At 60.9% G+C, this 57,671-nt stretch carries 48 protein-coding genes, 1 tRNA gene and 1 pseudogene (1 of these 50 running past the window's edge); 24 read left to right on the top strand and 26 right to left on the bottom strand.

The window, feature by feature from the left end; genetic code table 11:
• From B2M20_RS04500 to B2M20_RS04480, 5 genes are all read right to left on the bottom strand, one after another.
• A protein-coding gene (locus B2M20_RS04500; protein WP_079445885.1) for a shikimate dehydrogenase crosses the window boundary here: on the bottom strand, positions 1–438 show its 5' portion. The gene continues 420 nt to the left of window position 1, outside the view; 438 of the gene's 858 nt are visible here — the first part of the coding sequence; the start codon lies at positions 436–438; its stop codon lies off the left edge, out of view.
• 232 nt (positions 439–670) lie between these two features.
• Positions 671–2,746, bottom strand: a complete 2,076-nt coding sequence (locus B2M20_RS04495; protein WP_079445884.1) for an elongation factor G — start codon at positions 2,744–2,746, stop codon at positions 671–673.
• A 172-nt stretch (positions 2,747–2,918) separates the two neighbouring features.
• Positions 2,919–3,401 (bottom strand): DUF992 domain-containing protein, encoded by a 483-nt coding sequence (locus B2M20_RS04490; RefSeq protein ID WP_079445883.1) that lies wholly within the window; start codon positions 3,399–3,401, stop codon positions 2,919–2,921.
• A gap of 184 nt (positions 3,402–3,585) precedes the next feature.
• Entirely contained in the window at positions 3,586–4,134 is a 549-nt protein-coding gene (locus tag B2M20_RS04485; RefSeq protein WP_079445882.1) for a DUF992 domain-containing protein, read from the bottom strand.
• A 197-nt stretch (positions 4,135–4,331) separates the two neighbouring features.
• Positions 4,332–5,534 (bottom strand): pyridoxal phosphate-dependent aminotransferase, encoded by a 1,203-nt coding sequence (locus tag B2M20_RS04480; RefSeq protein WP_079445918.1) that lies wholly within the window; start codon positions 5,532–5,534, stop codon positions 4,332–4,334.
• Positions 5,535–5,724: 190 nt separating this feature from the next.
• Here B2M20_RS04480 and B2M20_RS04475 point away from each other — a divergent pair, with 190 nt between their 5' ends.
• From B2M20_RS04475 to B2M20_RS04465, 3 genes are all read left to right on the top strand, one after another.
• The gene (locus B2M20_RS04475) at positions 5,725–6,951 is read left to right on the top strand and encodes a glycosyltransferase family 87 protein (RefSeq protein WP_079445881.1); all 1,227 of its coding nucleotides are present in this window, start codon (positions 5,725–5,727) and stop codon (positions 6,949–6,951) included.
• Positions 6,938–7,927 carry a glycosyltransferase gene (locus B2M20_RS04470; protein WP_244553422.1) on the top strand — a complete coding sequence of 330 codons (990 nt, stop codon included), beginning with the start codon at positions 6,938–6,940 and terminating at the stop codon, positions 7,925–7,927. The genes B2M20_RS04475 and B2M20_RS04470 overlap by 14 nt, the downstream gene beginning before the upstream one ends.
• A 171-nt stretch (positions 7,928–8,098) precedes the next feature.
• Positions 8,099–8,749, top strand: a complete 651-nt coding sequence (locus tag B2M20_RS04465; RefSeq protein ID WP_087881104.1) for a glutathione S-transferase family protein — start codon at positions 8,099–8,101, stop codon at positions 8,747–8,749.
• 20 nt (positions 8,750–8,769) lie between these two features.
• Here B2M20_RS04465 and B2M20_RS19415 read toward each other — a convergent pair whose 3' ends face one another.
• Entirely contained in the window at positions 8,770–9,045 is a 276-nt protein-coding gene (locus B2M20_RS19415) for a hypothetical protein (protein ID WP_158081498.1), read from the bottom strand.
• Between the two features lie 127 nt (positions 9,046–9,172).
• Between B2M20_RS19415 and B2M20_RS04455 the strand changes: the two genes are divergently transcribed.
• Positions 9,173–10,321 carry a PQQ-dependent sugar dehydrogenase gene (locus tag B2M20_RS04455; RefSeq protein WP_079445916.1) on the top strand — a complete coding sequence of 383 codons (1,149 nt, stop codon included), beginning with the start codon at positions 9,173–9,175 and terminating at the stop codon, positions 10,319–10,321.
• A 93-nt stretch (positions 10,322–10,414) separates the two neighbouring features.
• Here B2M20_RS04455 and B2M20_RS04450 read toward each other — a convergent pair whose 3' ends face one another.
• From B2M20_RS04450 to aceA, 3 genes are all read right to left on the bottom strand, one after another.
• Complete coding sequence (locus tag B2M20_RS04450; RefSeq protein ID WP_079445878.1) at positions 10,415–10,969, bottom strand: hypothetical protein; 555 nt, start codon at positions 10,967–10,969, stop codon at positions 10,415–10,417.
• Between the two features lie 226 nt (positions 10,970–11,195).
• Complete coding sequence (locus B2M20_RS04445) at positions 11,196–11,402, bottom strand: DUF4170 domain-containing protein (protein WP_011509641.1); 207 nt, start codon at positions 11,400–11,402, stop codon at positions 11,196–11,198.
• 24 nt (positions 11,403–11,426) lie between these two features.
• Positions 11,427–12,734: an isocitrate lyase gene (aceA, locus tag B2M20_RS04440; RefSeq protein WP_079445915.1), complete on the bottom strand. Its 1,308-nt coding sequence runs from the start codon at positions 12,732–12,734 to the stop codon at positions 11,427–11,429.
• 180 nt (positions 12,735–12,914) lie between these two features.
• Here aceA and B2M20_RS04435 point away from each other — a divergent pair, with 180 nt between their 5' ends.
• Together B2M20_RS04435 and B2M20_RS04425 are read left to right on the top strand one after the other, a co-directional pair.
• Positions 12,915–14,366, top strand: a complete 1,452-nt coding sequence (locus B2M20_RS04435; protein WP_079445877.1) for a helix-turn-helix domain-containing protein — start codon at positions 12,915–12,917, stop codon at positions 14,364–14,366.
• Between the two features lie 428 nt (positions 14,367–14,794).
• The gene (locus B2M20_RS04425; RefSeq protein WP_079445875.1) at positions 14,795–15,298 is read left to right on the top strand and encodes a DUF1993 domain-containing protein; all 504 of its coding nucleotides are present in this window, start codon (positions 14,795–14,797) and stop codon (positions 15,296–15,298) included.
• 15 nt (positions 15,299–15,313) lie between these two features.
• Here B2M20_RS04425 and glpD read toward each other — a convergent pair whose 3' ends face one another.
• From glpD to B2M20_RS04395, 6 genes are all read right to left on the bottom strand, one after another.
• Positions 15,314–16,852, bottom strand: coding sequence for a glycerol-3-phosphate dehydrogenase (glpD, locus tag B2M20_RS04420; RefSeq protein ID WP_079445874.1), 1,539 nt, complete (start codon positions 16,850–16,852; stop codon positions 15,314–15,316).
• Between the two features lie 187 nt (positions 16,853–17,039).
• Positions 17,040–17,276: a hypothetical protein gene (locus B2M20_RS04415; protein ID WP_079445873.1), complete on the bottom strand. Its 237-nt coding sequence runs from the start codon at positions 17,274–17,276 to the stop codon at positions 17,040–17,042.
• Between the two features lie 273 nt (positions 17,277–17,549).
• A complete protein-coding gene (locus B2M20_RS04410) occupies positions 17,550–17,984 on the bottom strand; it encodes an acyl-CoA thioesterase (protein WP_087881106.1) in 435 nt (144 codons plus the stop codon).
• A 43-nt stretch (positions 17,985–18,027) separates the two neighbouring features.
• A complete protein-coding gene (locus tag B2M20_RS04405; RefSeq protein WP_079445871.1) occupies positions 18,028–20,118 on the bottom strand; it encodes a 3-hydroxyacyl-CoA dehydrogenase NAD-binding domain-containing protein in 2,091 nt (696 codons plus the stop codon).
• A gap of 7 nt (positions 20,119–20,125) precedes the next feature.
• Positions 20,126–21,409, bottom strand: coding sequence for an acetyl-CoA C-acetyltransferase (locus tag B2M20_RS04400; protein WP_079445870.1), 1,284 nt, complete (start codon positions 21,407–21,409; stop codon positions 20,126–20,128).
• Positions 21,409–23,673 carry an acyl-CoA dehydrogenase gene (locus B2M20_RS04395; RefSeq protein ID WP_079445869.1) on the bottom strand — a complete coding sequence of 755 codons (2,265 nt, stop codon included), beginning with the start codon at positions 23,671–23,673 and terminating at the stop codon, positions 21,409–21,411. Before B2M20_RS04395 ends, B2M20_RS04400 begins: the two co-directional genes overlap by 1 nt.
• Positions 23,674–24,085: 412 nt before the next feature.
• On the opposite strand from B2M20_RS04395, the gene B2M20_RS04385 reads away from it, so the two are divergent.
• The 5 genes from B2M20_RS04385 to B2M20_RS04365 all read left to right on the top strand — a co-directional run bounded on the left by B2M20_RS04385 (position 24,086) and on the right by B2M20_RS04365 (position 29,286).
• On the top strand, positions 24,086–26,182 hold the full coding sequence (locus tag B2M20_RS04385) for a methyl-accepting chemotaxis protein (protein WP_079445867.1): 2,097 nt from the start codon (positions 24,086–24,088) through the stop codon (positions 26,180–26,182).
• Between the two features lie 195 nt (positions 26,183–26,377).
• Positions 26,378–26,593 carry a CsbD family protein gene (locus B2M20_RS04380; protein WP_079445866.1) on the top strand — a complete coding sequence of 72 codons (216 nt, stop codon included), beginning with the start codon at positions 26,378–26,380 and terminating at the stop codon, positions 26,591–26,593.
• Between the two features lie 265 nt (positions 26,594–26,858).
• On the top strand, positions 26,859–27,626 hold the full coding sequence (trhO, locus tag B2M20_RS04375; RefSeq protein WP_079445865.1) for an oxygen-dependent tRNA uridine(34) hydroxylase TrhO: 768 nt from the start codon (positions 26,859–26,861) through the stop codon (positions 27,624–27,626).
• Complete coding sequence (locus B2M20_RS04370) at positions 27,619–27,831, top strand: SlyX family protein (protein WP_079445864.1); 213 nt, start codon at positions 27,619–27,621, stop codon at positions 27,829–27,831. Before trhO ends, B2M20_RS04370 begins: the two co-directional genes overlap by 8 nt.
• 138 nt (positions 27,832–27,969) lie before the next feature.
• Entirely contained in the window at positions 27,970–29,286 is a 1,317-nt protein-coding gene (locus B2M20_RS04365; protein WP_079445863.1) for a DUF3422 family protein, read from the top strand.
• A gap of 41 nt (positions 29,287–29,327) precedes the next feature.
• Here B2M20_RS04365 and B2M20_RS04360 read toward each other — a convergent pair whose 3' ends face one another.
• On the bottom strand, positions 29,328–30,320 hold the full coding sequence (locus B2M20_RS04360; RefSeq protein WP_079445862.1) for an NAD(P)H-dependent flavin oxidoreductase: 993 nt from the start codon (positions 30,318–30,320) through the stop codon (positions 29,328–29,330).
• A gap of 330 nt (positions 30,321–30,650) precedes the next feature.
• Between B2M20_RS04360 and B2M20_RS04355 the strand changes: the two genes are divergently transcribed.
• The 4 genes from B2M20_RS04355 (at position 30,651) to B2M20_RS04340 (ending at position 36,873) form a co-directional block, all read left to right on the top strand.
• Positions 30,651–31,280, top strand: coding sequence for a DUF2478 domain-containing protein (locus B2M20_RS04355; protein ID WP_244553421.1), 630 nt, complete (start codon positions 30,651–30,653; stop codon positions 31,278–31,280).
• A gap of 224 nt (positions 31,281–31,504) precedes the next feature.
• The gene (locus tag B2M20_RS04350; protein WP_079445861.1) at positions 31,505–31,792 is read left to right on the top strand and encodes a hypothetical protein; all 288 of its coding nucleotides are present in this window, start codon (positions 31,505–31,507) and stop codon (positions 31,790–31,792) included.
• A gap of 761 nt (positions 31,793–32,553) precedes the next feature.
• A complete protein-coding gene (locus B2M20_RS04345; protein ID WP_079445913.1) occupies positions 32,554–35,796 on the top strand; it encodes an ATP-binding protein in 3,243 nt (1,080 codons plus the stop codon).
• Between the two features lie 258 nt (positions 35,797–36,054).
• Positions 36,055–36,873, top strand: a complete 819-nt coding sequence (locus tag B2M20_RS04340) for a formate/nitrite transporter family protein (RefSeq protein WP_079445860.1) — start codon at positions 36,055–36,057, stop codon at positions 36,871–36,873.
• Positions 36,874–37,491: 618 nt separating this feature from the next.
• Here the strand turns inward: B2M20_RS04340 and B2M20_RS04335 are convergent.
• Positions 37,492–37,917 carry a PadR family transcriptional regulator gene (locus B2M20_RS04335; RefSeq protein ID WP_079445859.1) on the bottom strand — a complete coding sequence of 142 codons (426 nt, stop codon included), beginning with the start codon at positions 37,915–37,917 and terminating at the stop codon, positions 37,492–37,494.
• A gap of 154 nt (positions 37,918–38,071) precedes the next feature.
• Positions 38,072–38,260, bottom strand: coding sequence for a hypothetical protein (locus B2M20_RS04330; RefSeq protein WP_079445858.1), 189 nt, complete (start codon positions 38,258–38,260; stop codon positions 38,072–38,074).
• Positions 38,261–39,333: 1,073 nt separating this feature from the next.
• Here B2M20_RS04330 and B2M20_RS04320 point away from each other — a divergent pair.
• A tRNA-Val gene (locus tag B2M20_RS04320) sits at positions 39,334–39,408 on the top strand.
• Between the two features lie 47 nt (positions 39,409–39,455).
• Here B2M20_RS04320 and B2M20_RS04315 read toward each other — a convergent pair.
• The 3 genes from B2M20_RS04315 to B2M20_RS04305 all read right to left on the bottom strand — a co-directional run bounded on the left by B2M20_RS04315 (position 39,456) and on the right by B2M20_RS04305 (position 42,146).
• On the bottom strand, positions 39,456–39,713 hold the full coding sequence (locus tag B2M20_RS04315; protein ID WP_079445857.1) for a hypothetical protein: 258 nt from the start codon (positions 39,711–39,713) through the stop codon (positions 39,456–39,458).
• 128 nt (positions 39,714–39,841) lie between these two features.
• Positions 39,842–40,522 carry a metallophosphoesterase gene (locus tag B2M20_RS04310; RefSeq protein ID WP_079445856.1) on the bottom strand — a complete coding sequence of 227 codons (681 nt, stop codon included), beginning with the start codon at positions 40,520–40,522 and terminating at the stop codon, positions 39,842–39,844.
• 79 nt (positions 40,523–40,601) lie between these two features.
• Positions 40,602–42,146, bottom strand: coding sequence for an acetolactate synthase large subunit (locus B2M20_RS04305; RefSeq protein WP_079445855.1), 1,545 nt, complete (start codon positions 42,144–42,146; stop codon positions 40,602–40,604).
• Between the two features lie 230 nt (positions 42,147–42,376).
• On the opposite strand from B2M20_RS04305, the gene B2M20_RS04300 reads away from it, so the two are divergent.
• Positions 42,377–42,943 (top strand): L,D-transpeptidase, encoded by a 567-nt coding sequence (locus B2M20_RS04300; RefSeq protein ID WP_079445854.1) that lies wholly within the window; start codon positions 42,377–42,379, stop codon positions 42,941–42,943.
• Between the two features lie 220 nt (positions 42,944–43,163).
• On the opposite strand, the gene B2M20_RS04295 is transcribed toward B2M20_RS04300, so the two are convergent.
• Together B2M20_RS04295 and B2M20_RS04290 are read right to left on the bottom strand one after the other, a co-directional pair.
• The gene (locus B2M20_RS04295) at positions 43,164–44,339 is read right to left on the bottom strand and encodes an isovaleryl-CoA dehydrogenase (RefSeq protein ID WP_173815909.1); all 1,176 of its coding nucleotides are present in this window, start codon (positions 44,337–44,339) and stop codon (positions 43,164–43,166) included.
• A gap of 113 nt (positions 44,340–44,452) precedes the next feature.
• On the bottom strand, positions 44,453–45,934 hold the full coding sequence (locus tag B2M20_RS04290) for a methyl-accepting chemotaxis protein (protein WP_079445853.1): 1,482 nt from the start codon (positions 45,932–45,934) through the stop codon (positions 44,453–44,455).
• A gap of 480 nt (positions 45,935–46,414) precedes the next feature.
• On the opposite strand from B2M20_RS04290, the gene B2M20_RS04285 reads away from it, so the two are divergent.
• Positions 46,415–47,884: a YcjX family GTP-binding protein gene (locus B2M20_RS04285; RefSeq protein WP_079445852.1), complete on the top strand. Its 1,470-nt coding sequence runs from the start codon at positions 46,415–46,417 to the stop codon at positions 47,882–47,884.
• Positions 47,881–48,927 carry a YcjF family protein gene (locus B2M20_RS04280; protein ID WP_079445851.1) on the top strand — a complete coding sequence of 349 codons (1,047 nt, stop codon included), beginning with the start codon at positions 47,881–47,883 and terminating at the stop codon, positions 48,925–48,927. Before B2M20_RS04285 ends, B2M20_RS04280 begins: the two co-directional genes overlap by 4 nt.
• A 55-nt stretch (positions 48,928–48,982) precedes the next feature.
• On the opposite strand, the gene B2M20_RS04275 is transcribed toward B2M20_RS04280, so the two are convergent.
• On the bottom strand, positions 48,983–50,656 hold the full coding sequence (locus B2M20_RS04275) for a glycosyltransferase family 39 protein (protein WP_079445850.1): 1,674 nt from the start codon (positions 50,654–50,656) through the stop codon (positions 48,983–48,985).
• A gap of 332 nt (positions 50,657–50,988) precedes the next feature.
• Between B2M20_RS04275 and B2M20_RS04270 the strand changes: the two genes are divergently transcribed.
• The 4 genes from B2M20_RS04270 to B2M20_RS04255 all read left to right on the top strand — a co-directional run bounded on the left by B2M20_RS04270 (position 50,989) and on the right by B2M20_RS04255 (position 53,479).
• Positions 50,989–51,249, top strand: coding sequence for a hypothetical protein (locus tag B2M20_RS04270; protein ID WP_079445849.1), 261 nt, complete (start codon positions 50,989–50,991; stop codon positions 51,247–51,249).
• A 233-nt stretch (positions 51,250–51,482) separates the two neighbouring features.
• Positions 51,483–52,685: a SorA family sulfite dehydrogenase catalytic subunit gene (sorA, locus tag B2M20_RS04265; protein WP_079445848.1), complete on the top strand. Its 1,203-nt coding sequence runs from the start codon at positions 51,483–51,485 to the stop codon at positions 52,683–52,685.
• A gap of 11 nt (positions 52,686–52,696) precedes the next feature.
• The gene (sorB, locus tag B2M20_RS04260; RefSeq protein WP_079445847.1) at positions 52,697–53,029 is read left to right on the top strand and encodes a SorB family sulfite dehydrogenase c-type cytochrome subunit; all 333 of its coding nucleotides are present in this window, start codon (positions 52,697–52,699) and stop codon (positions 53,027–53,029) included.
• A gap of 249 nt (positions 53,030–53,278) precedes the next feature.
• Positions 53,279–53,479 (top strand): cold-shock protein, encoded by a 201-nt coding sequence (locus tag B2M20_RS04255; RefSeq protein WP_011316219.1) that lies wholly within the window; start codon positions 53,279–53,281, stop codon positions 53,477–53,479.
• A gap of 179 nt (positions 53,480–53,658) precedes the next feature.
• On the opposite strand, the gene B2M20_RS04250 is transcribed toward B2M20_RS04255, so the two are convergent.
• Entirely contained in the window at positions 53,659–54,252 is a 594-nt protein-coding gene (locus B2M20_RS04250) for a hypothetical protein (protein ID WP_079445911.1), read from the bottom strand.
• Positions 54,253–54,569: 317 nt separating this feature from the next.
• On the opposite strand from B2M20_RS04250, the gene putA reads away from it, so the two are divergent.
• Positions 54,570–57,575 (top strand): bifunctional proline dehydrogenase/L-glutamate gamma-semialdehyde dehydrogenase PutA, encoded by a 3,006-nt coding sequence (gene putA / locus B2M20_RS04245; RefSeq protein ID WP_079445846.1) that lies wholly within the window; start codon positions 54,570–54,572, stop codon positions 57,573–57,575.
• Between the two features lie 9 nt (positions 57,576–57,584).
• Here putA and B2M20_RS18925 read toward each other — a convergent pair.
• Positions 57,585–57,671, bottom strand: a pseudogene (locus B2M20_RS18925) (IS5/IS1182 family transposase); the annotation flags it as partial.

Here is a 57,671-nt window from a genome sequence, read left to right as displayed (position 1 = left end):
TTCGATCAGACCGAACACCACGGCCCGCGACGACCCGCCGGCGCCAAGCACCAGCGCATCCTCGATGCGATCCCAGCCCGGAGCGACGGCATCGAGATTGCCGATGAAACCCTCAACGTCCGTATTGGTGGACCGCAGGATGGCGCCATCATAATAGAGGGTGTTGGCTGCGCCGACAGCTCTCGCGCGCTCGTCTGGCTCCGTCAATTGCAACGCCCGCTCCTTGTGCGGGATTGTGACATTGGCGCCCACGAAGCCGTGCGTCGAAAGATGCATGACGAATTCCGCGAATCCTTCGGGCGGAATCGCTTCAATGCTGTAGCCGCCCGTTATGCCGTGCACGCGCAGCCAATAGTGATGGATCAGCGGCGAGCGCGAATGCGCTGCGGGCCATCCGATCAGGCAGGCGGCCCGGCCTGTTGTCCCGGCTGTCATCATGCATCCCGTCGTGTGACGCGCCGACCATCAGGCGGCACCCGATGAAATCATGCAAGCTGACGCGCCTGTCAATGCCGCCGGTGCGGTCCCCGTGCAGCCGCACCGCAGACCGTGATCTGGCTCATGGCGCGGGCGTGCGCATTGGCCGCAGCGGCGGGCTGACGCCCATGGTCAGGAGCACTCAGATGAACGCACGCCCGGCGAACCTCCAACCGTAGGATCAGCTCCGACCCTAAGCCGCCACCCGACGCGCGGCGATGATCTGGTCGGCGGTCCGGCCGGTGACTTCGGCCATGCGATCGAACTGCCGGGTAAAACTGCCCGCTCCCGCCGTCGCCGACCTCAGTTCGACGATGAGATCGCCGATCTCGGCTTCCGGCATCGTGGCGCGCACGCAGTCCCAGCCGGCCCAACTGTCGCGACTGTCGAAACCAAGAATCTGGCCGCGGCGTGCCGACAGGATAGCGTTGACCTTCGCGGTCGCATCGCTCGGGCAAACGATCTCGACCACATCAATCGGCTCCAGCAGCACCGGCTGGCATTTCGGTAAGGCTTCGGCTATCCCGATGCGGGCGGCGGTGCGGAACGCCTGATCCGAGGAGTCGACGCTGTGGTAGGATCCATCGGTCAGCGTCACCTGCACGTCAATCACCGGAAAGCCAAGGGGACCGCGGGCGAGTCCGTCCACCACGCCGTCCTCGACTGCGCCGATATAATTGCGCGGCACCGCGCCGCCGACAATCTTGTCAATAAAGACGAAGCCCGCGCCGCGTGACAGGGGTTGAACCTCCAGCACCACGTCGCCGAACTGGCCATGCCCTCCGGACTGCTTCTTATGGCGTCCCCGCTGGCTGACAGGCTTGCGGATCGTTTCCCGATAGCTGATCGCGGGCGGATGCGAATCCACATTGACCCCGAAGCGACCGTGCAGCCGTTCGAGCGCAACGCGTAGATGCATCTCGCCTTGTCCCCACAGCACGGTGTCGTGAGTCTGCGCGTTGTGAACGACGGCGAGCGAGGGGTCTTCCTCGTTGAGCTTGATGAGAGCCTGTCCGAGTTTGACGTCGTCCTTGCGGTCGCGGGCGGCAAGCGCCCTCGCAAGCACAGGCGCGGACGGCGCGATGCTGACCAGTGAGGGTGGCGCGATCCGGGCGGTCGTTAACGTATCGCCGGTCTTGACGGCCTCGAGCTTGCCCAACGCCACCACCTCACCCGCGCACGCCGATGCGCGCTTGGTCTCCTGCGCGCCGGTGGCTGCGAGAATGCCGGAGATTTTTCCTGCTTCGCCTGACGACGCATGCACCGTCGTGGCATCGTCGAAGCGACCTGTCAGCACCCGCGCCAGCGACAGCTTGCCGCCGTGCTGGAGGTGCATGGTCTTGAACACGTAGGCCAGCGCCTCCTCGCTATCAGCCACGCCCATGCGCTTCGCCGTCTCGCTAATGCCAGGCGCTTCGTGGCGCAGCGCTTTCATCAACCGCCACACGCCGTTCTCGCGCGCAGCCGAGCCGAGCAATACAGGGCAAATCTGGCCATCGCGCAGCTCACGAGCAAGATCGTCGAACACTGCATCCCGCGGCGGCGCAATATCCTCGAGCAGTTGCTCCATCAGCGCGTCGTCGTGATCGGCGAGTGTCTCCAGCATCGAGAACCGCGCTTCCTTCTCGCGGTCGAGATCGCCGACGTCCAGTTGGACAACTTCGGAAGCCATATGCTCGCGGTAGACGAAGGCGCGCTCCAGCGCGAGATCGACAAATCCGGCGATCAAATCGCCGTTCCAGATCGGGATCTGCCGTAGCAACAGCGGAGTCCGCGACGCCGGCTGCAACATTGCCAAGGTTTGGCGAACGCCCTTGTTCGCCTTGTCGATCTTGTTGAGGAACAGAAAACGGGGAATGCCCAAATCTTCCAGTTCGCGCAGGATAATCTGCAACTGCGGCAACTTGCGCTCGTCCGCCTCGCACACGACCACCGCTGCATCGACCGCGGGAATTGCAGCGCGCATGTCGTGTGCGAATTCGATCGAACCCGGACAATCGATAAAAGTATAGGTTTCGCCCATGAAGCAGGTGTTAGCTGGAGTGAGTCCGACTCCCATTTTGTGCTGGCGAGCTTCGTCGCTGGCGTCGCCGACGCTGGTTCCCTGATCGACGCTGCCTGCTTTGGGGATTGCGCCCGTTCGGGCAAGGATGGATTCGAGAAGTGTGGTTTTACCGCTCTGGAACGGGCCCACCAGCGCAATGCACCGGGGACCCGACGTTTGAGTGCCTTGAGGTCCCCCTTGGGGACTTCTGAGGTCTTGTCCCATTGCCGCCTCCTGGTCTGGAAGTCGGCCCATGATTGGGTCGGCGATAGCCGATGCTCCTCCCGCAGACGGAATTTGGCAAGCAGGAAAACACGTCGGGACATCCGCGCCGACGGTTCAGCCAACGCGCAGCCCGGCTCAATGGGGCGAAACGCCGAACGGCGGCGGAAGCCTGTTAGCGGCCCGGACGCAATTCCAGCGCAGCGAGACCCGCCGCCACGTTGAGGCCGACCTGACCCTGCACGCTGAGCGGTTGCAGCGCGATCGAATTGGCGGAGCCGCCGATCAGAACGTTGCCGCCGAGGCCAACGCCGACCGAAGCGCTGCCCTGTGCGCCCGCGTAGTTACCCGAGAGATCGCCAGGCCCGAGCCGCGCCACCGGAGCGTAAACGCCCCAGGCCAGCGCCGATTCCTGGGTAATACCGAGATCGACCCCAACCTTGCGGATCGTAGCCACATAACGGTCTTCCGGCAGGCCGTCGGCGTGAAACACGCAGCCAAGATGGGTAACGGAGCCGACGACAAACCCAACGCTCGCTCCGCCGCGGCATTCGAGAACGCCGACCTTGACAGGTTGCCGGGGCTGCTGCGCAACGGCGCCCGCATACAACGCGATCAGCGCCGCCGCCGCGCCCGCCAGAGCTGGAAAACCCCGCATGGCAAAACTCCGGATGAATTTGGTGGTGTGATGCAAAAACGGCCACTTTAATGAGTTGCGAAACGTGCTTTTTTATCGCACCTGCCTGCCGCTCACCAGACGCGCCCCGCCGTCATGAACGCCTCAACCATAAGCCATAAAAGTGAGGCCCGCTTTCGCGGGCCCCAATGGTCGTCCGATCCGATCAGTGATGATGGTGGTGATGATGATGATGATGGTGGTGCCGATGCCGCCTGTAGCGTGGCGCCGGACGCAGATCCACCGGGCGCAGATCAACATCGACGATGCCAGCCACGGCGCTAAGGCCGGTCTGGCCCTGCAGGCTCAGCGGCTGCAGCGAGATCGAATTGTTGGAACCGCCGGCCAGCAGGTTCGCGCCGATCCCAACTCCGACCGTCGCGTTAGCGCCGACCCCGCCGAAGTGACCGGCAAGTGCTCCGCGGCCCAGCCGACCACCCGGCGCGTGGACCATCCATGCCAAACCGGTCTGCTGAGTGATGCCAAGGTCAAGACCAAAGCGCTGAATGCGCGCGATATATGGTTCAGGCGGCGCTCCGCTGTTGCTGCGGAAGACGCATTGCAGCTCGGTTGTCGAACCAACGACATAGCTCACGTTCTGGCCGCCCGCACATTCGAGGACACCGGCCTGGACGGTATTATATTGAGCATGGGCGCTCGCAACTGACGCGACGAGCGTCACGGCGGCCACGGCGAGAAGTCTCGGGAAGTTCATGGAATAATCTCCGCTTGGAATCGGGAAAGGGGAAAGGCGTGGAATCGGTAAAGGTGTGGGACATGATGGAATCGCCGTGTCCAAAACAAGGCAATCGCCACATTGCGGCATCAACATGCCGGCACGTTGCTAAAACTTAATGAACATCAGGACAAAGCCACTCCAGAGTTGGGCATGTATTGCTGCCGCGAAGGCGATCAGCGCAGATTACCGCAGAACTGCTGAATGCGCTTGCAGGCCTCTTCGAGATCCGCCGTTTTAGTCGCATAAGAGATACGGAAGGCCGGTCCTAAGCCGAACGCGGACCCCTGCACCACCGCAACTCCCTCGGCCTCCAGCAACTCGGTGACAAAATCCTCATCCGTCTCGAGCTTCCTGCCCGACGGCGTGGTCTTGCCGATGGCGCCGGCGCAGGACGGATAGACGTAGAACGCGCCTTCCGGCCGTGGGCAATCAATGCCCTTGGCCTGATTCAGCATCGCCACCACGAGGTCGCGACGCTCCTTGAATATCTTGTTATTCGCTTCGATAAACCCTTGCGGGCCGCTCAGGGCTTCCACCGCCGCCCATTGCGAGACGGATGACGGGTTGGATGTCGATTGCGACTGGATCGTTGCCATCGCCTTGACGAGTTGCGCGGGACCGCCGGCATAGCCGATGCGCCAGCCGGTCATGCAGTAGGCTTTCGACACCCCGTTCACCGTCAGGGTGCGATCGAACAGTTTTGGCTCGACCTGCGCCGGCGTGGTGAATTCGAAGTCGTCGTAGATCAGATGCTCGTACATATCGTCGGTCATCACCCAGACGTGCGGGTGCTTCACCAGCACATCGGTCAGTGCCTTCAATTCGGCCCGCGTGTAGGCCGCGCCGGTCGGGTTCGACGGCGAATTGAGGATGATCCACTTGGTCTTCGGCGTGATCGCTCTTTCCAGCGCCTGGGGCTGCAACTTGAACCCGAACTCCGCCGTGCAGACCACGGGCACGGGCTCGCCTCCCGCCAACGCCACCATTTCGGGATAACTGACCCAGTACGGCGCAGGGATGACGACCTCATCACCCGGATTGATGGTCGCCATCAGCGCGTTGTAGAGCACCTGCTTGCCGCCGGTACCGACAATGATCTGGTTCGGCTTATAGGTCAGCTCGTTCTCGCGTTGAAACTTGGCGATAATCGCCTGCTTCAGCTCGGGGATACCATCGACCGCTGTATACTTGGTCTTGCCCGCCTCGATGGCATGAACCGCGGCAAGTTTGATATTGGCCGGTGTATCGAAATCCGGCTCACCCGCGCCGAGACCGATCACGTTCCGCCCCTCCGCTTTGAGCCGACGTGCTTTATCCGTGACCGCGATGGTCGCGGACGGCTTCACACGGTCGAGCGCGGCGGACAGGAACGACATCGTCATCTCCTAGCAAGCGTGGTCGGTCACCATTTCCACGCCATTTCAGTGATTGGGATCGCAAACACATTAGTGTGCGTTACGTTGCACCGCAAGAACAATGCTGACCGGCGCACATCTGATAGGTTTCAGAGAACCTTAAATACCAACGATTAGTGTCCGCCGGACCTCCGTACGCGGCGATTGGGACATGACCCGTTTTTGGCAAAAGATTCGAACCGGACAATGGCTGACTGCGGAGCGTCTGCAAGGCTACAGCATCATTTTGCTGGTTCTCTGCGCCATCGCGATCGTTGTGTGGGTCGCGGCGTCGGACGGGCTCATCGACCGACGCGGCCAGCCGATCGGAACGGACTTCTCCAACGTCTACGCCGCCGGCGCCCTGGCTTGGCAGGGGTTAGCGCCTGACGCCTACGATCCCGGGCTGCAGCATGCCGCCGAACAGGCCATCTTCGGCGGCCGGCCGGTGCCCTTCTACGGATGGCATTATCCGCCGTTTTTCTTTGCCATCGCGATGGCCGCCGCCGCCTTTCCTTACGCTTGGGGTCTGCTGTTATGGCTGGTGACCAGTCTGGCCGGCTACCTCGTGACGGTCTGCGCCATCGTCCGGCGTCCCGGGACCTGGCTGCCGGCGCTGGCTTTTCCGGCCGTCTTCATCAATATCGGCCACGGGCAGAACGCATTTTTCACCGCAACGCTTATCGGCGGCGCGCTGGTGCTACTCGATCGCCGGCCGTGGGTTTCAGGCATCCTGATCGGTCTGCTGATCTACAAGCCACAGTTTGGCGTGCTGATCCCCATTGCATTGCTTGCCGGCGGGCGCTGGACGACCTTTGCCGCGGCGGCTCTCACCGCATCGGCACTCGCGGTCGCCAGCTTCGCGATATCCGGGGTCGAAATCTGGCACGCCTTCGCGGTATCGACGACGTTTACGCGAACGGTGATCCTGGAACAGGGCGCCACCGGCTGGCACAAAATCCAATCGCTGTTTTCAGCGGTCAGGATGTGGGGTGGCGGAATCCATCTTGCCTATGCAGCTCAGGCAATGCTGGCCGCCGCGCTCGCAATCAGCATTGCGTGGCTATGGCGCTCGCGAGCTTCGTATGATCTGAAAGCCGCCGCACTCTGCACCGCATCGCTGCTCGTCACGCCATATGTACTAGACTACGATCTCGTCGTTCTCGGCATTGCGATCGCGTTTCTCGCCCGTCACGGTCTGGCGCACGGTTTTATATCCTACGAACTTTCGCTGCTGGCGCTGGCGTGGATCATGCCGCTTCTTACACGCACCATTGCCGGCGCGAGCGGTCTCCCCCTTGGCCTCATCGTAATGATGATGCTCTACGTCGTCATCCTGCGCCGGGCGGCGATGGAAGCCGGGGTTATCTTCAGGAGTGATGCCTTTGCCAAGGCTTGACCGGATCCGCGACGAGATCGACGGCATGTTCGCGCAGAGCAGCATGGTGCGAAACCGAACGATCGCCGTGCTTCTCCCTTGCTACAATGAGGAAGTCACGATCGGCGGTGTGGTCCGCGGATTCCTTCGCGCGCTGCCCGGCGCCAGGGTCTACGTCTACGACAACAATTCCACTGACGGCACCTACGACGCAGCGCTCGCGGCCGGTGCTATCGTTCGCCGTGAACTGCTGCAGGGCAAGGGCAATGTCGTCCGCCGCATGCTGGCGGATATCGACGCCGACATCTACGTTCTGGCGGATGGCGATGGCACCTATAAACCGGACGCCGCCGGCGCGCTGATCGAGGCGCTTGTCGTGCGCAACCTCGACATGATGATCGGAACCCGTAACGGCGACGACAAGGCTTTTCCGTCAGGCCATCGGTTTGGCAACCTCTTCTTCAATCGCGTCATGGCGCACATGTTTGGTGACGGCTTCACCGACATTCTCTCGGGTTATCGAGTTCTCTCCCGCCGCTTCGCCAAATCATTTCCGGTGTCGTCGGCAGGCTTTGAGATCGAGGTCGAGCTCTCGGTCCATGCCCTCGACCTGAAGATCGCGACCGGCGAAATGGCACTGCCTTACGGTACACGCCCCGATGGATCGACCAGCAAGCTGCGCACCTATCGCGATGGCCTGCGCATCCTGCTGATGCTTTTCAAGCTGTACAAGGAAACGCAGCCGCTACGATTCTTCGGTGCTGCAGGCACTATGCTTCTGCTCGTTTGTCTTGGGCTCGGCGCCCCGCTCATCGCGACCTATCTGGAAACCGGCCTTGTACCCCGAATACCAACTGCGGTACTCGCTGCGGCGATTGCCCAGCTTGGATTCCTCAGCCTGGCAATCGGACTCGTGCTTGATGCCGTCGCGCGAGGTCGCCGTGAAGCCAAACGGATGCGCTATCTCGATCTTGACGCAGTTGCGAACAAACCTTGATGCTGATCGGGTCGTTGATCGCGCAATAAAATCTTCCGCACGGACTTGCGGCAGTTCAATTTTACTTTTCCAAATGGCAAGACCTTGCGGCGAGTGGCCTGCGACCACTATTCTTCCACTGCGTTGCAGGCGAGCATGCCGGGCGCTCCGGCGATCAGGCGAAGCTCCGTAATGTACAAGCTCTATTCAATGCAGCGCTCGGGAAACAGCTACAAGGTTCGCCTCGCGCTGACTTTCCTTGACGTGCCTTATCATGCCATCGAAATCGATATCCTGCGTGGCGAAAGCCGCACGCCGGATTTTCTCGCCAAGAACCCGAGCGGACAGGTACCGTTACTGGAGGTGGCAGAAGGGCGTTACCTCGCCGAGTCCAATGCCATCTTGTGGTATGTCTCGATCGGAACCGCATTGGCTCCGAATTCGCCGATCGAGCGTGCCGAAGCACTGCAGTGGATGTTCTTCGAACAGCACGCGTTGGAGCCCAACATTGGCGCCGCGTATTTCTGGCTGTCGCTGGTCAAGGGAGGCCGCGAGTTGCAGACTCACGCGCTGGAAGACTGGATGGAGCGCGGCTATGCGGCCCTCCAGGTCATGGAAAACCATCTCAGAACCAATGACTTTTTCGCTGCCGGGCAGCTGACCATCGCCGACATTGCACTTTATGCCTATACCCATGTCGCCGACCAATGCGACTTCGACCTCACGACGTTCCCGTCGATCCGCGCCTGGTTGCGGCGGGTTGAACAGCAACCCGGCTTTGTAACCATGGACGGCAGCGCGACTTTCTCGGACGATGCCGCAGTCAGAATCGCAAGGGCTTGATCCGTGCGGTCGACACCGGGCTAAGAACCGGCTTCGATATCGCAAGGCGGGAACCTCTTCGCCTCATTCAATTTGCCCCAATCCTGGCCGTGCTTGGTGAAAGATTGTCCAGGCTGGTGATTCGCCAGTGCTTGTGGAGATCCGACAATGATGCGGTCGCGAGGTTCGAGCGGATGGTTTGGAGGGCGCTTCGCACCCGTCGCATCCTCGCGTCTGACCAATGCTGTTGCGGCTTCACTGGCAATCGCTGCTTTTGCAGTCGTCCTTTCCGTCGCCTTCGCGATGATGTCGATCAAGGTCGCGATGGCTATGCCAATCGGCATCTGAACCGCACTTCCTTGCAATGTACATTGGCTCCTCACAATTTTGTGACGGCTAACCATGTCTCTCCGTGTGACCATCGCTCGCCGCCAGGAGCGTTCGATGAAAAGACCAATCGTGCGGGTTACGGCCATTCTGGGCGCGGCCACCGTCCTCGCGGCTTTCTTCGCCACCAACGTGCGCAGCGGAAGCAAATCGTTCCGGTCGTCAGCCGGGCCGATCGAGGTCTCAACCATTGCCCACGGCCTTGTCCATCCTTGGGGACTCGCCTTGCTGCCGGACGGGCGGATACTGGTCACGGAACGGCCCGGGCGCTTTCGCATCGTCAGCCGCGACGGTGATCTGTCGCCGCCGCTCAAGAACGTGCCTGAAGTTTGGGCCTCCGGTCAGGGCGGGCTGCTGGACGTTGTGCTGGACAAGTCGTTCGCGGGCAACAAGACCCTCTATTTCTGTTTCGCAGAACGGGCGGAAGGCGGCGGGCGAACCGCCGTTGCACGCGCCACATTAGGTGAGGATCGGCTTCAAGACGTCGAGATCATCTTCCGGCAGGAGGGCCCGCTGTCGTCGGGCAATCACTATGGCTGCCGCATCGCGCAAGCTGACGACGGCAACCTTTTCGTGACGCTTGGCGAGCATTTCAACCATCGCGACGAGGCGCAAAATCTGGCGAACCACCTCGGCAAAGTGATCCGGATCGCGCCCGATGGCTCGGTGCCGGCGGACAATCCGTTCGTCGGCCGCGCAGACGCCAAGCCGGAAATCTGGAGCTACGGCCACCGTAACGAACAGGGGCTCGGCATCAACCCGGCGACCGGCGACCTTTGGGAGGTCGAGCACGGCCCGCGCGGCGGCGACGAGGTCAACATCATCGGCAAGGGCAAAAACTACGGCTGGCCGGTGATCGGCTACGGCATCGACTACGACGGCGCGAAAATCCATGCCAGCACCGCGAAGGAAGGCATGGAGCAGCCCGTGAAATATTGGGTGCCTTCGATCTCGCCATCCGGCATGGCCTTCTACACCGGCACGCTGTTTCCGTCGTGGAAAGGAAGCCTTTTCACCGGCGCGCTGTCTGGCAAGATGCTGGTGCGGCTCTCGCTCAGTGGCAATGAGGTGACTGGCGAGGAACGCCTGCTGGAAGACCTCAACGAGCGCATCCGCGACATACGCCAGGGGCCGGACGGCGCGTTGTGGCTTTTGACCGATAGCACTGCCGGACGCCTCTTGCGGGTGTCGCCGGCCGGGAAATGACTCTAGATTATTAATTTTGACGCGTTTCCTTCACGCGAACCAGATTCCACTTCGCTCGAAAACACTCTAGCACCGTGATCGCCGTGCCTCGCGTCACGGAGTCCTGAGCGCGGCGAGTAGCGCGAAGCCGAAAAGCACGATAACACCGGCTATAAATCCGAACGCGAATGTCCAAAGCCCGCGGGGCGGCTTTTTCACCTCCGCTTGCTCCCACAGCGGCATTACCGATAGCGCACGCTCGCGCTCGATCATGCGGCGAGCGACATAATCCGTCACAGCTTTGACGATCGCGGCCGAGTCATGAGATTCCGCGAGTACAATCCGGCCGTGCCGGGTATCCTGGACGAAACGGTACATGCGCTTATCGCGTCCCATCAGGACGTGGGCTACAATGTCGATCCACAGCCGCGGCGTGTCTCCCTTGCTGAGGCCCCGATCGAATAGATCGATCTGATCCGGCACTTGCGCGAACAGCGGATCGAGCGCCTCGTTCAAGATCTCAAGCCGCGCCACTTCCGCGTCGCGCAGATCAACGACGACGCCGGTGCGATCCGCGGCCTCGATCCGAGCCTGCCACAGTGCCTCGCGCAGCCGCAGCGGCTTCGCCGTTTCCGCCACACTCCTTCCAATGTTCGGTCCGTCCGACATCGGTCGCCTTTCCCGCAGATACTGCCGCCTTCTTAACCTGACGGTAACCATGTAACTTAGCAGGTACTCCGTTTCGGGCAAAGGCCGTTTAGTTCCAAAGGCTTAGGCGCGCAGCCGGCTTAAGCGACCACAATCCGTCTTCTGAACGAACAAACGGCCCTGCCCGATATGCCTGGGCAGAGCCGTTGCTTCCTTGGACGCTTCTTCTTCTACGATAGATGCAACATCAGCTCGCCATTCGATTCGGCTCTTCCACGATGGAGAACCGCACGCCGGCGCGGTGACGGTTTTCCTCAGACACGACCCTCCAGGCGTCCTCCGCTTCCTTCCGCGTTTTGAACGGTCCTTGCACCTGAGCCGAACCTTCCACCAGCTTGTGGAAGTTCATTGAACCAAATTCGCCGCCAATCACCCAGAAATTGCTGCCGGTCATGAGAACCTCCTTCTGTTCCGCCGCCTACTCAGCAGCCTGGACCTTGATCTGCGAACCTTGCGACTTGAACTGCGCGGTTTCGGTGGAGTCGTGAAGCGCAGTGGTCGACGACTGGCCTCCCGTGATCGTGGTCGAAACCAGATCGAAGTAACCGGTGCCGACCTCGCGCTGATGGCGCGTCGCCGAATAGCCGAACTTCTCCGAGGCGAACTCGGCCTGCTGGAGACGGGAATATGCCGCCATGCCCTCGGCCTTGTAGCCGCGCGCCAGTTCGAACATGCCGTGGTTGAGCGAGTGGAAGCCCGCCAACGTGACGAACTGAAACTTGTAGCCCATCGCTGCAATTTCCTTCTGGAACTTGGCAATGGTGTCCTTGTCGAGGTTGGCTTCCCAGTTGAACGACGGCGAACAGTTGTAAGCCAGCATCTTGTTCGGATAGACCTTCCTGACAGCTTCCGCGAACTTGCGCGCGCCCTCCAGATCCGGCTTTGAGGTTTCCCACCACAGCAGGTCAGCGTATTTCGCAAACGCCAGCCCGCGCTTGATGCAGTGATCGAGGCCGGTGCCAGGCTTCAGGCGATAGAAGCCTTCCGCCGTGCGTTCGCCGGTGATGAACTCGTGATCGCGCTCATCGATGTCTGAAGTGATGAGCTTCGCACTCTCCGCATCGGTGCGCGCCAACACGAAGGTCGGCACCCCGCAGACATCGGCGGCAAGCCGTGCCGCGATCAGATTGCGTTCATGCGCGGCGGTCGGGATCAGCACCTTGCCGCCCATGTGGCCGCACTTCTTCTCCGACGCGAGTTGGTCCTCGAAGTGAACGCCAGCCGCGCCCGCCTCGATATAGGCCTTCATGATCTCGAACGAGTTGAGCGGTCCGCCGAAGCCCGCTTCCGCATCGGCCACGATCGGCACGAACCAGTCGATCTTGGCGCCGCCTTCAGCATGCTCGATCTGGTCGGCGCGCTGGAAGGTTCGGTTGATGCGACGGCAGAGTTCAGGACCGGCGTTGGCCGGATAGAGGCTCTGGTCCGGATACATCGCGCCCGCAGTATTGGCGTCGGCGGCGACCTGCCAGCCCGAGAGATAAATCGCGGGCAAACCGGCGCGCGCCTGCTGCATCGCCTGGTTGCCGGTGACGGCGCCGAGCGAATTCACATAAGGCATGTCGTTGAGCTGCTTCCACAGCCGGTTCGCGCCCTTCTCGGCCAGCGTGTACTTGATCTCCACCGAGCCGCGCAGCTTTTCGACGTCCGCCGGGCTGTACGGACGGCTGATCCCCTCAAAACGACCGTTTGGGGCCGGAACGAGCTGCTCAAAGGTCTGGGCCATTTTTATCTCCAGCGCCACTTTTATGACATTGCACTGCAATCGCATTGCAAGGGTGGTTTATAGATAAACGCCAAACAGACTAATCCGTACAGATAGCTTGATCTCAATTGATGATGTCATGTAACATATATACATGTCATAGATGTTATTTTGTAATTATTGTCATAAACGAGCGTAAGGATGGCCACAGATCCCGGCAAAAAACTCTTCGTCGGTCCGCGATTCCGGCGCATCCGCCAACAGCTCGGGTTATCGCAGACCCAGTTCGCGGAGGGGCTCGGCATCTCGCCCAGCTATGTCAACCTGATCGAGCGCAACCAGCGACCGGTCACCGCGCAAATCCTTCTTCGCCTCGCGGAGACCTACGATCTCGACCTGCGCGACCTCGCCACCGCCGACGAAGACCGCTTCTTCGCCGAGTTGAACGAGGTCTTTTCCGATCCACTATTTCGCCAGATCGACATTCCGAAGCAGGAATTGCGAGATCTCGCGGAGCTGTGTCCCGGCGTGACCCACGCATTGCAGCGTCTCTATGCCGCCTATGCCGAGGCGCGGCGCGGCGAAACGCTGGCGGCGGCACAGTTCGCGGGGCGCGACGAAAGCATGGGCGGACGCTTCGACGCGAACCCGATCGAGCAGGTTCGCGACCTGATCGAGGCCAATCGCAACTACTTCCCCGAGCTTGAACAAGCAGCGGAAACCCTGCGCGACGAGATCAACGTTCCCGCACAGGACTTGTTCGCGGCTTTGAGCACGCGGTTGCGTGAAAAGCATTCGATTCAGACCCGTATCATGCCGGTCGATGTCATGCGTGAGACGCTACGTCGCTTCGACCGCCACCGCCGCCAGCTCCTGATCTCAGAACTGGTGGACGGCCCCGGCTGCGCTTTCCAGCTTGCGTTTCAGATCGCGCTTTCCGAATGCACGCCCGCGTTTGATACGATCATCGCCCGCGCCGGCGCGCTCGACGACACCGCGCGCCGTCTCTACCGCATCACGCTTGCGAACTACTTCGCGGGCTGCGCGCTGATGCCCTATCAGCCCTTCCTTACCGCGGCGGAATCGCTCGGTTACGACATCCATGTGCTGGCGCAGCGCTTCAATACCGGCTTCGAGCAGGTGTGTCACCGCCTGACGACGCTGCAGCGGCCAAACGCGCGCGGCGTGCCGTTCTTCATGCTGCGCGTCGACAACGCCGGTAATGTCTCCAAGCGATTTTCATCCGGCACGTTCCCGTTCTCGAAGTTTGGCGGCACCTGTCCGCTGTGGAATGTCCACTCCACGTTTGACACCCCGGATCGCCTCTTGAAGCAGGTGATCGAGTTGCCGGACGGCAGCCGCTACTTCTCGGTTGCGCAGATGGTGCGCCGGCCGGTCGCGCCGCATCCGCTGGCGCAACCACGCTTCGCTATCGGCCTGGGTTGCGAAATCCGCCACGCCGCAAGGCTTGTCTATGCGTCCGGGATGGACCTGGACAAGTCCGAGGGCACGCCGATCGGTATCAACTGTCGCCTCTGCGAGCGCGAGAACTGCGCCCAGCGCGCCGAGCCGCCGCTCACGCGGACCTTGATTTTGGATGAAAACACGCGACGCGTGACGAGCTTTGCATTTTCAAATGCGCGAGAGGTGTGAGAATCCGGCGCATGACCGGGACTTCTCCGTCATTCCGGATGGCGCGCAGCAGCAATCCGGCGTCAATAGAGCATGAGACGGAGAGGATGGATTGCGGTTCGTTCGACACCCCCGCGACGGCATTTTTGCTCACGACAGCCTCCCTCAAACCGGAAGTTAGTTATTGGTTCGCTGCTTAAATACGGCTCCGAAATTTCTTAGAATTGAACCTAATCCGAACCGAGCGCGCGGCTTCGATCAAATTATGCTCGGACGAGCAGCCGGCGGGGAAAGCCATGCAGATCAGGCGATCGCGAAGACCGTTGCGGCTGATGATTCGGCGAGGACCGAGAGGTTGCGGCTTGTGACGTGAGCCCCCATCTGCAAACGGCAGCGCATTCTGCTGTCTCACCATCGCGTTCGCACACCAGAACAGACAAAGGCATTCCATGTCATTCTATGATTCCGCTCCGCCGGCCTTTCTGCAAACGCTCGGCGCCCTCTCCGACATTCTCAGGAAAGCCGAAGGCTACGCCACCGCCCGGAAGATCGCTCCCGAAACGCTGCTCGCCGCGCGGCTCTATCCGGACATGCTGCCGCTGACGCGCCAGATCCAGATCGCCTGCGATTTCGCCGTGAAGACTTGCGCGCGGCTGACCGGTTCAGAGGTGCCGAGCACCCCGGATACGGAAAAGACCTTCGACGAGTTGCAGCAGCGGATCGCCCAGGCAACGGATTTCGTCAAGAACGCAGCGCCCGGAAAATTCGAAGGCGCGGAAAGCCGCGATATCACCTTTCCGGCAGGTCCCGACAAAACAATGACTTTGAAGGGTCAGCAATATCTCAGCCATTTCGCCTTGCCGAATTTCTATTTCCACGCGACGACCGCATACGACATCCTGCGTCACAACGGCGTCGAACTCGGCAAGCGAGATTTCTTGGGCGTAAAATAAGGCTCGAGGCGAGACTTATGGCCGTGCTTCCGCTTCCCTTGGGCGGCCGGCCTCCGTCCGCTCCGCGAACCAGGATTCAAGCTCCGCTATGTCGGCCGCCGACATGCGCAAGCCGAGCTTGGAGCGTCGCCAGATGACATCCTCCACGGTGCATGCCCATTCGTCGGAAATCAGATAGCAGACCTCGCGTTCAGTGAGCGTGGCTCCGAATTCCCGGCCAAGATCCGTCGTCGTCTTCGCTGTACCCAGCATCTTGGCCGCGCGGGTGCCATAGGCGAGCGCGAGACGTTTCGCGTGTCCTTCCGTCAGAAAAGGATAGCTGCGCAGCAGATTAGCCGTCAACGCCGCCACCGCCGACACCTCCATGTCTCCGCCGGGCAGCGCCGCCTTCGCAGTCCAGCCCTCGCGCGCTTTTGTCCCTTTCAGATATGGCGATAGCTTTTCCAGCGCCTCTTCGGCCAGCCGGCGATAGGTCGTGATTTTTCCACCGTAAACCGAAAGCAGCGGCGCCCCGCCGGGCGTATCGAGTTCAAAGGCGTATTCGCGGGTGGCGGCCTTGGCTTCGCTGGCGCCATCATCGTAAAGCGGCCGCACCCCGGCATAGGACCAGACCACATCCTGCGGCTTCACCGGCTTCGCCAGATACTCGCTGACCGACGCGCAGAGATAAGCAATTTCCTCGCTTGAGGCCTTTACCTTGGCGGGGTCCCCCTCATAGTCGCGATCCGTGGTGCCGATCAGGGTGAAGTCATCCCGATAGGGAATGGCGAACACGATTCGGCCGTCACCGTTCTGGAAAATGTAAGCCCGGTCGTGATCGTAGAGTTTCCTGACCACGATATGCGATCCTTGCACCAGCCGCACTCTCGCACGGGTGTTGACGCCCGCGCCCAATGTCAGCACCTGTTCGACCCAGGGGCCGCCCGCGTTGACCAGTATCCGCGCGGCGATCGTGCTGCGTTCGCGGCTTAGCGTATCCTCGACCGTGATGCGCCAGAGGCCGTCGGACTGATGGGTCTCAACCGCGCGCGTTCGGGTCCGGATATCCGCTCCGCGGTCGGCCGCATCGCGCGCGGTAAGAATGACGAGGCGGGCATCGTCGACAACGCAGTCAGAGTATTCGAAACCCTTGCGGTAGCGGCCGGGGTTCAGCGGCTTGCCGACACTGTCGCGCGCCAGATCGACCGATCGCGTCGGCGGCAACAGCTTCCGGCCGCCGATATGGTCGTAAAGGAAAAGGCCGAGCCGCAGCAGCCATGCCGGCCTCAGGCCGGCGTGATGAGGCAGCACGAAGCGCACCGGATGAATGATGTGAGGCGCGATCCGCCAGAGAATTTCGCGTTCGATCAATGCCTCGCGAACCAGATGAAACTCGTAATACTCCAGATATCGCAGCCCCCCGTGCACCAGCTTGGTCGACCACGACGACGTGCCGCTGGCGAGGTCGTTCATTTCACACAGGAAGACCGAGTTGCCCCGCCCAGCCGCGTCGCGCGCGATCCCGCACCCGTTGATGCCGCCGCCGATGATAGCGAGGTCGAAAACCTGACCCACGGACGCGCCCTCTCCATCACCTTAACGCGAGATGAGATCGTCGAACCGGCGCGCGGCCGACGATCACCTCGATGCGAGGAGGGCGATAGTCGTTACAACAACAGCACCCAAGACCCGCAGGACATGCCATGGTGCTGATGTTGGACGAAGCCGTCAACGCAGTTTCCTGCGTCGGCCAGTATCTCTATCAAAAGGGAAGTTTCGGCAAAGCGCGCCGCAGCGATTTCACGAACTCGGGACACGTGGATTTCTTGGACGACGCACGGTTTTTCGCCGCGCGCTCCGCTTCACGGGCGCTGCGAAACAGCTTGCCGTCGAGGCAACTGAACCGCCGGGAGGCCGAAAAGAACCGGAACCCGGTGCGATCACGCACCACGATCCCGGCGGATTCAGAACCGACTTCGATAATATAGGTCTTCGACATGTCCCACTCGCATTCTTCCGGCCCTAAAGGCCGCGCCAATAACGGGCAATGGCGGGAAACGTTCCCTGTCGTACCAACAGGATATGGACATGGGTTCTGACGTTCGCAACTAGAATCGGTCGAGGTTGGGCACCGAGAGCATTTTGCTTCTGACGCGTTTTCTTCAGGCAAACCGCATCCACTTCGCTCGAAAACGCCATATCGGATCGACGAATTGGCGGCTGGCGGCGTAAACCGTTCCGGTTCAGCAAACAGGCTGGCTGGGAGTGCCGGCTATGCCGTAGCCGGCCGCCCGGCCTGGGGGATTTCCCGCGGGAGGCCCTGATCGTCGATCGCGACGTAGGTAAATTTGCCGTCGGTGACAAGGATGAACTGCTTCTCCTTGCGGCGCATCACCCAGGCTTCCAGATGCACCGTGATCGAAGTCTTGCCAATGCGGACGAGTGTTGCATGCACGGAGACGAGATCGCCGACAAAAACCGGTTTGCGGAAATTCATGGCGTCGATTGCAACCGTCACGGTGCGGGACTTCGCGAGCTTGGAGGCGAAGACGCCGCCCCCGATGTCCATCTGGCTCAGCAGCCAGCCGCCGAAAATGTCACCATTCTGATTGGTGTCGGCCGGCATCGCCAGCGTGCGCGTGCAGAGTTCGCCGAGCGGCGTGGCTTCACTGATCGCCGGGGCGTGAACGGCTGTGAGGTCGGTCATGATGTCTGTCATTCGTTGGTCTGAAGCAACATCACGCATCGCCTCACTTGAACGTATCCCAGCCCGGGTCCGGCGCGAAACGAGCGCCGTATTTTGCCGCGAGCTCGCGCAAATTGGCGGCGACATTCTCCGGGCCACGAGTGCGCGCATACTTCAGCGGACCGCCGCGGAACGGAGCGTAGCCGGTGCCGAAGATCATGGCCCCGTCGACAAGGTCGGGATCGTCGACGATGCCTTCGCGCAGGCATGCGACGCAGACGTTCGAGATCGGCAGCATCAGGCGGTCGATCAATTCCGGCTGAACCCGCGAATTCCCGGCATCGCCCTTCTCAGCCTTACCTCCGCGCCAGGTATAAAAACCCTGGCCGGTCTTGCGGCCGAGTTCGCCTTTCGCAACTTTCTCACGCAGCCAGTCCGGCGGCTGCGGAAGAGCTTCGCCGAACTTCGCGCGCAACTCGTCGCCAACGGCGAGGCAGATGTCCAGCCCGACCTGGTCGGCGAGTTCGATCGGTCCCACCGGCATGCCGAATTTTTCCGCCGCGGCATCGATCACCGTCTTGTCGATCTTTTCGTCGAGCATGACCATGGCTTCGAGCATATACGGCGTCAGTGCGCGGTTGACCAGGAACCCTGACGAGCTCTGCACGGGCAGCGGCAGCCGGTCTATTGCCCCGACGAATGCCATGGCCTGTTTCAGCACCTGCGGGTCGGCGGTTTCGTGGCTGACCACTTCCACCAGTTGCAACCGCGACACCGGATTGAAGAAATGCAGGCCCACCAGGCGCTCAGGACGCTGCAATGTGGTGCGCAGCTCCTGCAGCGGAATGCTCGAGGTGTTGGTAGCGAGGATCGCGCCCGGCTTCATTCTCGGCTCGATTGCGGCATAGACTTTCTGCTTCAGTTCGAGCTTTTCGGAAACCGCCTCGATGATGAGATCGGCGTGGCGCACGCCTTCGCCAACCAGGTCGGGTATCAAACGGTCGAGCGTATCGCGGATACCGGTCCGCTTGCGGACGATCTTGCTGTAAAGATCGGCTGCGCGCCTGATCGCGGCGGCGATCGGCTCCGGCTTCATGTCCGCGAGCGTGACCCGGATATTCTGATGCGCGCACCACGCGGCGATGTCGCCGCCCATGGCGCCGGCGCCGATGACGTGCAGATGCTTCACAACGTTGTCGCCGGCCGCGAGCTTCTTCATCTCCTCGCGGAGGAAGAACACCCGGATCAGGTTCTGCGCCGTCGACGTTACCATCAACTCGGCGAAGGACCGCTTTTCAGCCGCCAGCATCGCCGTCTTGCTACCGCCATGCCTCTCCCAGAGATCGATCAGTGCATAGGGAGCGGGATAATGCTCCTGCGGCGCCGCCTTCGCGGCCTCCTGGCGCATCCGCTTGGCTAGAAAGCCGCGAACGGGGCCGAGATTCAGCAGTTGATTGAGCACGCTTGGCCGGCCACGCTTCAGCCGGCCGGCCACCACATCCTTCACGGCGTTGCGGACGTGCCGCTCCTGGGTCACGGCATCGACAAGACCAAGCGATTTCGCTTTCCGCGCGTCGATGGTCTTGCCGGTGAGCATCAACGTCATCGCCTGCATCGGATTGACAAGCCTGGTAAAGCGAACGGTGCCGCCGAGGCCGGGATGCAGGCCGAGCATCACTTCGGGGAAACCGAACCGCGCATTGTCGATGGCGATTCGTGTCCGGCATGCCAATGCTACCTCGAGTCCTCCGCCGAGGCAGAAGCCGTGGATCACGGCGACGGTCGGAATCTTCAGCGCCTCCAGCCGGCCGATAATGCCGTCGGCGCGCCTGAGCGTCGTTTCGACCTCGCCTGGATCGGCGGCGCCACGGAATTCGTTGACGTCGGCGCCTGCGATGAAGCCGGACGTCTTGGCCGAACGGAGCACGACGCCGGCGGGCGGATGGTTTTCCAGCGCGGTGACGATTGCGCCAAACTCCTCCATCACGTCCGACGACAGCGTGTTGGCGCTGGAATCGGCGCGGTCAAACAGAACCCAAGCCACACCATCGCTATCGCGGGTCAGCTTGAAGTTGCGATAGGGACCGCTTGCATCGGGCGTTGGCCCAAGCTCCAGCACGCGATCCTTGAGAGCGTCCAATACCTTTGATTTCATGACGCCCTCACACCATCTCAACCAGCATCGCACCGCCCAGCCCGCCGCCGATGCATTCGGTGGCAATCCCGCGCCTTGTGCCGAGCCGCTTCATAGCGTTGACAAGATGCAACACGATGCGGTTGCCCGAAGTGCCAACGGGATGACCGAGGCTGACCGCGCCGCCATCGACATTGAGCCTGGCGCGATCGATCGTGCCGGCGGCGTCCTCAAGTCCGAGCACCTCGCGGCAGAACTTCTCATCCTCCCACGCCGCGAGGCAGCCGAGCACCTGCGTCGCGAATGCTTCATTGAGCTCCCAGGTTTCGATGTCGTGAAGCGATAGCTTGTTGCGCTTCAAAAGTTCGGTCGCCGACAGCACCGGACCCAGTCCCATGACTGAAGGATCCAGCCCCGACCACTGGCTGTCGATGATCATCGCCTTCGGCTTGAGACCGTGTTTGATGACGGCGTCTTCTGATGCGAGAATCGTCCAGCAAGCGCCGTCAGTGATCTGCGAGGAATTGCCGGCGGTGACCTGGCCCCATGGCCGCTCGAACACCGGCTTCAACTTCGCCAGCGACTCCATCGAGGAGTCGGGGCGCACGCCGTCGTCGTGATCATAGAATTTGCCGTCGCGCGCGAAAGTGGTTTCCAACTCGCCTTTCAGCCAGCCTTCGGCCTGCGCCTTGGCCAGGCGTTTGTGGCTCTCGACCGCGTAGGCATCGGACTGTTCGCGCGTGATGCCGAAAAGATGGCCGACCACCTCCGCGGTCTGGCCCATGTTGAGTTCGGTGATCGGATCGGTCAGCCCCCGCTCAAGCCCGATGATCGGCTTGAAATAGGGCGGTCGCGCTTTGGCGATCGCCTTGATTTTCTCAACGATGCCCTTGGCGGCGGCAACACCTGCGAACCAGCGCACGCCCTGCTGCGGCCATACCAGCGGTGCATGGCTCAGCGCCTCCGCTCCGCCAGTCAGAATCAAATTAGCGTCGCCATCGCGGATGTAGCGGTAGCCGGTGTCGATCGACTGCATGCCCGAGCCACAGTTGATCTGCACCGTGAACGCGACCATCGCCTCGCCCATGCCGAGCCGCAATGCCGCGACGCGGGCCGGGTTCATTTCATCGGCAATGACGTTGACACAGCCGAGGATGACCTGATCGAACGCGTCAGGCGCGAACGGCTGGCGCGCCAGCAACGGCCGGCCGCATTGCACGGCCAGATCGACCGGCGTGAACGGCCCCGGACCGCTGCGCGCTTTCAGGAACGGAGTTCGGCTGCCGTCGATGATATAGACTGGGCGCACCATCAGCCTGCCACCCTCGTCTCGGCCCGCTCCTGCACGACTTGCACGCTGACGGGCTTCTCGTGAGGCGACAATGCCTCCGGCGCAAAGTCGTCGACCTCAATAACCCGGGCCACTGCCTCTTGCGCTGCCTTGTACTGCTCGGCTTCGACCTGGGTGATGGTGCCTTGCCTGACGGCGGCATCCGCATCGCGCAGGCGCGCAGCGTGCATCCGCTTAAACACGTCCTCGGCGGCGGTAACCAGCAGGAATGCCTTCTCCAGCCGGGCTGGCCCACCGTCATCATCGACATGCGACAGTCCCTGCGTCAGGCGATCGCGCGCGACGGAAGGCTCCAACACCAGTTGCGCGCAGGCGTGGATGACCTTGTCGCTGGGTCCGCGCGCTTGCGCGCCGAGCGGCTGGATCATGAATTTGAGCATGATCGCGACAAAGCGGTTTGGCAGATTCGCCAGGATATCCGCAAACCGCTGCTCCATGGTGCGGAAGCCGGTCGCCATGCACCATTCGACCGCTGCGAGATCGGCCTCCTGACGGCCCTCCTCGTGCCAACGCTTGAGTACGGCCGACAAGAGATACAGCTCGGAAAGAATGTCGCCAAACCGTGCGGATAGCATCTCCTTCCGCTTCAACTTGCCGCCGAGCGTCAGGAGCGCCATATCGGCGCATAATGCGAAGGCCGCCGAATACCTCGAGAGTTGACGATAGAATCCGGTCACCGCGCCAGCGTCATCCGGCGCGGGCGCAAAAACTCCGCCGCTCCAGCTTCGGCCCCAGGCACGGAACAAAGTCTTGAAGCTGTGGACGATGTGAACCCAGAACGTCTTGTCAAAAGCATCAAGGCCTCGGGCCTTGTTCGTGTCGCCGAGCGCATTCATCTCCTGCAGCAAATAGGGATGCGCACGAATCGCACCCTGCCCGAAGATGATAAGATTGCGCGTCAGGATGTTGGCGCCCTCCACGGTGATCGAAACCGGCACCCCCCGATAGAGGTTACCGAGATAATTTTGAGGTCCATCGATGACCGCCTTGCCGCCATGGATATCCATTGCGTCATCGATCACGGTGCGCAGCCGCTCGGTGGCGTGCAGTTTCATGATGCCGGAGATGACCGCGGGATGGTGGCCCTCGTTCAGCGCAGCGCAAGTCAGCCGCCGCGCCGCATCGATCAGATAGGCCGTGGCGGCAATCCGCGCCAACGGCTCCTCGATACCCTCGAACTTTCCGATCGGAATGCCGAATTGTTCGCGGATGCGCGCATAAGCGCCGGTCGTCCGCGCCGAAAAAGCCGCGCCCGCAGCCGACAACGAGGGCAACGAGATGCCGCGCCCGGCAGCCAGCGCGGTCATCAGCATCTTCCAGCCCTGACCCAGACGCTCCTTTCCGCCGATGACGTAGTCGAGAGGAACGAAGACGTCCTTGCCCCAGGTTGGGCCGTTCTGAAACACCTGCATCGCAGGAAGATGGCGACGGCCGATCGAAACTCCAGGCAGGCTGGTTGGAATCAGCGCCACGGTGATGCCCAGGTCCTCCTGCGAGCCAACCAGATGATCCGGATCGTAGGCTTTGAAGGCGAGGCCGAGAAGTGTCGCCACCGGACCAAGCGTGATGTACCGCTTGTGCCAGTTCAACCTGATCCCAATGACCTCGTGGCCCTCGAACATGCCCTTGCAGATGATGCCGCTGTCGGTCATCGCCGCCGCGTCGGAGCCGGCTTCCGGGCTGGTGAGGCCGAAGCACGGAACGTCGCGACCGTCAGCCAGACATGGCAGCCATTTGCTCTGTTGATCCCTGGTACCGAAACGCATCAGCAATTCGCCGGGGCCAAGTGAATTCGGCACCATCACCGTGACCGCAGCGACTAGCGAGCGCGATGAAATCTTCCGCACGACCTCCGAATGCGCATAGGGCGAAAAGCCGAGTCCGCCATGCTCGGTCGGAATGATCATGCCGAGAAATTTTTTCTGCTTGATGAAATTCCAGACCTCCGGCGGCAGATCTCGCAATTCCCAATTGATCTTCCATTCGTCGAGCATGGCGCACAGTTCGTCCACGGGCCCGTTGAGGAATGCCTGCTCTTCTGCTGTCAAAGTTGCCGGCGGGGTATCCAGGAGCTTCGCCCACTCTGGATCGCCGGTGAACAGGTCGGCATCCCACCAGACGTCCCCGGCTTCCAGCGCCTCGCGCTCGGTATCGGACACCGAAGGCAGCACACGGCGCGCCCAGGAGAAGATCAGCTTGGAGATCACGTCACGGCGAAAGCTCATCGCAATGTCCTCTTGTTCGGGTACTCGACGCCGTCGGTCCGATTCGGGATTACTACAGGCAATGATCTTACCGCTATAAGGAAAATATCTTTAAAATAGGGAAAGGCCGGCTTCATTTCATATTTTTCATAATCGAAAACCAAACGGAAAAACGCGGTTAGAGCCTGAACCGAACGCAAGGTTTGGTTGCGAGACATCATCCACTCGCGTTTATTGGTAAAATTTTAATCCTGTAGCTCGAAGATACCGCCGATTTGAACGGTTCATGTGTCGTACCGCGGGGCCTTCTCGCCACTCAGCCGCGCATCAAAGCACAACGTCCTAGCCCGTACTACAGCGACCAAACACCAGCCTCGATCAACTGAGAACGGTTGATCGGCGAAGAGTTCACCTGCATCGGAAGGATCCGAAAATGAAGGCGAAGATAAGCGTTACACTGCCCGCGATCGTCTCCGCGCTCGTCATGATAGGCGCACTTTCCGCCGGAATGTCGGCCTATCAAGCCTACGAACAGCGACAGCAATCTGAAGCATTCCTCGAAGTGAACCACATCTCGCAATTGCTGTTGCGAAGCGCGGGACAGTGGGCGGTGGAGCGCGGACTTACGAACGCGCCGCTGAAGTCTCCCGATGCGCTGCCCGCAGAACTCCGTCCTCAGATCGCCGAAACACGGCAAGCCGCCGATCGCGCATTTTCGGAGGCCGCTCAACTGCTGCGCGGAAATCCGGCGATGAAATCTGCGGAATCGAAAATCTCGGAGGCCGAGAGCGCTTTCCAGGGGTTCGTCGGATTTCGCACGCGCCTCGACGAGAATCTTCCCAAGCGGGGATCGGAACGGAACCCGGACGTCGTGGAGAGCTTCTCGCCGACCATCACCAAGCTGATTGACGTATCCGGCAACAGGCTGCGGCTCACTTTGGAAACGCTGACCCGCCCGCCTACAGCGGCCCTGACGCAATTGGTCAGCTTACGTCATCTGACTGCGCAGATGGCAGAGAACGCCGGAAGGGAGCGCGCGCTCTTCGGAGGGATGGTTGGCTCCCGCGCCAAGATTTCCACGACCAACTTGCGGACGATCGCTCGTTTCCGCGGAAATGTTGAGCTGGCATGGGAAACCATTTCACCGGCTCGTATGCGCGCCGACTTGCCGAGAAAAGTTGCTGATGCGATCTCGGGTGTCGAGAGAGATTATTTCCAGATCTACGGCCAGACTCGCGACGCCGTACTCGCGGCAGCCGAGACGGGTGAATACAAGATCAGCGGCAACGACTATGTGGCGCAGGCGACGACCGCGATCAATTCGATACTTCGGCTGGCCAATGCAGTCGGTGAAGCGGCCGACCAGGAGGCGGCCAAGGAGGCTGCAAACAGCTCATCCAAACTGCTCATCGCCGGCTTGATATTTCTGGGCTGTATCGCCCTCGCTTTTGTCAGCTTCTGGATAGCGTTCTCGCGAATCCTGCGGCCGTTGGCGGCGCTGACGACAGCGATGGGTGAACTCGCAAAAGGCAATTTCTCCGTCGTCCTGCCCGGGCTCGACCGCAAGGACGAAATGGGCGACATGGCGCGGGCGGTCGAAACCTTCAAGGTCAAGGCCGAGCAGAAGGCGCGCGATGAAGCGGAAGCCAAGATGCAGCAGGATCAACTTGCTGCGCAGCAGCGCAAAGCGGACATGCACCGCCTTGCCGATGGCTTCGAAGCGGCGGTCGGCGCAGTGATCCAGACCGTATCCTCGGCGGCGACCCAACTCGAAGATTCGGCGACCGCCTTGACCAAGACGGCCGAGCAAACCCATCAGCTGTCATCAGCTGTGGCAGCGGCTTCCGAGGAGGCAACGGTCAACGTTCAGTCTGTGGCCTCTGCAAGTGAGGAAATGGCGGCCTCCGTGAATGAAATCAGCCGGCAGGTGCAGGAAGCCTCGAGGATCGCAAACGACGCGGCGCAGAAGGCTCATAGCGCCGACCAGCGTATCAATTCGCTGTCGCAGGCATCCACGAAGATCGGAGACGTGGTTGAACTTATCAATACGATTGCCAGCCAGACCAATCTCCTGGCACTCAATGCAACGATCGAGGCCGCTCGCGCTGGTGAAGCCGGCCGGGGGTTTGCCGTCGTAGCGTCCGAGGTCAAGGCGTTGGCCGAACAGACCGCGAAGGCCACCGCCGAAATCGGCCAGCAGATTACAAGCATCCAGTCGGCGACTGACGACTCTGTCGATAACGTGAAGGAAATCGGGATCGTCATCGGAAAGATCGCGGAGATTTCTGCCACGATCGCTTCGGCAGTCGAAGAGCAGGCGTCGGCAACTCAGGAGATATCCCGCAACGTCCAGCAGGCTGCTGCCGGAACCTCAGAAGTTTCCTCCAACATTATCGAGGTCAGCAACGGAGCTTCGGTGACAGGCAGCGCCTCCACGCAGGCCCTTGCGGCGGCGAAGTCCCTGTCCGGGGACACTGGTCGTCTCAAGCAGGAGGTCGAGAAATTTCTCGCAACGGTCAGAGCTGCTTAGTCGGGGACGATATCCTCGATCCATAGCCGCATCTGGCGCGAACATGAATCATGAGCGGATCACCCTTTCGACCCGCTCATGGACCTCTCTTCTGAATTTCTTTTTGAATGCGGAACGGCACGTCCCTTTTCCACCGCAGGAACCCTTCAACGCATTGCACGTTATGGTGCAGGCTGACGTGAAGGAGAAAAACTTATGGGTTCCACTACCGACAAGATCAAGGGTACCGTCAACGAAGCAATCGGTAAGGCCAAACAGGGAATTGGCGAAGCGGTCGGTTCGGAGAAGCTTCAGGGTGAAGGCGCGATTCAAGAATTAAAGGGTAAGGGTCAGAACGCGCTTGGCGACGCCAAGGAAGCGACCAAGGACGCTGCTGACAAAGCAGCAGCCGCAATCAACAAGAAACTCTGATCTGACTAATCTTGATCCAACTAAAACGTGCGTCGCATTTTGACGTGAATGGCCGGCCCTTTGCGGGCCGGCTTTTTCTATGCGACGAAGTATTCCCTGACGGTCGAACGGCAACAGAACCTCGTATGCAACGGCCGTTGCAGATGGCAGCAGAAGACCGGTCTGCACGACGAAGCGGGACAGAAAGGGACATTATCCGCTATCGACCCTCTATTGAATTATTGCATGGGTTTCGCGACGCGGTGCTGGCTGCTAAACCCGCCCCATGCTCAAGGTCGCCGCTTTGTACCAATTTACGCCGCTGCCGAATTTTCGCGAGTTGCGCGAACCGCTGCGCGCGCTGTGCGCCGGGCGGTCCATCAAGGGCTCGATCCTGCTCGCTGCCGAGGGCATCAACGGGACCGTCGCCGGAATGCCGAGCGCAATCGACACGCTGGTATCAGAATTACGGACCGGCCCGCTGTTCTCCGGCCGGCTGAATAATCTCGAGCTGAAATTCTCGCATGCCTCGACGATGCCGTTTGCACGGCTGAAGGTCCGGCTCAAGAAAGAGATCGTGACGCTGGGCGACCCCGCGACCGATCCGACCCGCGCGGTCGGCATCTACGTCGGCCCGAGGGACTGGAATGAACTGATCGCCACGCCCGGCACACTTCTGATCGATGTCCGCAATGCCTTCGAGGTGGCGATGGGCAGCTTTGAAGGCGCTGTCGATCCGCAACTCTCCCGTTTCGGAAAGTTCAAGGATTTCGCCGCGCGAGAACTCGATCCGCACAAGCATCACAGGATCGCAATGTTTTGCACAGGCGGGATTCGTTGTGAGAAAGCAAGCTCCTACCTGCTGTCGCGCGGGTTCGGGGAAGTCTATCACCTCAAGGGCGGCATCCTGAAATACCTCGAGGACATTCCTGAAAGCGAAAGCCGCTGGCGAGGCGAATGTTTTGTATTCGATGACAGAATCGCTCTCAGTCACGGGCTGAAGGAATCCCGATCCCCGGACCAGATGATGGACGGAATGCCGCGCGATGACTGACAAGACTTCCGCGGACCGTATCGATGCGCTGGAGATGCGCGCAACGTACCAGGAGGAATCCATCGAGGCCCTGAATCAGGTCGTCACTGCGCAGTGGAAGCAGATCGACTCGCTGATGCGACAGATTGCCGAACTCGGCGAGCGCTTGCGGGAGGCGGAAGCCGGGCGGCCAGCCCCGGCTAGCGAGCCGCCGCCGCATTATTGAGGCGCGCGTGACCCGTTTGCTCCGGATCGCCGTTGATCGGCAATCGTTCTCGGCTTATCAGGAAGCGCAACACCGCGCATCGGTGCCGCGGTCGTTGCACCGTCAACAGAACAAGCGACGTACGCCGGAAAGGATCGCATGAGCGCGGAAGTCTCGATTGGGGACGCAGAGTCCGCCCGGCTTGCTCCGCATCCGCTCCGCACCGCGATTCTCGGCGAGCTCCATGCGCGGCCCTTCACGGCGCTGACCGTTCCCGCCCGAATTCTGCATTTCGCGTTCGACACGGCCGGCGAGCGCGCGCAGATAGACCTCGCCAACCTCGCGAAATTCTGCTCGGCACGTGGCCTGCCCGTACCGACCGCCTCCGAACGGCACTATCGCGTGGCCTTCGGCACCACGACGCTGCGGTGGGAGCAGCATTCCGAATTTACGACCTACACCTGGGAATTGCACTCTCCTGCCGAGGGCATTCCGTTTCACCCGCCCGCCGCCGCGCTAGCTGCCCCAATGCAACTTGTGCCGCAGCCCGGGCCGTTGCTTGTGGCGATCGACATGCATGTGCTCGCCGACGGGCCCGCTGTTCAACCGCCAGAGCGACTGTTCGAGCGAACCAGTCTGGCGCTTGCCGAAAACAACGATGGCGCAGCGATTTACGCCACGGACTTCCAGCCCGACCCGTCCGGATTCGTGAAAATCCTGGTGGTCGACCGCAAGCTCAATCCCGATCGCGCCGGCGCGCTGGCGCAACGCGTGATCGAGATTGAGACCTATCGCACGCTCGCTTTGCTCGGCCTGCCCGAGGCGCAGCGGCTCGCGCCTTCGATCAGCGAGGTCGAGCAGCGCCTTGCCGAAGTGACCGACAAGATGCGCAATAACGGCAATCTCGCGGACAACCGCCACCTGCTCGACGAACTGACGGCGCTGGCCGCGGAGGTCGAGGCTGGCGCGGCGGCGAGCGTGTTTCGTTTCGGCGCCAGCCGCGCCTATTACGAGATCGTGCAGCAGCGGCTGACGACCATCGGCGAGCGGAAGGTGTCCGGTCTGCCGACATGGACGTCATTTCTGGCGCGGCGAATGGCGCCGGCTATGCGAACCTGCGTGACCACCGAGGCGCGTCAGGAAAACCTGTCGTTCAAGCTGTCGCGGGCGGCAAACCTGCTGCGCACGCGGGTCGATGTCGAACTCGAACAGCAGAATCAGGAACTGCTAAAATCGATGAACGCCCGCACCCGGATGCAACTGCGGCTGCAAACCACCGTCGAGGGGCTGTCGGTTGCGGCCATCACCTATTATGTGGTCAGCCTGTTCGGCTACGTCGCAAAGGCGCTCCATGAGTCCGGAACGGTCGCGATCGAGCCGGGCTATCTGACGGCGGGCTTCATTCCGGTGGCGGCGTTAACGATCTGGTCGATCGTGCGCCGTATTCGCCACAAGCACATCGGCCACGACAGCTAAGTTTTCGACAGCGCCGAGACCACAGCCGATTCTCGAATCCGCTAAGCCATAGCCATTTTGCCGTCGAGCAGACCTGTCAGCCGCTGACGGATGATGCGCTCTGCACCGCCCATGATGCGATCGATCAGCTCCTTGCAGCTCGGCACGTCGTCGATCAAACCAACCGTCATGCCGCAGCTCCAGGCGCCGGCATCCAAGTCGCCTTCAACCATGACCTTGGGATAGATGCCGGCGACCTCCTCGATAATGTCTTCGATCTTGAGGCTCTCGCCTTTCTCCCGCTCGATCTCCATGAGTCTCTCGACCTTGCGGTTGTTCAAGACACGCTCAGTGTTGCGCAGCGCGCGCATGATCAGCCGGGTATCGCGTTCGGAGGCCGCGACCAGCGCCTTCTTCACGTTGTCATGCACCGGCGCCTCTTTCGTGGCTATGAAGCGCGTGCCCATGTTCATGCCGTCGGCACCGAGCGCCAACGCGGCGACCAGGCTGCGCGCATCTGCCATGCCGCCCGACGCCACGAACGGAATCTTGAGTTCGTCGGCGGCGCGCGGCAGCAGAATCATGTTGGGGATGTCGTCCTCGCCCGGGTGACCGCCGCACTCGAAGCCGTCGACGCTGACCGCGTCGCAACCGATCTGTTCCGCTTTCAGCGCGTGCCTCACGGAGGTGCATTTGTGGATCACCTTGATGCCGGCAGCCTTGAGCGCGGCCATGTACTGCTCCGGATTGCGGCCCGCCGTCTCGACGATCCTGACGCCGCCTTCCACGATCGCCTGGATATATTCAGGGTATGGCGGCGCGGTGAACGCGGGGAGAAACGTCAGATTTACACCGAACGGCTTATCGGTCATGCCACGGCAACGCGCGATTTCCTTCGCCAGCAGGTCCGGCGTCTTCTGGGTCAATCCGGTGATGATGCCGAGACCACCCGCATTCGAGACCGCGGAGGCAAGCTCGGCGAAGCCGACATAATGCATGCCGCCCTGGATGATCGGATGCTGGATGCCGAATAGTTTTGTAATGGCCGTTTTCACACATAGCTCCCGATTCGCTTGCTGTGGCGGACGCTCCGGCAAGGTCCCATTCTGTCATCAATCCGACAAGCGCGTTCCGCGCTGCTGACCACGCAAGGGCAGACAGACCCTTCATATGGGATCACTTGACAGGCCGCTTTGCGTCGGTTTCACTTGCCCTGATAGACCATTCCGTGGCCTGCCTGTCGCAATGAGGCAGCGTATTGCTGATCGTGACGCCGCTCTGAAACAGCACCAGCGGCTTTCTCCGCGCCGGAAAAAGCGCGGGCCGGGAAATGAGCAACGTAAAAAGAACCGAGCAGCGATCAAATCAAAACAAGAATTCAAGACATGGCTGATGCAGAAGAGGGAACGATGGAGCGGCGCCCTGCTCCCCAAATTTCTGCCGAGCATACGGACCCCGGCCTGAGGCCGATCGGGGTGGTGGCTTACGATGACGGTCTCGTCAGGGATGCTCTGATAGCTCAATGCGCTGCCGTTCTGATCGCTTCCAGCTACAAGCTCGGTGGCGTCGTCCAGTCAAACCCGCATCGGGAAGGCCGGCGTCGATGCGACATGTATGTCAAGGATCTGTTGTGCGGTGACGAGGTCAAGATCTCGCTGGACCGCGGTAACGAAGCAAGGGGCTGCCGGCTTGATCAGGACGCCTTCGCGCGCATCGACGCCTGGATCGAGCGCGCGGTGCTCGAACACGTCGATTTGGTGGTCATCAACAAGTTTGGCAGGGAAGAAGCGCACGGCCGGGGGCTGCGAGCGGTCATTGCCGAGGCCCTGATTGCCGATATCCCGCTTCTCATCGGTGTTTCCACGCAAAACCTCGGTGACTTTCTGGCTTTCGCCGGAGATTCAGCCACGCGTCTGAAACCCGACATCGAGACAATGACGGCCTGGTGCCGGAACGCGATTGAACGCCGGGCTCACGATCGATGCGAACCGGGACTTCCGTCGGTGGGAGCCTAGTCAAAAGCCCGATTGCAACGGATAGGCAACGACGGATCGGCAAAGAAAGGCTGCTGGCTGGATGAACTGGAAAAGGCTAGTCTCGAATCTGGCGCACCTTTGTTAGAGAGCGGACGGCGCCATGCCACCACCGGCCCGCGCCCAGAACGACTCCAAAGGCTCCAAACGGTACCAGACAAACAGCAACCTCTAAATTCTCTGACACAAACAGATGAAACGACGCGATGGATGATAAACAGATCCTCCAGAATGCAACTCGCAGTGCAGCCCAGGCGGGTATGATTACGCTTGTGTTCGAGAATTTTACCGCCCAACTGATCCGATATGTCCTCAGTGGGCACCTCCTCGATGATACGTCTCTCATGACACTCCGAGACAACTGCCTCCGCGACCTGAAGAACTCCACAATCACTGGAATGTCGTTGGAAGACGAGGCGGAGATCTTCAGGCAGGCCGTCGAAAACGCAGAGAAGCTACTCGATGCCGCGATCGCCCGGGGACGGGAGATCTAGCATCTGCGGCCGGTTCCGACCTCCATCATGATAATGGAGCGACGCATCGCCCCCAAAGGAACGACAGTTTGTCGGCCGTCTCGCTCTGCTTGCGGGATCGCAGCGGGCGCGTCCTCTTTCCTGGTCGTTCTGATTTCCAGCTAGCTGGGCACGTTGACGCCTTGGTTCCAAGCCCTTACAGACTCGAGCCCACGGGAAAATCTGATAACCGATGGAGCGCGGGGGCACGGAACGGCGGTAGCCTTGACCACGATTTTACCCGGCCTCCCGACATGGGGCCGACGCAAGCAAGGGCAGCCAGTTCGAACCGACAGCCCCGAGCTGAGGGAATGAAGAATGCCGTGAAATAGTGCTTGACTTCGAAAGCTCGTACGAGGCTTGCTCGGCGCTTACCGCGTCACGGTGCACACTATTGCTGTTATCGTTTCGCAGAACTCTAACCTAGCGGCTTCGGCCACTTCGTACCCGTGACGGCTGTGTACCCGTGACGGCTGTGGTGGTTTCGGGCTGGAGCGCTGCCGGTCCGGACTTGAACACCTGCCGGCGGACACCGACTTTGTACGACGCATGCTTCCAGCGATCGTTCGAATGCGGACCATGCCGAGAGCTTTTCACGAGGCGCCAGTCAAGATCTTCGCGCCGTCGGTACGGCGCTTCGGCGCGAATTCGACGATCGTCTTTTTGGCGGATGTCGCGGCCAGGTCGGATTTGTCCGACTCCACGACGATGTTATAAACTAGTTGTTCAGTGAGGTTTCCACGATGTCGGTATCCGTTAGCAGCACGATCGAGGAGATGCAGGCGGAGCGCAACGTGCTCCAAAGCTTTGCCAACGATCGCGCACGCGACTTCGTCGGCAGGCAGTCGGTCCTTGCGCGCGTCACCGACCTCTGTCTCTCCCCTGCCAAGGAGCTTTCCCCCACGAGGGAAGGCGCGCCATGGGGGATCTGCATCACCGGCGATCCGGGCTCGGGCAAGAGCGCACTGTTCGGCGAGCTTCTCCGCCGCATGAAGGAAACTGATGCCTTCGTTCTCGCCCATGCTGCGGAGGCAGCCCCGCGGGCTTCATCGATCGATGCCATGCTGCGCCGCTGGATTACCGAACTCGGCAGCGCCCTCGGCGCCGGCGATGTTGACCTCGCCGCCAATATCGACCCGGAGATTGTCGAGCGGGCTTTCGCCTCCCTGCTCGCGCGGATGGCTTCGCAACGGCGCGTGATTATCCTGATCGACGCGATCGATCAGTTCAAGAAGACCTCGCGCGGGAAGTTTACCACCTGGTTGCCACGGCTTTGGCCGATCAATGCGCGCGTGGTCGCAACCGGCCTTGCCGGAGGCGCCTCCAAGGCGCTGGCCGAACGTTCGGGCATGGAAGCGCTGACCCTCCCGCCACTGGAGGCGCCCGAAGCGATCATCGACGCGGTATGCAAACGCAACCAGCGCAAGCTGGCCTCCCCGGTGATTGACGCTCTGCTCGCGAAGAAGCATGCGGGCGGGTCGGCTTGGGCCAATCCGTTGTGGCTGATGGTTGCGCTCGAGGAACTCGAGCTGCTCGCTACCAGTGATTTTGCCGACATGCAGCGCGAATATACTGGCACTCCGGAGGAGCGTCGGCAGAATGCGATGCTGGATGCGGTCGGCGCCATGCCTACGGACATCCTGCTCCTCTATCGCGCAACATTCGATAGCGCGGCCGAGCTGTTGGGTCCCGCGATCGCGGCGGCGTTTATCGGTCTTCTTTCGGCAGGCCGGACTGGATGGCGAGAGAGTGACTTTCGTCAATTGTTGCCTCAGGTCAGCGGCGAAGCCTGGGACCAGAAGCGCTTTGCTGCGCTGCGCAACCTGTTCCGCGGCCAGATTCACCAGCATGGCGATCTTGCGCAACTGGATTTCAACCACGCTCAGGCGCGGGCTGCCGCCCGCTCGCGCCTTGCCGCGCTACGCGTCTCGAATCCCGAACTGCACCTGCTGATCGCAGATCACCTTCTGACGCTTGCACCCGGCGACCCGCTGCGGGTGTCTGAAACCATGATCCATCTTTTGGCAAGCAAGGACGATGTCCGTGCTGCCCGGTACTATGGCGATCCAGCGCTTGGCGAAAAGGAGCTGCGAGGCGCCACACAAGCGCTCGCTGATGCGATCATCTCGCCGGCTGCCGGCACTTCGGCGAGCGCGGCCCGAGAGATATGCCGTCTGCTTGAGAACCCCGATAATTCTGTCCGCGCAAGCGCGGCCGAGCGTTTGCTCGTCAGTTTTGACGATGTGGCGGGTCGGCACCTTCCTTCCGATGTTCGCCTGATCGTCCTGAATGCGATCGAACAAACGTTTCAGCAACTACTCCGCGCCGAACCCGACAATGCCGGCTGGCAGCGCAATCTGTCGGTTGCACATGATCGTGCCGGCGACGTGCTGGTGGCGCAGGGCAAGCTGCCTGAAGCGCTCAAGTCGTTCCGTGAAGGACTTGCGATCCGAGAGCGGCTGACGAGCAAGACTCCCGACAATGCCGGGCTGCAACACGATTTATCAATCTCGCACGAGAAGGTCGGCGACCTGCTTGCGGTGCAAGGCAAACTGGACGAGGCGCTGGAATCGATCCGCAAGCAGCTCGCCATTGTCGAACGGCTGGCGAACGGCGCCCCCGGCGACACCGATCTGCAGAGCGAGCTGTCGCTGTGTCACGAGAAGATCGGTGAAGCGCTGATGGCGCAAGGCAATCTTCCGGAGGCGCTGGGAGCGTTCCAAAACCAGCTCGAGATCACTGAGCGGCTGGCGCGCGGCGCCGACACCGACGACAACAAATGGCAACGCGATCGGACGCTCGCCTACGACCGCGTCGGCGACGTGCTGTTGGCGCAGGGCAAGCTGCCGGAGTCTCTCGAATTTTTCCGCAACGGGCTCACGATCAAGGAGCGGGTCGCCAAGGCCCATCCCGATAACACGAGCTGGCAGCGCAGTCTGTCAATCTCTCATGATCGTATCGGGGATGTGCTGGTCGCGCAGGGCAAGCTGTTCGACGCGTTGAAATCCTTCCGCACAGGGCTTGAGATCGCGCAGCAGATGGCACGCACCGAGCCCGAGAATGTCGGCTGGCAGCGTGATCTGTCAGTGTCGCACGCCAAGATCGGCGACGTGCACGTGGCGCAGAGCAGTCTGCCCGACGCGTTGAAAGCCTTCCATGAAGGGATGACCATCAGGCAGCGTTTGGCAAACGCCGACCCCGACAATGTTGACTGGCAGCGCGGCCTGGCGGTGTCCTACGACCGCATCGGCGACGTGCTGATGGCTCAGGACAACATGGCCGATGCGCTGAAGGCCTTCGAGGATCAGTTCGCGATTGCCGAACGACTAGCGCGGATCGACCCGGGCAACGCCGGCTGGCAACGCGATCTGTCTGTATGCCATGAAAAAGTTGGCGACGTGCAGATGGCGCAGGGCAACCTGCCCGAGGCGTTGAAATCCTATCGCGCGGGACTCGCGATCAGAGAGCGGCTGGCGCGCAACGATCCCGATAACGTCAGCTGGCAACGCAGTTTGTCGGTGTCACACGATTGTATCGGCGACGTGTTGGAAGCACAGAGCGAAGTGGAGGAAGCGCTGAAAGCCTTCCGCGAAGGGCTTGAAATCAGGAAACGGCTGGCGCAGCGCAGTCCTGATAACGTCGGTTGGCTGCGCGATCTGACGGTATCTTACGATCGTATCGGCGAAGTGCTGGAAGCGCAGGGCAATGTGGACGAGGCCGAGAAATCCTTTCTTGAAGGGCTTGCGATCATGGAGCGGCTGTCGCTTGCCGATCCCGGCAACGTCGATCTGCAGCGCGGTGTTGCTGTGAGCCAAGGGCACCTGGCGGAGATGTATCGCCGGTCCAACGACCACAATAACGCGCTGGCTGCGCTGCGGCAGGGACAAGCTGCCATGGAACGGGTTGTCATGCGCGCACCCGACAATGCCGGCTGGAAAAAAGATCTGGACTGGTTCACCGAACAGATTGCGACCTTGACGGATTAGTCGGTCCATCCTCCAGGTAAACAAAGATCAGCACGGCGCTTTGCAGCTGCGCTGGCGATCGCTTGCGCCTCGTTAAAAGCGCTCAATGGTTCTGCCCGCGCGTGGGATTCTACCCGCGCGTGTCGAGTCCGATTCGCGCGCGGCTACCCCGGCCTCGCCGTTGCACGATATACAGATATCTGATATGCATTTGAGTGATAACGGCGCTGCCTGAACGGGGCGGTGATCGGAAAAATCAAATACACAGGGGGGAACGCAATGGCCGATTATGCGAACGCCAGCGTTGTGATCGAAACGGTGCCGCCGTCCGATATGGGCGCCGCGATTGCGGCGGATGCCGCCAAGAAAGCTAAGTTCGGTACCATTCACCTACTCATTCGCGGCTTCTTGTGTACACCCTTTCTGGCCTATGGAGCCTGTGTGACCTTCGCCATGGTTGCAGCGGGCATACCGCTCGCGGTAGCCGGACTTGTCTTCCCGGCGGGCTACGTCACACTGAGCTTCCTCGGCCTGGAGATGGCGACGGGCAGCTTCGCGACGATGCCCATCGGCATGTACGCCGGGACGATTACGCCGTTCCAGTTAGTTCGTAACTGGACATGGACTATGGTGGGCAACCTTCTGGGAGGCATATTCTTCGGCTGGCTGCTGTGGTTCTCATTGACCAAAGGCGGGTCCATCGAGCCGGACAGCATGCTCAAAGTGATCGCCAAGACCGCCGAGAGCAAGGTGAGCTATATCCATTACGGCGCGATTGGCTGGTGCGCCGCCATTGGCAAAGGCGTCCTTTGTAACTGGCTGGTGAGCCTCGGGTCCGTCATGTCCAAAGCCACGCGCAGCACCCTGGGCCGGGTGGTGCTGATGTGGATCCCGATCGGGATGTTCTTCGCGCTGGGATTCGAGCACACCGTGGTCAACATGTGGCTGTTCCCAACCGCTATCCTCTCGGGTGCCAACGTGAGCATCTACGAGTGGTGGGTATGGAATCAGATCCCGGTCACAATCGGCAATATCCTGGGTGCGATGGTGCTCAACGGCACACTGTGGTACTTCACGCATACCCTGCAGAGGGACTAGAGCTTTTCCGCTTCTGATTCCGATGGAATCAGAAGCGGAACTCTATCTTATGTTTTGACGCGTTTTCTTTACGCGAACCGGCATCCACTTCGTTCGAAAACGCTATAGAACGATTGCCGATTGCATAGACCCGATCTGTGCTCTTGCAATATGCGCGGGGATGGCCGGTTCGAAGAACGATGTTGTTCGACCGCCTATGACCCGCGCATCCTGATAGTTCTCGAAAGAAGAATTGCGCGGTCAGCGCCCAGACATCTGTGATCAGAACAAATTGCGAGCTATGGCTGCGGGTTTCCGATCCGGCAGACAGCGTGAATCAGATCACAAGCTCCTTGAGACTCATCAACGATTCAGTTCGCTCGGAAAGGCTCTGGAGCTTTCAGAAGGTTGTCCGTCTGAACTGAACCGAGGAAGCTGAGGTTGCAAAGCTTCGATATCCTCGAGCCTATACAACATCCACAAGAATGCGCCCCTGACACCGAAAGGTCGAGCGGCTGGTGCCGAGCGTGATCGAAGGCGGCCTCACAAAGGCCGCGGCTGCGCTCCGTTATGCCGCGATCGTCCCCACCAACCCGTTCACTTCAAAGCGTCGCCGCGCCAGCTTCGTTTTACGCAAGGCTATTTCCTCGGCATCGCCGCACGGGCAAGGACATCCAGCAGTCCCTCCGTAGCATCCGCGTCGGCCTCCTTCTGCCTTTCCGCAACTCCGAGAGCCTGCCGCCAGCGGGTGACGCGCTCGCCGAGAGCCTTCAGACGATTTAGGACGGCATCGGCGCGATCACGATGCTGCTCAAGATAGGCGTGGCCTTCGTCCGTGATGGTGAAAAGTCTCGGAGGATCAGCAGATGCGGTCAGACAGCGCTCTTCCACAAGCTTGGCCAGCATCGGATGAACGACGTTGGGACCGGGTAAAAACCAGTCAGCCGTCATTTTCTCGATCGTTTGGATGACGTCGTAGCCGTGACGGGGCGCCTCGGAGATAAGTGAGAGCGCAATGAGACGCAGATCCTCTTCGGCCACACCCTTCGATGATGGAGCCGTCATTTCTATTCTCCGTGAAGATATCTTTGCTCGAAAGAAACCCATATTATGCTGTAACGCAAGATATTTCCTTTGCTATCCTGACTGCCCGGTCGCATTCCGTGCCGGTTCCAACAACCGTCGGCGGTTCAGCTCGTCGTGACGTCAGGATCCCGCTCTAATCGCGGCCGCCCTTTTCATCCATCCGCTTCACGGTGAGGCCTCGCGGCAAAACCTGACCGCCTTGCTCGTCGGCGACGGGAATATCCGAAATGAGGCCAGCCCGCAGCGCATTTTGCCAGGCACCCAATTCCGTCGACGCTGATTCGCCGATACGTACGTCGTGATCAAAGAGTGCGTAAGGCATGGCGTTCCTCCCGATGATTCAATTTGCCAACCGTCAGAAACACCGGTCGTTCCCTCGCCAATAAAGGGGTACGCCTTTCCGCAACGGCGAGTGTCTGCTGGTGGGCAATCCCGAACGCCTCGTAAGACACCCGCGAACAGACCCGCACGCTCCACAGTAACAGCCGGATCAGCGCGGCACCGCCTGACACTGCACGATCGGACTATTGCTTGCGCCTCTGAAAAGCCGACCGAAAAGAACTGTGTCAATCATGTTGCAGCCGAATCAGCAAACATGGGCCATTCTTGCCGCGTATGGCTGCAAACAAGGTAACGGCAGTACACAGGGCTGGACGACCTCCATAGCTCGCCTTAGCCATTCCTGAAAGGGAATGGCTTTTTTTCTTGATCCCCTTGAAGCCACCCTCACAGCATCATCTGGGCAAATGTCAGCAAAACATCCGCACACGATTTCTCCACGTCGCCGGCACGTAGGCTTGACGCGAAACGGGCATAACCAGCATCACTTCGGCGTCTGCAACCCCGAGGAATTTGCCCAGCCCTCTATATGGGCCGCAATGTCCGATAGACGGCGTTTCCTCAACGCTTCATCCCCGCGCGCGTACGGAGGAAGTTCGTCGGTAGCCTTGCGGACACCTGCCACAAACTCGGCCAGACGATCTTTCAAGGACTTTAGCTGACGAGAACCACGTTGCACCCTCATGGCGTTGCTCCCTGCTTCAAAAGGGGGCGGAGCGCGGGCAGCGTTCTCCGGAACCTTAAGAGTATGCACCTGGCGCTGTCGGAAAGCGAGTCAGTTGTTCGGGAATGAGATCGTCCGCCAACCGCCCTTGCGGGATCCGCTGGCGGTTCAGGTTCAGTGATGGCCCGCTGACAGACGTAGACGGCTGGACCGCAGTGACTGGTTATGGTTCGGAACTGCCTTGGTTTCCCTTGGCTTCCCTTGGCTTCGAGCGGCAGGTACAAGTTCGCTTGACACTCCTGCCCTGCATTCCCTAAATCGCGGCTTCGTCGCCGCGCCGGGTCGGATTCGACACCGAGGCCTGGGAATCCTTCACGGCAGATGGCGATTCCGGGCGCATAGCTCAGCGGGAGAGCGTTCCCTTCACACGGGAGAGGTCCAAGGTTCGATCCCTTGTGCGCCCACCATTTTGGATTTAGCCACGCGGCGCGCCCTCATGGCCCCGCCCGATCAGTCACAACAATTTTGTTCGCGCGAACAACGCTCGCAATGCATCGGTCGCCTTGCGGCTCAGCATCGCGTTGCCAGCGGCGGCCTCGAGCGCGGCGCACGCGTCCTCGTGCAGCGTGCTAAACTCCACCCACTCGGCGGTGCTCAGGCGGGTGATGAAGTCGTAGGCCTGTCCGACCGTAGCGATGGCGACGGACTCGCCATTCAGCGTGATGCGGAACGTCGCCTGCAGTTTCGTAACCGAGTTCGAGACCTTGTCCATTGCCACACGAAGACCTGCGCCGCGAGCAGCCGTCAAGATAAAACCATCCGGCTATCCCACGAAAGAAACCGGTCGTCTTCTTATCCGAGGGGCGTGCGGTTCCAGCTTTAACCTCTTCAAAGCCGGCGTCACGAGGTCGAGGTCCCTTGAGTCGAGCCATGAACGACGATGAAATCGACCGGCCCACCAGGATATGCATCATCGAACACGCCAGTCACGAGGCGGCCGGTTCGCCACGCCCTGGTGTCGAGATTGGTCCGGCCTTGGTACATTTCCGGTCCCTCAGCAAACGAGTTGTGTCCATGCACGATATGACGGCCCTCGAATCCGGCCGCTTCGCCTTGGGGATAGCGTTTCCAGAGCAGCGTGATTTCGGGCTGCGCGTCAAGTCCAACTCCGGGATCGAGCCCGGCGTGAACATAGATGCGGTGCGCATCGATATGCATGAGCGGCAGCGCCTCGAGCCAGGCAATGTCGGCCTCCGGAATCACGAAGGGATCACTGCCGTAGGATTCCAGGACCGCATCGCCGCCGTGTTCCAGCCAGCGCGTCATTTCCGCGGGGTCACGCCACGCCGTAACCATCATCGCATCGTGATTGCCCTTGAGCGGAACGAAGGTCCAGCCGTCCGGCATTCCGCGCCGCAAGCGAGCGATGACCTTGCTGCTGTCCGGCCCCTTGTCGACATAGTCGCCGAGCATGACGAGCGTCCCCCCATTGCCAGCGGCGTGGGCATGAACTCCGTGCAAGGCCTCGCTCAACAGATCGAAGCGGCCGTGGATGTCGGGAATGACATAGGTCAGGCTCATGAAGGCTCCCGCACCCGGGGCACCTCCCCGCCGCGCTCAACGCATCGACCATTGTTTACGACTGCATCCTGCATCGTCGTCACATCTGTACGTCGATCAAGCGCGGCCCCTGCTCGGCCATGGCCTCGGCAAGCGCCTTGTTGAACTCGTCGGCCGTGGTGACAGCGCGGCCCTGAACCCCCATGCCTCTGCCAAGCGTCACCCAGTCGAGCGCGGGACGATCGAGGCTCAGCATGTCCATCGCCTTCTTGCCGGGTTCGCCAGCGCCAACACCGTCGAATTCGCCTCGCAGAATTTGATACATGCGATTGGAGAAAACGATCGTGAGGACGTTGAGGCCTTCGCGGGCCTGCGTCCATAGCGATTGCAGCGTGTACATCGCGCTGCCGTCGCCGACCATGCAGATCACTTTGCGTTCGGGGCAAGCCACCGCGGCGCCGATCGCCACCGGCGTCGAAAATCCGATCGAACCGCCCATGTTCTGCAGCCAATCATGCGGCGCGGCGAAGGCTGTCGACGGAAAGAATTTACGGCCCGTCGTGATCGCCTCGTCGATGACGATGGCATTTTCCGGAATCGCCATCGCGATGGCCTGCGCGATGGACGTATGATTGAGCGGCCCCTCCGGCCACCCCGTTTCCATTGGCTGCTGCGGTTTCGCGTCCCGCAGCCTGGCGCCGACAGCACTCGCCAATGCTTCCAGCGCAGCTATCGAGTTTTCGCCATTCGCCGTCATGCGATGCACATCGCAGCCCTCCGGCTTCAAGAAGCTCGGCTTGTCCGGATAAGCGAAGAAAGCGACGGGGTCGTTGGCTTCAACCAGGATGATGTTCCTGAACGGCTTCAGAACCGACAACGCCTGTTCGACCGGGTAGGGAATGCGATCCACGAAAAAACGGCCCCGGCCGCGCGCCATGCGCGCGTTAAAGGTCTCTCCCATCACCTTGCAGCCTGTCTTGCCGGCGATGCCAGCAGCCAGCGCCAATCCCCTTTCAGTCAGCGCGCTACCGGCGAGTAGAAGCAGAGTCTCTCCGCTGCCGCGCAGGATCTTCGCTGTGCTCTCGATCGCCTGCGACGAATAATCCGGGCGCTGCAACGTCTCGGTTACGTCGGCAACGTCATCGGCATCGCTCCATGCGGCGTCGGCGGGCAAGATCAGCGTTGCGATTTGCGGCGGCGAACTCTGGGCCGCGGCGATGGCCGCGGCGCCGTCTCGAGCGACCGACCTCGAATCCGGCGAGGTGCGGACCCAGGCCGACATCGGCCGAGCAAGCCCCTCGATATCCGATGTCAGCGGTGCGTTGCATTCGATATGGTGGAGCGCGTGCTGGCCGACAATATTGACGATGCCTGAGCTAGCTTTCTTGGCGTTGTGAAGGTTGGCAAGGCCATTGGCGAGGCCTGGACCGAGATGAAGCAGGGTACAGGCCGGCGCGCCCTTCATACGAAAATAGCCGTCTGCAGCGCCGGTCACCACGCCTTCGAACAACCCGAGCACGCAGCGCATTCCCTCCACCCGGTCCAACGCTGCGACAAAATGCATTTCCGACGTGCCAGGATTGGCGAAGCAAATATCCACGCCGTTTTTGATCAGCGTTCGGACCAGACTTTCGGCGCCGTTCATCGTTGCGCTCCGGTTTCATTTTTCGGTAACCCTGAGATCAACATTATTCCCGCCACGTCCTTATCCTGGCTTGCCCTATGACTGTTGGCGGTCCCGCATAAACCAGGACTTGGAGCTGGGGCTTTTTCGTAAACGACGGCGGAGAAGGGGTATCCTTGCACGGCCGCGGCTTGCGAAATTGGACGAATTATGGCCAGTCTCACAGTGAAATCGATTGATGCGAGGAAATAATGACGCGCATTCTGGCTCTTTTGATTGCCATCGCCTTTGTTTTCAGTGGAAAGTCCGCTTTCGCCCAGTACGTTGATACGGGCGACTTCATGAATTTCGGTCCCAATTTTACATCCGCAAGTCCGGTCCCGCGACAGCTTGTCTATTTCCCGAGCCGGTATGCGCCGGGCACCATTGTCATAAGGACCGGGGAACGGAGGCTCTATCTCGTCCTCCCCCAAGGCCAGGCGCTGAGATACGGTATCGGCGTCGGCCGCGACGGATTCCGCTGGAGCGGCGTCCACCGCATCAGCGCCAAGAAGGAATGGCCGAGCTGGACCCCGCCCGCGCAAATGATCGCGCGTCGCCCCGATCTGCCGCGCCACATGAAGGGCGGACTCGAAAACCCTCTCGGCGCGCGCGCGATGTATCTCGGCTCCACGCTCTATCGCATCCACGGCTCCAACGAACCGGAGACGATCGGTCAGGCGGTGTCCTCTGGTTGTTTCCGCATGACGAACGAGGACGTGGTGGACCTTTATAACCGCGTGCCGATCGGCACGACGGTCGTCGTCGTCAATAACTAGACTAACGCAACTAGACTACCGCCCGCGACACATGGATCGGAACGCGCGCGACGCCCTGAGTGTCGCGGCGCGGGCTGAGAAAGCGCGAGCGTGAGGCAGCCTTCCGTTCAGGCTCTTTGCCACGCTGATCAGCGCAGCATTTTCATGAACGTGATCGATTCCAATATTTTGAGAAACGGGGTGCAGGCGGAAAGCCGCTGCGTCCTTTCCTCATTCCGCTCTAGGTGCTCTTCTCGAATAGCTCGCGACCAATCAGCATGCGGCGGATTTCGCTCGTGCCGGCGCCGATTTCATAGAGCTTGGCATCGCGCAGCAGGCGGCCGGCCGGATAGTCGTTGATGTAACCATTCCCGCCCAGCAACTGGATCGCATCCAGCGCGCACTGCGTCGCCTTCTCCGCGGAGTAAAGGATCGCTCCTGCCGCGTCCTCGCGCGTGATCTCGCCGCGATCGCACGCCTTTGCCACCGCATAGACATAGGCGCGGGACGCATTCATGGTGACATACATGTCAGCAACCTTGCCTTGAACGAGCTGGAAGCTGCCGATCGGCTGCCCGAATTGCTTACGCTCGTGCACATACGGCATCACGACATCCATGCAAGCCTGCATGATGCCGAGCGGACCGGCAGCGAGCACGGCGCGCTCGTAATCGAGACCGGACATCAGGACATTGACGCCGCAGCCGGCTTCACCGAGGACGTTTTCCTCTGGCACCTCGCAATCCTCGAACACCAGTTCACAGGTATCGGAGCCGCGCATACCGAGCTTATCGAGCTTCTGTGCAGTTGAGAATCCATTCATGCCTTTCTCAACGATAAAGGCGGTGATGCTTCGTGCGCCCGCCGCGGCGTCGGTCTTGGCGTAGACCACCAGCGTTTCCGCGAGCGTCCCGTTGGTGATCCACATCTTGCTGCCATTAAGAACGTAGTGGTCACCTTTCCTGTCAGCACGCGTCCTCATTGAGACCACGTCCGAACCAGCGTCCGGCTCGGACATTGCCAGCGCGCCGACATTCTCGCCGGAAATCAGCTTCGGCAGATATTTTCGCTTCTGCGTTTCGCTGCCATTGCGGCGCAATTGATTGATGCAGAGATTAGAGTGAGCACCATAAGACAATCCGACCGAAGCCGAACCGCGCGAGATTTCCTCCATTGCAATGCAGTGTTCGAGGTAACCGAGACCGGCGCCACCATAATCTTCCTCGACGGTAATCCCGTGAAGACCGAGTGCGCCGAGCTTCGGCCAGAGATCGCGCGGGAACTGGTTGGACCTGTCGATCTCGGCAGCACGCGGCGCGATCTCGTTCGTGGAAAAATCACGGACCATCTCGCGGATTGCATCGGCGGTTTCGCCGAGACCGAAATCGAAATCACCAGGACTATTGGAAATGGCCACGCGAATTCTCCCGCAGGCGCGACCGGAGACCGATCGCGTACCGTCCCGGAAGCAACCATGCCATGGCGAGATGACGGAGAGAAGAGCCGGCGCAACGACCTCTATACCAACGCTTACGCCACCGCGCGAGATGCGTCCTTGACTTTGCGGGTTGCGGCGTCGACGGACTGCGTGACGTCGGCTATCTCGCTCATGCTTGCCGTGATATCGGCAACGCTCTTGGCGGCGACCTGCATATTAGATGAGATACTTTGCGTCACAGACGCCTGCTCCTCGACCGACGCAGCGATGGCCGCAGATATTTCGTTGATCCGCGATATGGTCTGGGTGATGGCCTCGATGACGCCCACCGCGCTTCCGGTGGTGTTTTGCACTTCGGCAACCTGACCGCTGATTTCCTCTGTCGCCTTGGCGGTTTGTGATGCCAGGCTCTTCACTTCCGACGCAACCACCGCAAAACCTCGACCGGCCTCGCCTGCGCGGGCCGCTTCGATCGTGGCGTTGAGCGCCAGCAGATTGGTCTGCTCGGCAATGCTGTTGATCAGCTTGATGACGTCGCCGATTTTCTGCGCGGCGGTCGCAAGCCCGGCAACGATGGTGCCGGTCTCGTTCGCCTGGGTGACCGCCTGCTGGGAGATAGCAAGCGCGTCCGCTGCCTGGCGACTGATCTCGCCGACCGACGCCGCGAGTTCTTCGGCGCCAGCCGCGACAGCCTGCATGTTGGCGGACGCTTGCGTGGACGCATCGGCGGCCGAGCTAACGCGCCGCGACGTCGCGGCAACGGATTCAGTGATCTGACCGAGGTCCGTATCGATGGATTTCTGCAAATCCGTACGACGCATACGGTCTTGGACTTGAGCCGTCACATCGGTCGCAAACTTGACCACCTTCATGACCGCCCCCTCCGAATCCTGGATTGGGTTGTAGGATGCTTGGATCCAGACCGCCCGGCCGCCTTTTCCAATTCGTTTGTACTCGGCGGCCTGATATTCACCGCGCCGGAGCATGTCCCAAAAAACCTGATAAGCCACGCTGTCTCGCTCGTCCGGCTCGACGAACATCCGGTGATGGTGGCCCTGGATCTCGTCCAGACTGTAACCAACCGTCTTAAGGAAATTGTCGTTCGCTGTGATGATACTGCCGTCAGGATTGAATTCGATCACGGCCTGCGACTTGTGGATCGCCTTCAGCTGACCTTCATAATCGGCATTGCGCAGCCTCTGCATCGTGATGTCGGTCGCAAACTTGACGACCTTGTAAGGCTTGCCTCGCGCGTTCATCAGAGGATTGTAGGAAGCCTGAATCCACACCGTTCGCCCGCCCTTGGCGACTCGCTTAAACTCTCGCGCCTGATATTCGCCGCGACGCAGCGAATCCCAAAATTCGCGATATTCAGCATTGTCACGACGTTCCTTGTCGACGAACATGCCGTGATGCTTGCCGCGGATTTCCTCGAGCGTATATCCCATCGCATTGAGAAAATTCGTATTCGCGGTGATGACCGTTCCGTCGAGATTGAACTCGATGATAGCCTGAGATCTGCTCAGCGCGTCGAGTTTCGCGTTCGCATCGCGAGATGCCGGTAGAAAGCTCATGATTGTCGTCCCCAAATGCTCGCAAATACAATCTACGCGAGTAGTTAAACTTCTTTTACACAACTGGAGGGAGAGAAAATTTTACGAAAACGGAACAGACAGCCAGCCGAAGTGGTAAATTCATGCCCGAGATCGTCGATGTTGCGCTCGTATGAACAGCAAACGCGCGCCAACCGTTAGCGGCGCAAGATTCCCGGAGCGAACCGCGACCATTTCGAGGAGTCGTCCGCGTCGTTCCACTCGCGCATAAGACGCACAGGCCAGGACGAGGTCGATCACAGCCCATATAAGACAGGCTCCGCCAAGTTCTGAAGATCACGCCGCAGCCGTAGAGCAGCCGCGGGTCAACGAAGCCTCAACCTAATTAATGTACATCTCACTTGGATACGGAACTTGATTCAGGCTCGGCAGTCGCCACTTTCCGGTTGCCACGAACCATAGGTGCGCCATTGCAGGCTTCATCACCGACATCACATCAATATGGCCGCCAGCTTTTCCGATATCTTTGAAGGAGCGCGCCTCTCGGCACGCGCGCTGCTGGACTACGGCGAAAACTTCTTCAACCCGACGATCAGGCTCGGCGTGACAGGCCTGTCACGCGCTGGCAAAACCGTGTTCATCACGGCGCTTGTGCACGGTCTGTCGCGTGGCGGCCGGTTTCCGGTTTTTGAATCTCTCGCCAGCGGTCGCATCGCCCGCGCGCAGCTTGCCCCGCAACCGGACGACGCCGTACCGCGATTTAGCTATGAACATCACGTCAACACCCTGATCACGGAGCGGCGCTGGCCAAGCTCGACGGTCGACATCAGCGAATTGCGGCTCGTAATCGGCTATCAGCGGCAGAATGGTTTGGACCAAACGCTGACGCTGGATATTGTCGACTACCCCGGAGAATGGCTGCTCGATCTGCCGCTGCTCGATAAGAGTTATGAACAGTGGTCGGCAGAGAGCTTGGCGCTATCGCGGCAACAGCCACGGGCGCGCCTCGCACACGCATGGCACGATCATCTCGCAACGCTGCGGCCCTCGGCCCGCGAGGATGAACAGGCGACACTCGCCGCCGCCCGGCTGTTCACCGACTACCTTCGCGCGTGTCGGGACGAACGTTTCGCCATGAGCCTGCTGCCGCCCGGCCGTTTCCTGATGCCGGGCAACCTTGCAGGCTCGCCCGCGCTCACTTTCGCGCCGCTTGATTTGCCCTCCGGCGGAATCCCGATTGATGGATCGCTTTGGACGATGATGCGGCGGCGATACGAGGCCTACAAGGATCTCGTGGTGCGGCCGTTTTTCCGCGATCACTTTTCGCGGCTCGACCGCCAGATTGTGCTGGTCGATACACTTGCCGCCTTCAATTCGGGGCCGGAAGCCTTATATGATCTCGAAGCGGCGCTTGCCGGAATTCTCGATTGCTATCGCGTCGGCCGCAGCACGTTACTCAGTACACTATTGCGGCCGCGGATCGATCGCATCCTGTTCGCCGCTACCAAGGCCGACCATTTGCATCACACCAGTCATGACCGGCTTGAGGCGATTCTTCGACGCATTGTGGAACGCGCCGCCTCGCGGGCCGAAGTCGCCGGCGCCGCCATTGATGTCGTCGCCCTGGCAGCGGTCCGCGCCACGCGCGAGGCGCAGGTGCGATGCGGTCGCGAGAAACTGCCGTCCATACTCGGCACGCCCCTTGCCGGCGAAGCCGCCAATGGCGAGACCTTCGACGGCAACACCGAAGTCGCAACATTCCCCGGAGACCTGCCCGAGGATGTCAAGGAACTTTTCAGCGGAAACGGCGCTTTCCGCGGGCTGTCGACATCCGCTATGGATCAGGCCGACTTTCGTTTTCTGCGCTTTCGTCCCCCGCGCCTCCAAAACGAAGGAACTGGCGAGCCGTCGCTGCCCCATATCCGCCTCGACCGGGCGCTCCAGTTCCTAATCGGAGACCGACTGCAATGAGTGAGCGTTCCGGCCTGCGTCGTCCCGTCACATTCAAGCTCGACGATCCGCTCGTCGTGGTCCTGGAACACGACGAGGCCGCGAGCCGGGTTGCTCGCGGCAGCATCAGCATCACGCCGGAAGCTGAACCCGAGCCGGAGCCCGTACTCCTCCCGGAACCGGCGGAGATGCCTCCGGTTCCGGCGCGGAAGGGATTTCGTTGGGGGGCATTGTTCTGGTCGTCATTGGCCGGGTTCATCCTGCTCGGCACCGTAATCGGCGCTATCGATCTGGTCGGCGACCTGTTTGCACGCAGCGAGGGGCTTGGTTTCCTCGGGCTGATGCTGGCGGCGCTGTTTGTCATCGCGTCGATTGCCATCGCGGCCCGCGAGATCGCGGGTCTTACCCGTCTCGCCACCATCGAGAATCTGCATCGGCGAGCGCTGGCCGCAATCGCGGCTGACAATCGCAAGGAAGCCGACGCGGTCGTGCGCGATCTGGTGAAACTCGCCCACAACGATCCGCACCTGGCCCGGGCACGAGCAACGTTGCGGAGCCATAGCACTGACATCATCGACGGCGCCGATCTGGTGCGGCTCGCCGAACGCGAACTGATGGCTCCGCTGGACCAAGAGGCGCGCCGACTCGTATCAGTGGCAGCGCAGCGTGTGTCGATCGTCACCGCGGTCAGCCCTCGCGCCGTCGTGGATGTGCTGTTCGTATTCGCCGCAGCGATGCGGCTGGTGCGGCAGCTTGCGCGTCTGTATGGCGGAAGGCCAGGTACGCTCGGGATGATCCGCCTGATGCGCCACGTCATCGCGCATCTGGCAATCACCGGCGGCATGGCGGCGAGTGACACGCTGATCCAGCAAATGCTCGGCCAGGGCATCGCCGCGAAACTGTCGACGCGTTTGGGCGAAGGCGTCCTCAATGGATTGCTGACCGCCCGTCTCGGGCTGGCGGCGATCGACGTTACCCGGCCGATGCCGTTCACGGCGCTGCCGCGGCCCGCGCTCGGCGACCTTGTAAAAGATCTGTTGCGCAAGCGAGACGGCGGCAACTGAGTTAGCGCGTATTCCGCAAAAGTGAGTACCGGTTTTCGGATAAGATCATCCTCTCTCACAAGGATGCGGCTAGAGTCTGATTCGCTCCTGTTGAAATAGACCCTAGACGGCAAACCGCCCCGCCCTCGGCTAGTTGTCGCCATTTGTAAAACGGCGAGGCCGGCGGCGGCGAGAGATCGGGCGTCCAGCCCGTCAGCTTTTCCAGCACATAGGTGTCCATGACCCGCCCACGCCAGGTCCGTTGAACCTGACCGAGGGGCGTGAGCACCGCCGCGGTCGAGGCCAGAATCGAGGCATCATCCGGCTCCCGGGCGACATAGAGCCCGGCATGCCCGGCAATCATGTCGCAACCCGGATCCCGAAAGCCTAAGAAACGACTGCGCTCATTGATCTGGATCACCGGCACGCGATCCCTGAGATACCAGCGCAGCATCGCATAAACGCGGTAGTCGACTGTTGCGATCCAGGTTGCACCGGAGTTTTGCATTTCGCTTTCAGCGCGGCTCGCGACCTGCGCGAATCCCGCCTCACCGCCGATCGGATCGGTCTTGCCGATGAAATTCCACGGACTGACGGTGTAATAAAGAAAGATCGCGACGACGAGACAGAGACCCGACACAATCGCGGCGTTGGCCCAGAACGTTGACCATTTCAGCATCCACGCCGGCCAGTTTTCGCGCCGTCGCATTGCAATGTCGATCGCCGCCGCCGCGAAACCCAACGGCCAGATGAACATCGGCCAGGTGTCGCCGACCCGAAGCGTCAGCGATTTCCAGAGAAAATACCCGAACGGTACGAGTACGGCGGTAGACAACAGCACGGCGACGGGATCGCGATGCCGGTAGCCACGCCATGCCGTGACGCCTACCGCGAACAGCACCACAGGCAGCAGGATCGGTCCGACCTGACCGAACTGAAGGCCGATGTAATCGCCGAGCGTGCGAAGTGTAAGATCATGTTCCGATGTCGCACGAACGAACTGAAACCTGAACGAGGCCCAGTCGTGCATCCCGTTCCAGATCAGGACCGGTGAGAACACCGCAACAGCTATCAACGCCGCGGTCCATGGGTACGGACTGCGTAGCCAGCGCCAACGCCAGTCCGGCACGAGGATGAAGGCGGCAATGGCGGGAATCAGCATCAAAGCAGTCAGCTTCGACAGCAGAGAGAGCCCCCCGAAAACACCGGCCGCGAGCCACCAGCGCGCGTCGCCGCTCTCCGTGAGCCTCACCAGCGACCAGACCATCGCCAGTTCAAACGGAATCAGCGCAATGTCGGGCGCGACCTTCGCCATCAGCAGGCCGTAGTACAGCGCCGCTTCCATCATCAGAACCGCCAGCATGGCGGCACGGATGTCGTGCGTGACTCGGCGAACGATGTCGGCAAGCAGCAATTGTGAGATCGGCATCGCCAGCAGCCCGGCAAACCTGACGCCGAAATTTGTATCGCCGAAAATCGCGGTACCGAAACGAATGAACCACGCAATCATCGGAGGATGATCGAGGAAGGACAGCGCGCTTTCCTTTGACCAGGTCCAGTAATAGGCCTCGTCGGTGCGCAGATCCAGCGTGCCGGCAAAGACGCATCGCATCGCGGTCATCACAGCGATCAATGCCGCGACCCAAAGCAGCGACGAAAGCGCGGGACGCTCCGGTGGCAACGCGGGTTTATCGGACTGTGCGATTGTCATCTGGATGTCGAGGATTACACCTGTCGCGCGTCCTCGCATGGTTCTCCGGCAGCTTCCTCGCGTTTCTTGACCACCCGGTCCTCGGTGTCAATCTAGGGCGAGGTCGGCCCGTCGCCGCTTGGTTCACGCATATTTTTCAGCGGCATTCGCACCGTGTGAGATTTCGCACACGCATAGGGCTCGAAACCCCACTTGTCTGAACGTCCATTCAGAAAAATGTCGGCCGGATTCTTCGAACCGCCTTTTCAAAGCAAGCGACGAACTTGCGACGGGCAAGAGCGAGACCAAGCAAGAGCCCGCAACTGGAAACTGAAAATCGCTTTGAACCTGAAACCCGCGCATCCCACGCTTCATCTAAAAGGAGAACGACCATGTTTCGTAAGATTGCTCTCGGGCTTGTTGCCGCAGCATCCCTCAGCGCGATGACGCTGTCTCCGACCGCCGCTTCGGCTCACGGTTGGCATGGCGGAGGACACGGTGGATGGCATCACGGTCACCACTTCGGCCACGGCCATTTCGGCCACGGTTTCGGCGTTGCCTATATCGGCGGTTACGACGACGGCTGCTACGTCGTGCGCCGCGTGCCGACCCCGTTCGGCTTCCGCCTGCGGACCATCAACGTCTGCGACTAATCGCACCTTCCTGTCCGGTCAAAAAGCTCCGGCCGCCCAGCGGCCGGGGTTTTTACGTTGAGAGCAACGGGCTGTTGTCATACCGCCGCATCAAAATCTCGCGATCCGATCCATCGATCGCATCGAACGGCATATTCGGAACTCGTCGATTGACTTGCCGCTGTCCGGTGACAAACTTGCAGAGTTGTGATCCGTGATGACGGGCCATGTCAATAAAGCTTCGGAGGAAGCCAATGCTCGACAGACGAGAAATGCTGAAACGCATCGGCGCTGGACTGACGCTTAGCATCGGCCTGACCCCTTTCAAAGCCTTGGCGCTCGACAGCGTGACGATGCCCTTCGACAACGGCGAACGTCCACTGGTCAAATATCCACAGAAGCGTCCGATGATCGGAATCACCAGCCGGCCACCACAACTCGAAACACCGTTCTCGGTTTTCAACGAAGGCCCCATCACGCCGAACGACGCCTTCTTTGTCCGCTATCATCTTGCCGACATCCCGCTCAACATCGATCCCGACACCTTCACGCTCGAGATCAAGGGCAAGGTTGATCGTCCGCTCAAGCTATCGCTTAAGGACATCAAAAAGATGAAGCAGACGGAGATCGTCGCGGTCAATCAGTGCTCGGGCAACAGCCGCGGATTCGTCAATCCCCGCGTCGCAGGCGGCCAGCTCGGTCACGGAGCGATGGGCAACGCACGCTGGCGCGGCGTTTCGCTCAAGACCCTGCTCGATCAGGCCGGCGTACAGCACGATGCCAAGCAAGTGGTTTTCGGGGGCATGGATGGCCCCGTCAGCGACAAGACCCCGGATTTTGCCAAGGCGCTTGATGTCGATCACGCACGCGACGGCGAGGTCATGCTGGCCTATTTGATGAATGGAAGAGACCTGCCGTTTCTCAACGGCTTTCCGCTTCGGCTGGTCGTTCCCGGATATTACGGCACCTACTGGATAAAGCACCTCAATGAGATCACTGTCATCGACAGCATCTATGACAATTTCTGGATGAAGACGGCCTATCGCATTCCCGACAATGCCTGCGCCTGCGTCGAACCGGGCACCACGCCGACAGCGACGGTCCCCATCAACAGGCTCAATGTCCGCTCCTTCATCACTAACGTCACCGAGGGCGCGCAACTCAGGCGCGGCGGAAAAATTTTGAAGGGAATCGCGTTCGATGGCGGCACGGGTGTCAAGAATGTCGAGGTTTCAGTCGACGGCGGCAAGACCTGGAAGAGCGCGCGGCTCGGCCGGAACTACGGTAAATACTCGTTCCGCGAATGGAAGGTTCCGGTCAAGCTCACTGCCGGTCCACACGAATTGAAGGTGCGCGCGACCAGCGATGGCGGTCAGGTGCAGCCGTCTGATGCCACGTGGAATCCGGCCGGTTACATGCGCAACGTCACCGAGACCGTTCGCGTCTCGGTCTCTTGAGGGAGAGGCTCATGACGCGTTCAGTTGTTGTTGCCCTCGCGACCGGCATCGGACTGGCCGCGAGCGCCTGCGCCTACGAGTCGACGGGGGCCATCGCCGAACCGCTTTCCTACAAGCTCCCGCGCGAAACGATCGAATTCAAACCAGGACTCAATGTCGACGTCGTAAAGAACAATTGCCTGGCCTGCCATTCGGCGGATTACATCGCGACCCAGCCACGCGGCCCGAAATTCAAAAAGGATTTTTGGCAGGCGGAAGTGAACAAGATGATCAAGGTGTACGGCGCGCAGATCGATGAGACCGACATCAGCAAGATCGTCGACTATCTCACTGCTACGTATTGACGTCGCAAGGGTATTCGCCGAGAGCCCCCCGGAAAGCTTGGGACACCGGCCGCTGTGGCCCCCCGGCGCTACCCCGGTCGGGCGAGACCCCTTGTACTTGGCGGTCTGAGGCCTCTCAGAATTGTGGCAAAATGGTACCGGCCTTCATGTTTGATCTATCAAGCCGGACCGAGACCGCGTATCTTGTGCGCCGTCGGACAAGCCGGTTCCGGGGGCCGACGACTGTTTCAATCCTGCGGAGACTTGGGAATGGCTAAGGGTACTGTGAAGTGGTTCAACCCGACCAAAGGTTATGGTTTCATCCAGCCGGCCGGGGGTGGCAAGGATGTGTTCGTCCATATTTCAGCCGTGGAAAGAGCAGGTCTTTCGACCCTCAACGAGGGGCAGACGGTTGAGTTCGAAGAAGTTGCCAATCGAGGCAAAACTTCGGCCGAAAACCTGAAGGTTTGACGCGCCGACGCAATCCTTCAGGCTCGGATAAAAGCGCGTCCTGGCAGGCGCGATCCATTCCGGGCGAACGACATGGGCTCCGCCGACGCCATCAGGTTTACGCTATCCGCGCAGACTGAATTCGCCGGCGACGACGATCGGGTAATCTTCGTGGCAAAGTCGCGCAGGAAGGCATTTTCTCAGTTCTGCTTGGTCCATTGATCCACGGTCATGACATCGGGCAATTGCGCAAAGCCGCGCGTCCACATGTCAACGACCCACTCCACACGCGTGGTGCGCTCCACCAGCACTGCGGTGTTATGCGGAGTCTGCAAGACAAGCGCGTTGCCACGATAACGCGGATTTCCCACGGTGTGAAATTTGAGAAGCCCCCAGCCCTGCAGGACCAGCAACAGGCTCGTCACGTTGCGCGTCGTGTCCCAGCAATCGAAGTTGTGCTTGTCATCGCCGGCGCGGAAATCAGCCCGCGCCACACGCCTGTCAGTTCCGAGGATCGATCCCATGCGGCGATCGAACCAGACCACCGCCTTCTGCACAGCCCGGCGTTCCGCAGCGGCCGATGAGCGGCCGGCCGCCAGAACCCGCCCTAACGCGGCACGGTCAGCGGCCGTGAAATCAAGACTTTCGCGACGCCGGCAGACGAAACCGTAGCAGACCGTCATGGATTCCGCGGTCGGGGGATTGATCGAAACCGAGGTATAAAGCTGCGAGATTCCCGGACTGAGTTCTGCGGCTTCGACAGGATGATCCACGCCGTTAGCCATGAGCAGCATCGCGCCCACCACAAGCAGACGAGACAGGCGGCGCACGCGGGCGCGGTCATGTTGTCGTTCCGGAAAGCCCGCCATCGTCCCTCGACCTGATATCCGATCCCGGACTGAGATTAGCCTGTTCGCGCGGAGAGAGGGTCGCGCAGGCGCAACAGCGATCCTATTTATCGATGACGCGTGCCGCTCACATGCTGCTACCAGAACCGGAAAGTTTGTGCACGGAACTTAGCGGGACCGCTCTCGCTCAAAAATCGGGAAATCGATCACGTTCGTGATTTTGCATCGATTCAATCCAGAATCATCGTGATCAGGAATCACCGATGTCGCCCCAGCTTCCACTGCCGTTCTCGGTTCCCTACGCTCCGGATGACCGGCCAATCGCGGAGCGGCTGCTCGCCGAGGCCCGGCTGACACCTGAGCGGGAAACGCGGATCGATCGGACGGCGCGACGCCTGATCGATGCGATCAGGCAAAACGACGACCCACTCGGCGGCGTCGAGGATATGCTGCGCGAGTTTGCACTATCGACCAAGGAAGGCCTCGCGCTGATGGTGCTCGCAGAGGCGCTGCTGCGGGTTCCCGATGCCGAGACCGCGGACAGATTCATCGAGGACAGGCTCGGGCAAGGCAATTTCATCCACCACGAGACCAAATCCAGCGCCTTTCTTGTCAACGCGTCCGCGTGGGCGCTCGGGTTGTCGGCGCGGGTCATCCAACCGGGCGAGACGCCGCAGGGAACCATCGGGCGGCTCGCGAAACGGCTCGGCGTTCCGGCGATTCGCGCGGCGACGCGGCAGGCGATGCGGCTGATGGGCAGTCACTTCGTACTGGGCGAAACCATTGAGGCTGCGCTCGAGCGGGCGCACGCGCATTCGGCGGGATGCACCCGCTACTCTTTCGACATGCTCGGCGAGGGCGCGCGCACCGCTGCGGATGCGGACCGCTATTTCAGTTCCTACGCCGCCGCCATTGAGGCGATCGGCCGCGGCGCGGGCGACAGGACCCTGCCCGACCGCCCCGGCATTTCCGTCAAGCTGTCGGCGCTGCATCCGCGCTTTGAGGCAGTGAGCCGAGGGCGGGTGATGGTGGAGCTGGTTCCGCGCGCCATCGATCTTGCCAAGCGCGCCAAAGCGCTCAATCTCGCTTTCACGGTCGATGCGGAGGAAACCGATCGGCTGGAGCTTTCGCTCGATGTGATCGCCGCCATTGCCGCCGACCGCTCGCTCGCTGGCTGGAGCGGCTTTGGCCTCGCCGTCCAGGCCTATCAGAAGCGCGCCGGTGCCGTGATCGACTATATCGACGACCTCGCACGAGCCCTGAACCGGCGGATGATGGTTCGTCTGGTGAAGGGCGCGTATTGGGACACTGAGATCAAGCGCGCGCAGGAGCGCGGGCTCGACGGCTATCCCGTGTTCACCCGCAAGGCGATGACCGACCTGAACTACATCGCCTGCGCGAAAAAACTGCTGACGCTGCGGCCGCGCCTGTTTCCGCAGTTCGCAACCCACAATGCCCTCACTGTCGCAACGCTTCTCGAACTGACGGACGGAGAGACCGGCTTTGAATTCCAACGCCTGCACGGCATGGGCGAAGCCCTCTACACCACGCTCTGCAAGGATCGCCCCGTGATCGCCTGCCGCATCTATGCGCCGGTCGGCAGTCACCGCGACCTGCTCGCTTATCTGGTGCGCCGCCTGATCGAGAACGGAGCCAACTCCTCCTTCGTCGCGACGGTCTCCGATCCCAATATGCCGCTAGACACGCTGCTGCGCAGACCGGCCGATATCATAGGAAGCGCCGACAGCGCCGAGCACGCGAGGATTCCACTGCCGCGCGATCTTTTCCAGCCGCAGCGCATCAACTCGCGCGGAGTCGAATTCGGCGAGCGCGCCGCGGTGAACCGGCTGGTTGCCGAGATCGCGGTTGAGCATGTCTCAATCGTGCCGGTGAACGATAGCGGGCCGGAAGATGTGAACCGAGCCGTTGCCGCGGCGCGCAGTGGGTTTTCATCGTGGAGCCGCGCACCGGCGGCCGTGCGAGCCGCCGCCATGGATCGCGCAGCCGACCTGTTGGAACAGCGATCGGCGCGCTTCATCGCGCTCTTACAACGGGAAGGCGGTAAGACGCTGGATGATTGTGTGTCGGAGGTTCGCGAAGCCGCCGACTTCTGCCGATACTATGCCGCGGAAGGCCGCAAGCTGTTCGGCGACGCGCAGCCGTTGCCCGGGCCGACCGGCGAACGCAACACGCTGCGTCTGCGCGGGCGCGGCGTTTTTGCCGCGATCTCGCCCTGGAATTTTCCGCTGGCTATCTTCTTGGGGCAGGTGACGGCGGCGCTGATGGCCGGAAATACCGTGGTTGCGAAGCCGGCTGAACAGACGCCGAGGATCGCCACGGAAGTTGTGCACCTGCTGCATCAAGCCGGGATTCCGGAGGCGGCGCTTCACCTCATTCAGGGCGACGGACACATCGGGGCTGCGCTTGTCGCGCATCGCGACATCGCGGGCGTGGTCTTCACCGGCTCAACAGAAGTGGCGCGATCGATCAACCGCACGCTCGCCGCCAAGGACGGCCCGATCGTGCCGCTGATCGCCGAGACCGGCGGCATCAACGCCATGATCGCCGACGCCACCGCGCTGCCCGAGCAGGTCGCCGACGATGTCGTGACTTCGGCATTTCGCTCGGCCGGGCAGCGTTGCTCCGCGCTGCGGCTTCTGTTCGTGCAGGAGGACGTGGCCGACCGCATGATCGAGATGATCGTTGGCGCAGCGCGCGAATTGAGGATCGGCGATCCGTCCGATCCCGCCACCCATGTCGGCCCGGTGATCGACCGCGAGGCAAAGGATCGGCTCGATGCGCATATCGCGCGCATGACGCGCGAGGCTCGGGTACATTTCGCGGGACTTACGCCGTCATCGGGCAATTTCGTCGCGCCGCATATCTTCGAGCTGGACGACGCGCGGCAACTGACCGAAGAGGTGTTCGGACCAATCCTTCACATCGTGCGCTATAGCGCCTCCGGTCTCGATGGGGTGTTGGACTCCGTCGCCGACACCGGCTATGGCCTGACGCTCGGCATCCACTCGCGCATTGACGATACGATCGAGACCGTCGCTGACCGGCTTCAGGTCGGCAACATCTACGTCAACCGCAACATGATTGGCGCTGTGGTCGGAGTGCAGCCCTTCGGTGGCCATGGGCTGTCGGGGACAGGACCCAAAGCCGGCGGCCCCCACTATCTCACCCGGTTTGCCACCGAACAGACCGTAACGGTAAATACCGCAGCCGCCGGCGGCAATGCCGCATTAATGACCGAAGTAGGCTAGGGTCCGGACTCATAACCAGTAACTGACCAGCGCAGCGATGCAGACGGCTGCGAGGAAATTGATTGCGAGACGATCATATCTGGTGGCGATGCGGCG

This window comes from Nitrobacter vulgaris (assembly GCF_002028545.1).
GTDB classification, from domain to species: domain Bacteria; phylum Pseudomonadota; class Alphaproteobacteria; order Rhizobiales; family Xanthobacteraceae; genus Nitrobacter; species Nitrobacter vulgaris.
This window is presented reverse-complemented; position numbering and strand designations above follow the sequence as displayed.

Bases quoted from the DNA above. Each gene is read 5' to 3' on its own strand.
- B2M20_RS04495 (WP_079445884.1), bottom strand. From the start codon at position 2,746: ATGGGACAAGACCTCAGAAGTCCCCAAGGGGGACCTCAAGGCACTCAA.
- B2M20_RS04490 (WP_079445883.1), bottom strand. From the start codon at position 3,401: ATGCGGGGTTTTCCAGCTCTGGCGGGCGCGGCGGCGGCGCTGATCGCG.
- B2M20_RS04485 (WP_079445882.1), bottom strand. From the start codon at position 4,134: ATGAACTTCCCGAGACTTCTCGCCGTGGCCGCCGTGACGCTCGTCGCG.
- B2M20_RS04480 (WP_079445918.1), bottom strand. From the start codon at position 5,534: ATGTCGTTCCTGTCCGCCGCGCTCGACCGTGTGAAGCCGTCCGCGACC.
- B2M20_RS04475 (WP_079445881.1), top strand. From the start codon at position 5,725: ATGACCCGTTTTTGGCAAAAGATTCGAACCGGACAATGGCTGACTGCG.
- B2M20_RS04465 (WP_087881104.1), top strand. From the start codon at position 8,099: ATGTACAAGCTCTATTCAATGCAGCGCTCGGGAAACAGCTACAAGGTT.
- B2M20_RS04455 (WP_079445916.1), top strand. From the start codon at position 9,173: ATGAAAAGACCAATCGTGCGGGTTACGGCCATTCTGGGCGCGGCCACC.
- B2M20_RS04450 (WP_079445878.1), bottom strand. From the start codon at position 10,969: ATGTCGGACGGACCGAACATTGGAAGGAGTGTGGCGGAAACGGCGAAG.
- B2M20_RS04445 (WP_011509641.1), bottom strand. From the start codon at position 11,402: ATGACCGGCAGCAATTTCTGGGTGATTGGCGGCGAATTTGGTTCAATG.
- aceA (WP_079445915.1), bottom strand. From the start codon at position 12,734: ATGGCCCAGACCTTTGAGCAGCTCGTTCCGGCCCCAAACGGTCGTTTT.
- B2M20_RS04435 (WP_079445877.1), top strand. From the start codon at position 12,915: ATGGCCACAGATCCCGGCAAAAAACTCTTCGTCGGTCCGCGATTCCGG.
- B2M20_RS04425 (WP_079445875.1), top strand. From the start codon at position 14,795: ATGTCATTCTATGATTCCGCTCCGCCGGCCTTTCTGCAAACGCTCGGC.
- B2M20_RS04415 (WP_079445873.1), bottom strand. From the start codon at position 17,276: ATGTCGAAGACCTATATTATCGAAGTCGGTTCTGAATCCGCCGGGATC.
- B2M20_RS04410 (WP_087881106.1), bottom strand. From the start codon at position 17,984: ATGACCGACCTCACAGCCGTTCACGCCCCGGCGATCAGTGAAGCCACG.
- B2M20_RS04405 (WP_079445871.1), bottom strand. From the start codon at position 20,118: ATGAAATCAAAGGTATTGGACGCTCTCAAGGATCGCGTGCTGGAGCTT.
- B2M20_RS04400 (WP_079445870.1), bottom strand. From the start codon at position 21,409: ATGGTGCGCCCAGTCTATATCATCGACGGCAGCCGAACTCCGTTCCTG.
- B2M20_RS04395 (WP_079445869.1), bottom strand. From the start codon at position 23,673: ATGAGCTTTCGCCGTGACGTGATCTCCAAGCTGATCTTCTCCTGGGCG.
- B2M20_RS04385 (WP_079445867.1), top strand. From the start codon at position 24,086: ATGAAGGCGAAGATAAGCGTTACACTGCCCGCGATCGTCTCCGCGCTC.
- B2M20_RS04380 (WP_079445866.1), top strand. From the start codon at position 26,378: ATGGGTTCCACTACCGACAAGATCAAGGGTACCGTCAACGAAGCAATC.
- trhO (WP_079445865.1), top strand. From the start codon at position 26,859: ATGCTCAAGGTCGCCGCTTTGTACCAATTTACGCCGCTGCCGAATTTT.
- B2M20_RS04370 (WP_079445864.1), top strand. From the start codon at position 27,619: ATGACTGACAAGACTTCCGCGGACCGTATCGATGCGCTGGAGATGCGC.
- B2M20_RS04365 (WP_079445863.1), top strand. From the start codon at position 27,970: ATGAGCGCGGAAGTCTCGATTGGGGACGCAGAGTCCGCCCGGCTTGCT.
- B2M20_RS04355 (WP_244553421.1), top strand. From the start codon at position 30,651: ATGGCTGATGCAGAAGAGGGAACGATGGAGCGGCGCCCTGCTCCCCAA.
- B2M20_RS04350 (WP_079445861.1), top strand. From the start codon at position 31,505: ATGGATGATAAACAGATCCTCCAGAATGCAACTCGCAGTGCAGCCCAG.
- B2M20_RS04345 (WP_079445913.1), top strand. From the start codon at position 32,554: ATGTCGGTATCCGTTAGCAGCACGATCGAGGAGATGCAGGCGGAGCGC.
- B2M20_RS04340 (WP_079445860.1), top strand. From the start codon at position 36,055: ATGGCCGATTATGCGAACGCCAGCGTTGTGATCGAAACGGTGCCGCCG.
- B2M20_RS04335 (WP_079445859.1), bottom strand. From the start codon at position 37,917: ATGACGGCTCCATCATCGAAGGGTGTGGCCGAAGAGGATCTGCGTCTC.
- B2M20_RS04330 (WP_079445858.1), bottom strand. From the start codon at position 38,260: ATGCCTTACGCACTCTTTGATCACGACGTACGTATCGGCGAATCAGCG.
- B2M20_RS04315 (WP_079445857.1), bottom strand. From the start codon at position 39,713: ATGGACAAGGTCTCGAACTCGGTTACGAAACTGCAGGCGACGTTCCGC.
- B2M20_RS04310 (WP_079445856.1), bottom strand. From the start codon at position 40,522: ATGAGCCTGACCTATGTCATTCCCGACATCCACGGCCGCTTCGATCTG.
- B2M20_RS04305 (WP_079445855.1), bottom strand. From the start codon at position 42,146: ATGAACGGCGCCGAAAGTCTGGTCCGAACGCTGATCAAAAACGGCGTG.
- B2M20_RS04300 (WP_079445854.1), top strand. From the start codon at position 42,377: ATGACGCGCATTCTGGCTCTTTTGATTGCCATCGCCTTTGTTTTCAGT.
- B2M20_RS04290 (WP_079445853.1), bottom strand. From the start codon at position 45,934: ATGAGCTTTCTACCGGCATCTCGCGATGCGAACGCGAAACTCGACGCG.
- B2M20_RS04285 (WP_079445852.1), top strand. From the start codon at position 46,415: ATGGCCGCCAGCTTTTCCGATATCTTTGAAGGAGCGCGCCTCTCGGCA.
- B2M20_RS04280 (WP_079445851.1), top strand. From the start codon at position 47,881: ATGAGTGAGCGTTCCGGCCTGCGTCGTCCCGTCACATTCAAGCTCGAC.
- B2M20_RS04275 (WP_079445850.1), bottom strand. From the start codon at position 50,656: ATGCGAGGACGCGCGACAGGTGTAATCCTCGACATCCAGATGACAATC.
- B2M20_RS04270 (WP_079445849.1), top strand. From the start codon at position 50,989: ATGTTTCGTAAGATTGCTCTCGGGCTTGTTGCCGCAGCATCCCTCAGC.
- sorA (WP_079445848.1), top strand. From the start codon at position 51,483: ATGCTCGACAGACGAGAAATGCTGAAACGCATCGGCGCTGGACTGACG.
- sorB (WP_079445847.1), top strand. From the start codon at position 52,697: ATGACGCGTTCAGTTGTTGTTGCCCTCGCGACCGGCATCGGACTGGCC.
- B2M20_RS04255 (WP_011316219.1), top strand. From the start codon at position 53,279: ATGGCTAAGGGTACTGTGAAGTGGTTCAACCCGACCAAAGGTTATGGT.
- B2M20_RS04250 (WP_079445911.1), bottom strand. From the start codon at position 54,252: ATGCTGCTCATGGCTAACGGCGTGGATCATCCTGTCGAAGCCGCAGAA.
- putA (WP_079445846.1), top strand. From the start codon at position 54,570: ATGTCGCCCCAGCTTCCACTGCCGTTCTCGGTTCCCTACGCTCCGGAT.